Raw genomic sequence first — 42,860 nt, forward strand, 5'->3', positions numbered from 1 at the left:
AATGGCGCCCCCTACAGGATTCGAACCTGTGACCGACGGCTTAGAAGTTCCTAGGACTATCTAAGATAACAGTAACTTACCCCATCACCACGGCGCTCACACGTCCCACCTTCTAAAAACATGCAAAGCCTTGCAAACCGATGCAAAGCTTTGTGTGTCCCATTCTTGTCTCACATCACCGGACAATCATCAAACTCACCTGAGCGAGCATCGTTGATGATGTAGGTGATCACCCCAAACACAGGCGATGAAACATTGTAGTCTCCAGTCTGCCCAGGTATCTCTTCACGCTTGCCGTTCTCCAGATTCACCAGGTGAGGTTTTGGGTGAATACGGTAACGCTTTATCCTTAACTCATTCTCTATGTTGCAGACGAGAAGAGAGCCATCACATGGCGTAAGTGAGCTATCCACGACCAGCAGTGCACCGTTCTGGATGCCTTCTCGCCAGTATGTCTGTCCCGCTCTCATGAAGTATGTGGATGCTGGATGTTCAATAAATTTTTCGTCAAGCGAAATGCTTCGCTCTACGTAATCAGTAGCAGGTGATGGAAATCCCATGTCATAGCCCTCCATTCGGGTTATAGAGCATGAACAAACGCTCCTCACCTTCTGTAGGTGAAATATCCTTGAACGTGCTAACGCTGGACTCTATCCAGGCATTTGCATCCCGTAAAGAGAAATCCCAGTTAACCTTCTTCAGTTCCCGCACAAAATCAACGGTTCGTAGTGTCCTGCGTCCGCTTGGCTCAACAACTACAGCAGATCGGAATGCGGACTCAATGTCATAACGACGCGGCATAAATCACCTCACCAAATACTGTTTATTTATACAGTACACATGACTGAGAAACTGATCAACACTGTTCAATGCATAATTGCCAACTACATATCTGCTTCACATCTAAGCCTTTAAAGATATTAAGTTTATTTTTTTGTAAATTTAAGCTTTAGCGGTTTAATTAGCACATCACTAATGCCAAAAATTAATTTGGTATCAAAAAAGCGCTGTTATTGCGTGTAACACTGCGACAACATTAAACTCTAATCTAAAACAATGATAAGAGCGACTAGTGCACCTCTCATTAATATTTACTAATGAGCACCAATAATTAATTTATTTTAAGTTTTCTATAGTACAGATAGGCATATAAAAAGGCAAGACCACCATTAATAAGTTTATCTTGCCAAGTGTAAAAGTAATTACATAAACTAATTAGTTTTCTGTTGTGCAAGACTTTTTTCTATCTTGCTACGTTTGAACACTACATTAGTTAATAACTTAATTGCAGGCTTCTCAAAGTAAATACTAAAGATTATTGACGTTATCAAAGCAAAGCTTATCATACCCATATAAAGAACAATTGTTTCTGTGTATGTGGTTAATTTATAGTCTACATATCTCAAAAATGTAGAGAGTACAATAAACGAAATTGTATGAATTAAATAAACAGAATACGATGCGTCACCAAGCTTCATTAGCATTTTGTGAATAATTGTTTTTTCAGAGAAAGATATATTCATCGCTCCGAGTACGCATAAAAGTGATGGCACTCCTACATATATAATGCGTTCATCGCCTATGCCCCATTCATTTGTCCCAACAATTAAAAATAGTCCAACAATAAGGCATAACACAGATAGCTTTATATTTTGGAAAATCTTTTTCTGATACGCATAACCACATATCATGCCGAAAATAAACTCAAGATGTATTGGGCTAAAAATTAATCTTTGTATAAAATTCAGACTACCCCAATTATAAAATAAGAATGTGTAAGCGCAAAACAGGATTCCAGTAGCAACCCTTCCATATTTACCAAAAATACAGCACATTAATGCCAGAGACATATAGAAATAAACTTCAAAATTTAGAGTCCAACTTATTGCATAAATGGTCTCTGCCTTCCCTGCTTCAGATGGATAAAACAAAAACATAGCACTTGTTAAAAACTTCCTGAATGCATCCTCAGGCATCTTGCCGGTTACCATTAAGGCTATAGCATATAGTACCAGAGACATCCAGAATGCTGGAGCTACACGAATCAATCTTTTGATTATAAAATCACCGATTCCACGATCACTTCTCATGCACTTTCCGATAGTCATGTACATAACCATCCCAGAAATGACGAAGAATATATCGACTCCGTACTTACCGAACTGTACGAACCCCTGATCAGGGAGAATAAATCGCGTAGATGGCACGAAGTGGTTTACCGCTACTTTGGCGTGAATGAGCACTACCATCAAGGCCGCGATGCCTCGTAAATACTGAAGCCCGAAAATCATGAGGTTCTCCTAAAATGACATCCATATCATTTTAGCGATTAAACCGCGATGGTAAAGATAAACATTACAGCTATTCAACAGTAATGCGGAGTGTTTAGTACGTAACAAACGTTCCTGGAGACCCAGAGGCAGTGCATCGCAACCTGAATGGCGCCGTAGTTGCATTAATCAATACAAAATCATCACCCTTTCTCCAATAACCACCCGTTGGCGTACCTTGAATCCCGTTTTGATTATAACCTACGTTGTACGTCATTTCTCTCAAGTAGGGTCCAAGGTTTGTTTGCCAGGTACCTGTTTCTACCCACACATTACTGTGCCGGAGTGATCTCCCCTGAAATGCAGCATTTGGTTGAGGGGTTACACCATCAACCATTAGACCAATAAATTTCAGAGATCGCAGATAGCTAGGCGCTGAAGGTGAAACAGGAAATTCAAATGGTACAGTTACTGTAGTTGTTGACAGATAATTGTTTCTATCCCAAAATTTTATACTTATATCACCAAGATTAAACCTGTTAACATTTCTTAGGTCTGCAATCCTAGCATCCATCAAAGATGGATTATACACAAACAGAAGATCACACGACCCAATTATCAAATTAGTCAATGTACCTTTATCACATGATAGAAAACGCACCCCCTCTATTTCACCTGTTATTCTTCCTATAGACACTTCTCCTGCTAGAGTATTAGCGGACCTGGCATTCATAACAGATTTTGGAGTGTTCCCATCTGTACCACGGAAAATATGCAAATGCTCAATATTTATTCTTGAACAATCTGCATAGCTAACTGCACCAAGTCCGGTTCCGCCAACTTCAGCATATAGTATTGTCATGTTTGCATCTGTTGCACCGGCGATAGCTTCTTCACTTCCATCATAGTGGAAATAATCTATATGTATGCGACCTCCTCCGTATATACCATTGTCTGCACAGTTTTTTAGATACATTCTGTTTACGGTGACTTCGATATCCTGCGCTGAATTAAGTATAGAGCAGCAGTCAGTGGAGGATATTGATTTAATAGTGTTATTTTTTGACCCATCAAAGAAGTGCAACAGTTGAGGCATGGAAGCGTTACTATTACCAGTATTTACACAATCGTACCCACTAATAACTCCAACAACATTATTTGAACCCCTGAATTGTATTCCAATTACACCTGTACCTGAGCCTGAAGGTGCGTAGAGTCCAGTTATATACACTGTCTTAAATGTATTATTACTTCCAGACACCCTTACAGGCATGCAAGCTGTTTTATTAGCATCAATATTGAGATTAAAACATCCATTTTCTTTAGTGATATTTACAACATTCCCATAAGTTGACGATGTGGTAATTAACTTGCCACCGTTAATACAATTTATCGATCGAGCAACGATTACTGATCCTGTTAGTTTTACTGTAATTCCGTCTATCAATACAGGACCACCGGGGTAAGACATGGCAGTGTTAAATACAACAGTCTGATCTAGCGTATCACTATTTAATAAACCAAGAGACTCAGCATTTACCTGTTCAGAAGTAATTTTTGCAAATTTACCTCCATTTATTTCATGCACGTTGCAGTCGTCAGCTACTGCAGATGAGATGATTGTATATACTGCCCCACCTTTATCACCTGGAGTTGCAAATCCCCTAGTTGCTATCACATCTCCAACTGATAGTGTATCATCTGCCTTCATTGCTGCTACGTTGTCAAACATTCGATAAAAGTTATTACGCAACCCACCAACAAGTTTATATCCTTCTGAATCTGCGAGGTTAGTTCGTAATGTGGCATCCCCAACGCCAATCCATGCTCCGATTCCAACCCCACCTGTTGATTCTGGTGTAGAACCTGCAGGAACGCTCTTTGGTAATACGCCATCCCAGCGGTAATATTCTCCGTCACCATCTGGCAATGCCCAGCGCAATGCTTCATCCGCTCTTGTTAAATTTGCACCATCCTGGAATGAATCTATCAGCAGCCATCCCATAGATGACAGTTTTTCCTTGTATCTTGTTTCCATACCATGCCATGTCAACCTGTTCTTCCCAAATCGGTCAGGCCACGCCTCATTTTCAAGATCATTAGAAAGGTGATCAAGGTTTTCAGCGTTGTCATATATATCTTTTGCAGCAGCAGACCCCAGCGGATTGCCGGTATTGTAAGTCGTCATATTGGCCTCATAAGAGAAAACCAGCCGAAGCTGGTTATGATTATTTTTTAAGCTACATTGCCGGGGTAGGAGGCATTGTCGTATTGATAGAAGGAATCACGATATTCTTTTGCTGTTACCTGACATGTTCCGTCAGATTGTGGTGCTATCTCTGATATTAACGCGCTGTATCCAACTCGGGATGATTCGCAGAATATCAGGCGCGGCGGTTCAATTGCTGGATCATTCATTATGATGTTGCTGAATTCAGGTTGCTCAGGAACAGATAATTCATAATCTCCTGCTTTCGTAACAGTCATTAAACCAGAAGCAGACCCATCCTGATAACGAATCAATGCGCGTGGGTTATTGAATGTCCAATCAAGTGGTTCTGACAAAGTAAATGTAGTCACGCCGCCACTTGTACTCATATCATCAATCAACGCGCTTATTGTTTTACTACCAGGAATATCATCGGTAAATACAATCCTGTCTCCAACGTTGTAACAGAGAGCATCCATCTCAGTAGTGGTGGTATGAGTCATTCTCTGTTGTTTGTACTTCATCAGACGTCTCATACCTATCTGATAGGCTCTGTCCTGGTCAAGAACACCATCGAGTGTGTAGTCCTCAATTTTTACAGGCGTAGGATTATCTGATGTTCGGCACTGTACCGTTTCTTCAGCCCAGGTTGTCCCATTAATATAGGTTACATCAACACCATCATAGTCATCTACTGAAGGTGCAATGAAAGCTGTCTGTAAAGGGTCAATCATTTCCTGTGGGCTAATAACACCTGTCCACGTTTTCACTCCTTCCCTTGCTACAGATGCAAGAGCATCACTAAGAAGGAAATAGCTTTTACCTGCGTTAGTTACCTTCTGTAACATTTCAAGAGCAGATACAGAATCGGTAGTTGCGTAGTCAAAGAATTCGCTGTTTGGCGTCCAGTACGCAGACTCCAGATAATCTATTGCGTCATGGTCCATTAACAGACCAAGTTCATCTCCAATGTGATACAACGCACCAGAAATGCTTCGTGATACGCCAGTGTCATATATGCGCGTAGCAACAACGTTTACTCGACGATCTGATTGAGCTGCCAACTTACCACCAGTTTCAACAGTGACAGCCATCGTAGTCACTCCACTATAAGATGACGGTCTTACTAATAAACGCCCTCTCAGTGACTGCCAGTACATCTGGTCCCTGCTGTTATCTTGTCCCTGCTCATTAGTTCGCCTTGCACGAACCTCAACTAAAGATGGAGTTGATAAGGTGATGCGCTCAGTAAATCCAAGACCGTTAATGTTTCGCTGGTTGTATGTTCCTGTTCTGCTGGTCCATCCAGAACCGGAACCATATGCTCTGTACTGGATCTCCCATGCTACCGTCCTGTCTCTCTTATGCCCTTTTTTGTCATAACCACATATGCCATTAGGAAAGAAGAAATTAATTTCAAACATGTCAATTTTTTCGTTTTCAGGACATGCTAAAAATGGCCCCATCCATGTGGAGTTTTCATTCATCCCGTTAGCTTCGAAATCAAGAACAGTGCGAGGAGAAAATCCAGGCCAGGTTGGGTCAACGACTCCATTAACTAAGCGCTGCAAAGTTACTGTGTTGGTATCAACATCCAGAATTTTGTATTCGCTACCTGCATGAGATAGAGAAAGGCGTATATACCCCTCTGGAATTCCTGTAAAGGGAGTCCCTGTTGCACTGTCGTATGCAAGCTTTATAGACGCTGTTACGACATCGCCACCAGGTGGTTCTGAATGTGGCGTGTACTGAGCTATGAATAATTGATAATCAATACTGTTGTACCAAAGTGTAACTGGCATTCCAACGTATGGAGCAATCTCTGAAAGTACATCACTGGTAATTCTGCTGTACGCACCATCGTTAGTTACGACATAAGAATCAGGAACAATAAGCTCTACAATGGCACCTACCACCCATGAGTCTGGCAGTGTATTTGTTGTAGTACCATCATCGTTAGTTATGCCGTTAAATGTTACTGTTGCTCCAGAAACAGTAAGAGACTGAGCAACTACATCATCTGAATCTGGAGCGGTTTGAGCCATATCAAGACCAGAACCGGATGCTGTTCCTCCAACCTCTGTGGAGTTGAACCAGTTTTCTGTTCTTCTGTCTCCGCTGACATTAGCGCCTGGTTCATATTTGGTATAGCTAAACCCTTCCTCAAGAGAGGTAGATGGCGTTGAACCAACTCTGATATCCCCATCACCAAATGAGAATCTTCCTCTTCCGAGAACAACAAACATTTCCACTGTCATAACAGTCGGATCAGATGGTGAGAATCTGGCAACCGGCTGAACCGCGTAATCAGGGTAAATACGACTGCGACCGAATAGCTCACGAATAGGATCGCCGAGCTTAGCGTTGTTAGCTTTAGCTGGATTTACGTCAAGCGGGTTGCCTGTACCTGATGAATACCCGCCAAGATCGCCAACTCCGGGAGCGAAGAAAAGAGCATAAGCAACTGATGCTACTGAAACCGCAACAGCAATCCAGGCCAAAGCCACAGCACCATAAGGAACTGGATAGATGCGTACATCGCTATCTGATTTTATGGCGTATTCAAACCATGCCTGTGGTGGAATATTCTCACCGTCAACATCAATAGCAATAGGATGCTTCATGTCTGGCTTGTAGCCATTAACATTTTTAGCAAGCCACTGATGAATGGTTAGAGAATCATGCTCATGCGTTTCAAGAGGTTCACCAGGCAGGCGTGATGGATAGATTCGGATTGTCACTTCCAGAACTCCACTTTAACAAATCTACGTTTGAAACGCTCAACAGGAAGGAAGGTTGCGTTCATTCCGGGATTACATTCAGCTACGTGAAGTTGTCCGTTAATTTCTACCACCACCCCAACGTGAGTAACGGTAGAACCTGAGTAACACGCAGCGCCAGCTCCAATACAAGGTTCACACTTTTCCAGGAAAAGCATGAGCTTTCTTGCCTCCCGGTTTAAACCTCCATCATCCTTTGTAACTCCAGCAAAATCAGGCCAGAGTGGCAGTCCGAGGTCTTTACGTACCTCATTGACGATACCGAAACAGTCAAGTTCAGGGTAAACGCGACCTCCCTTCTGCCATGTGACAGAAAGGTATTTGTCAGGATTAAACATTGCTGCTCCTTAACTCATGTAACGGAGACCAGGATAATACGGAAGGGTGTAGCGATGACGAGGCCATGCTGTATCAAGAACGTTCATATAGCCAGCTGTAATTTGTGCCTGTGTCGCTGTCCATGAACCACTTTTTATAGCCAGAGTGTATGGAACTGAAGCTGGAGCGCTCAGATCGGTAGACACGTAGTTACGGTAAGTTAATGATGCCTCTGAAAGATTATCAAGTGCATTACGTATCGCTGTTGAAGTAACGCCATCTATATTGTCGATAGCAAACTGTAGGTCCTGCGTACCATCGCTGTTTCTTGCAGGAAGAGCAATATCAATAGCCGTTGCCTGGAATGTCACAACATTCCCGTTCTCTGTAGTTGCGGTGATATCATCGAACCCCTTACACAGATAATAAACCTCGCTACCAATGTTTATCTGGAGGGTTTCTATAATCACCTCTTCACCAGACGAGGCATAAAGGCGATTCAGGATTGTCATGGTTCAGGCCACTCCCTGTTAAGCGCAATATCAATAATACTGCTGTTGATAATGTAATCAGGGAAATCAGCCCAGCCAGGAGCAAGAACAGGCCTTTCCCATAGCTCTAACGTTGCCGTGTAACGCCAGTAGTTACCACCTTCAATCGTTGGCCCTTCATAGATATCAGTGAACCGACATACATAAATATCGGTGTTACCAAGCGGAGAGCGAAGAGGCATATTGAACCAGTAAGCACCATCCGTAATGGTGTCTCTGTACCACGCCTCAAATAGTTGCGCCTCTGGATCAGTAAATAGCCATGCAACTGATGCTTGATTAGGTGTAGATGTGTAAAGCCTGCGTTGCCTGGCCCTTCCTGATGTTAGTTCTGTCCTTATCAGAGGGCTAACAGGCTTCATTCCGAAACCTTCCTGTAGCGGGATGGGAAGGTATTCATTCGGGTAATTAATGCTGGTAGTTTTAGCCATTACCCTGTTCTCCTGTTAGTGTTCCAGCGCATCATAGCCTTCGATATATCACCCTTCCCGCTTGCAAGATCGCTGGCTGCTTGTTGATATCCCATCTTTGCACCTTCCGCCGTAGCCTGTTTCATCATGGCAATCTGCGTATCTGAAGGGTCACCATTAACATTCATGTTGATAACGGGTGAGAAGCTTGCCCCTTGAGTTGACTGCTGATTTACTCTATCCAGAGTTTCATCAAGCTTCGCAGATGTCTGTGATGTGACAACTCGCTCGCCTTTCTGCAGGAGCCACGTACCTGTTTCCGGTACGCTATCGATACCATCATGTGCCATACCTGCCAGCGCAGAAGTCCCTACCGCTGCAACAAGCGGAGCGGTTACAGCAGCTGCCGTTGCCATAGCCGCAGGTGCTAACGCTGGACCGACAATTGGAATGGCAGCTGTAGATGCGTAAGCAGCTATCTGAGCTTGCAAAGATGATGCCTGTGCATTTGCCAGCATTGATGCCGCAGCGCTTGCCTGAGTTGATTTCCCGACGAGTAATTGCACCCCCTGATATACCAGCCACTGCGCAGCCATATCAGAAAGCGTTTTGATAATGGTCTCGCCAAGGCTGGAGAAAATGTTACTGAAGAAATCACCCAGGTCTTGAGCGCCATGAACAAGCTCATTGAGGTTGTCAGAAATAGCAGATGTAGCACCACCAAGAATAGATGTCATTGCATCTGCAGCAGTCTGATAGTAATCCGCAGAATTGTCGGCATAATCGTTCAGCGCATCCATGATGCCACTTTGCCAGTCTCCCATCTGATCATCAGACTTTTTGTAGTAGTCTTCCTGAATTTCCAGCCTTTCATCTAGAGCTTGTTGTAAAGCTGCTGTCTCCTGGTCATAAAGAGACTTACTAATATCTCCGCTTTGAAATTGCTTCTGCAGGTCAGCCTGTTTTTCCAGAAATCCACGCTGAATTTCCAGTAGCTCTTTCATCCGCTGTCTGGTTTTGTCGCCCATTCCGGCACCAACAAAATCAGCATCGTTTGCTGCCTGGTCGTTCTGATTCTGCTTTCTAAGATTGGCGGTAAACTCAACAAGCTTCAGGTTTTCCTCGTTGGCTTTCTTGAGTGAGTTGAGTCTATCTATCTCAGTGGCGAGTTGCTCTAATCTCTCTTTTTGAGATGCGTTTATTCCCGTTAGCTTCCCTGATGTCAGGTCAAATCGTAGCTTCTCAAGCTCTGTAACTTGTTGTGTTTTCTTGCCAGTCGTATCGATTAATGCAATCTGTCGCTGGTAACTCATTTCCAGTGACTTAAACGCAGAGTCTAATTTCTTCACGCCTGCGTCAGTAGCTACCTTGCTATTTGTCTCTCCTTTACCAAGACTGTAATCGGTTCGCGTTGGAGTTGTTGCTCCAACAGAGGCAGGTGTCAGTGGAAGATTATTACCAGCCTTCATAATTGATACGCGGCGCTCAAGTTGGGCTAGTTCAGCCTTCTTGCCACTCTCGTCCATGCCAATTCTATTGACGCTCGCAAAGAAACCCTCATCCTCAAGATCAGCCTTAAGATTTCTTATGCGACGTTCTATATCTTCTAGTGAAGCGTTATCGCCAACTGGACTACCGCCTTTATAAAGATCTATTAATTTTCCTGCCTCAGCACCTACCCTTACAAGCCATGTTGCAAGGTCTACAACTCCACTGACTAAATCCGTCAGACCTTGAATTACTTGTGGGTCTTTGAACACATCACCCATGTCAGTGATTGCATTCTGTAGCCCGGAAAGATCAACGCTAGCCAGTCCTGTCGCTATCTCGATTTTTACGCCATTGACCTGAGTCTCCATGTCTTCAAACAGGGAGTTTACTTTTACAAGCTTCTCAATATCTGCATCGTCTGGAGCCACGCCGAATTGTTTGGCGGCATCCATGTACTGGCGAAGCTTTTCGCCTCCCTGATCTAACAGTGGAAGAAGTTTTGAAAGGTCATTACCCAGGCTTTCTAGAATTGTGGTTTTTTCGGCATTTGTATTGATTTTTCCGAGAGCGTTGCTGATAGCTATTAATTGCTTATCAGGCGATTCACCTGCTAACTTCTTTGCTGATAAACCAAGCGCATTCAGTGCATCTACCGCTTCACCAGACTTATTTAATACAGCATCACCAATTTTATCACCGATATCTTTAAAGATATCAGCCATCTGGTCACCTGAAACACCGGCTTTTTCTGCAGCATATTGCCAGGCTAAAAGCGACTTGGTTGACATATTGAGCGACTTTGCCCAACGGTCAGTTTCAGTAATTTGCTTTGATGTCGTTTTAAGAAGGTTATAGCCAGCGACACCAACGCCAATTGCTGCAGCGCTGGCAGCTGTGGCAAAAGCAGTGAATGCTGTAGCAGCGGCCTTAGCATCTGATTGTACTTGTTTACGCCATTTTTGAGATGCTCTCTCAGACTGGCTAAGGCCAGAGACAAAACCACCAACCTTAGCCACCAGGTCGATAGTCAATGTACCGAGGGATTTACCAGCCATGCTATGTCCACTCCTGCATAGCCTGATCCAGTGAGATAGCAGGCTCGTTAATGTGTGGTGTGAAGTCTGTTACTTTGAAGGAAGGAGAATCTTTTCCTCGGTTTACGTTAGCCAGCACAGAAGAAATAAGGCCTGCAGCCCATTCAGTACGCATCATTCCGTTAAGGCTCCCATACTTCTGTCTGTAAAGAACCCAATCACGGTATTCAGTTACGCTAACGCGCTCCTTTGCCTCGGCAATGGTGCGACCGCCTATCCCATTGAGAACTAATTCACACCAGAATTCGTCTTCTGCGCTGAGTTCGTCTTTCCCAGTTCGTTGACCTGCTGAATAGCAACTAGCAACGCAACGGTAAGGTTTCCGTCTAACGCACCGCGTTCAGGATCTGCCTCTCCTGTAACGTCAGCAACAGTAAAGACAGGATGCCCATTCTCATCACAAATTGATGAAGCAATACGACCAGCTACACCATCAATCTTCCCAGCAGCAGAAAGAACAGTCGATACTGCTTCGTGATAGCCCATAGGACGGATATAGACGGTTGCGGTGAGCTCTTTTTCACCTTGCTTCCAGGTGATTTCCTTCTCAACAGGACGACCGGTAAATGCGCCTGCCTGCTTTAGTGAATCCAGAGTCAGTTTCATTGATTATCCTTGATATGCGGGGTTTCCCCCGCTGTTTAATGACTTATACCGATTAGCTTGTTGGCTGTGCTTTTGGAACCCATACACCCTGCCCTGAGCGTTGAATAGTCGCTGAGGTCTGGACTACGGTGTTTGCCTGGAAGTCGAACGGGAAATCTGAGACATAGCCCTGGAATACATACCAGGTGCGCGTATTCGGCAAGGAAAGACCATCAACCGCGTCTGGGTCGCCAGAAGTAGCTACAGTTGGTGAATCCGTACCGTCAGCCCATCCGATAGCAAAGGTAAGGTTTGTCTGGTCGCTTGATTCTGCCAGGTTACTTAACATCACATGGCTGGCATTTGCTGGGTCTGCGTTAAGAGCAACGGTAGCCTGACCAGGTGTGCGCAGACCTTTTTTATAGGAACGAGTATTGGTTTCGCTCAGGCAGGTATCTTCAATCTGATCTGCCGGGCTACTACCTGGTGAAAACGAAGTAATACATTCTACTTCGCTGACCACACCGTTATTCAGAACGTACATCTGAGTGCCTTGAGTCACTACTGACATAATTATCTCCGGGTATAAAAAACCGGCTCAAGGCCGGTTGTGGAAGGTTTGTTATCGATTGACTATCCAGTCAACGTCGAATGAATATCGATACCTGAGCGTTTCAGGGTCTCGCGTCTGATTACCCCATCGAACAATGTTGGCCTTCACTTCAATCGCATTACGCATAGCTTTAGCGACAGCAATGGCTTCATCAGGGGTATTGGCATAGATATCAACCTGAAGCGAATACATATCCGCATCTGGTCGTTGGTTGAGGAAATTTTCGGGTGAACCACTGATGTTCTGCCAGACGGCGTATGGATAAACAACGTTATCGTCCTGAATGCCGAAAGGGTAAATTCTTACCGGATTACTTCCCAGCAAGGTGGTGACTTCTGGACTCGACGCACAAACAGGAAAGATTGGTGTAATCATGCAGTCTCTCCTTTCTTCTGTGCTCGCTTGATAGCCCTGTCAATCCCCGCTTCGTAGTTGACAGAGAAGGCATTGAAAACCTCAATCAGTCTGGAGTTAGCAGCGGCGCGAACCAATGGCTTTGCTGCCATCTTTTCAGTTCCGAACTCAAGAAGACGCCAGTGAGGAGTGGGGGCATCTTTCGCAGTGCTTGGATGCTTTTTTAGTACGGCTCCCTGAAGGATTCCTATCCTGAAGGCAAGATCTCCGGTTTGTTTAAACATACGACCATTCCAGCGCAACGCAGCGTTATCAGCAATGCTACGCGCGGTGTGAGGATCGTCTAGCCGCTCTGCGTTTCTCTTTATCTGAGTTACGATAACGTTTCCCGCTTTCCTCAGTGCGGATCGCCCTGTTTTTCGCTTAGTTTCCGTGGTAATGGCTTCCAACTTACCAAGCAGTGAATCTACACCTTCAAGCTTAAACTCAATGCTGTCAGCCATCCTTAACCCCCTCTGAGCACGGAAGCGTGAGATATTCAAGTCCACTATCAGGGTCAGGAAGAATCCCCTCAATGCTGTAGATTTTGCCACGGAAAAGAATACGGTCTTTCTCCTGGATATCTTCCCGGTATCGGATAGTGATTCTGGCCGTTACTTTTACGTTTGATGCCTGGGCTGTAATGAAATCCCTGACTGAGGAGGCAACCACGCTACCCCACACATCTGCAAGATCATTCCATGTGTATTCCATTGCACCAGTAGTAGGTGACTGGATAGCCGTTCGACGCTGAATGGTGACGCGGTGACGTAGTTTTGCTAATTCCACAATTACCTCGGCTTACCGCTAAGATAGGTCTGCGGTGGTAGCTCATCTTCAATTTCCTCAACGAGCGTTCTTGCAATCAGAGAAACCAGCGTTTCATCAGCTTGGGCAAGACGGTTTATCGCCTCCGCCTGTTTGAGTTGAGACGCTGCCAGTGCCTTCAGCGTTACCGTTAGTTCTTTTACCTGCTGCTCGTTCATAGGCAATCCTCGTCCACTTTTTAATCCACTCGCGCCTTTTGGCGCATCCGGCGCATGCCATGCCACCCCCTTAAAGAATTGTCGGCTTACGTAGGTCGTAAATCAGCATTGAGACTGAAAATGGAAGTTCCCCCTGCTTCAGTTTCTCTTCCTCTTCGCCGCCACGGTTACGGTCAAGATACCCAAGAAGAACTAACAGGGCTGTCTGTACCCGGTTAAGTGGCTCACCTTCGATAAGATTACCAGAGTCATCTACTACTAACGCACGGCTCCCCTGAATGTAGGAAAGGATTGCTGCGCTGCCGCCCTGAATTTTCATTGTCAGGTCAGAATCTCCATAATCATCATCAATACGGAGATGCATTTTTGCCTCTTCGAGCGTCACCAGTTCAATCATGGCTTATCCCTCAGGTCTCGACCTTTCTTAACAGCGAGTGTCCATCCCTTAGAGCCTGTTTCACCTGGTTTATCCGTGGTAGATTCGTTGCAGTGCCACATCGAACCACCCCAGGTTACTGTGTCACCAGGCTGATACTCGGTACCGGCTTTAAACACGTCACGGTAGATAGTTACCGGAATATCAAAGGATTTAACCTCAATTGCCCCACTTGCTCTTTGGAGTGAGATTGAGAATTTCCTCTGGTTATCCTGTTTGATATCTACATTCGATACGCCGTCAACGATGCATTCCCAGCCACGCATGCCGTGAGTCTTTTCATGTGAGCGCCATAGGCCGCCGTTGTGTGTTGCATAGGTTCCGCGAGGGTAGCATTTCTGCTCATCAATAAATGGTTCAAGCTCAATTGATAAAGCGTCTTTCCCATCAGCACCTGGCTCAGGAACAGGAATCTTCGCAGCCACATCTTCTGTAAGTTTTTCTACGTCAACAGGCTCCGGGATGGAGGCTTTAACAACTTCTTCCACTAATGGACGTAATTCATCCACTGTGACGCTTTTCCCATCCTCTGGAATACGAATAGATTCTGCTATTTGTTTAACTGCATCTGAAACTGCGTCACTTACGAGTTGGTTTATATCTGGTAACTCTGGCGCTTTTGGCAACTCAATAGCACTTACCGCTTCTGTAACCATTTTGGATACATCAGGAGTTTCTACTGGTTTAATTTCAGGTATTGATTTCCTCAGTTCTTCCAGTTGAGATTCAAAATTACTGGCTGTTTTCTCCAGCGCTTGCTGAAAGTCATCTGCCATTTTTTGAATGGCTAACCCAAACTCTTCGCCAAGCGCTTTAATCAGGGATAATTCACGTTCATTCATTTTGTTAATAATCCTCTGAGCATTGATTTCGCCGCGAAAAGTTCTGTTTCGCTTAGTGCCTTTCCACTTTCGTCTTCAGGCTCTGGTGATGGTTGCGATTGCTGCTGCCCTTTTCCGAAGGGGTCTTCTGATGCGTCGCGTCTTGCCAGTGCTGCCAGGCTGAAGTTCTGCTGTTGCAGGAACAAGGAATCACCGCCTTCAACTGGAGGCAGGTTTTCGCTTTTACGAGCTTCATTTGGTGTAAGGATGGTATTTTTAACACCATCACCAAGCGCCTTCATTCTGCGCTCGCTGTCCATGCGTAACAGTGCGCCGATATCAAGCTCAACGCGCTTTTTCGCATCAAGTTCGAAAGCTTCTTTCAGCAGCGATTCAATAGACTCAATCAGTACCTGAAGGCATTGTGAATAATATTGTTGTTCTAGTGCTTCAACGTTATCAGAGCTTGGTATTTCGCCAACGCCAGCCTTATATGCCGGGACGTGAAAAGCTGAGCAAACCATTTCAGCAGAAAGTTTCTGCTGCTCAACAGTCTGCGCATCAACTGCAGACATTGTGATCGCTTTGTATTCTGCGCCACCAGATAACAGACCAGTCTTACCTGCGTTTTCACCTGTGTAACCTGCATCCCATGCTTCTTTTATTTCTTTTGCTTTTGTAGCATCAACAGAGCCTGGAATCGTGATAACGCCACTAGGTTTCCCACCATTTTTAAAGAAGAAAGCAGAGCTTTCCTGAATGTGCTTACCCTGCATTGCTGCAAGACCGCAGGCATAAATAGGTGAAACACCAATCAGAGGATGAAAGAGGCAGTTGAAGCGATCGTGAATGATTTCGCGAGCAGGAACGGTAACTTGTGTCGGTAAACCACTAATTTGGTCAGGACTGATTTGATAAAAGACAGAACCATCATCAGCTACAAGCGGCGTGACTTTATCAGGGTCAAGAATGCGTAGCTCTGTAATCTTACCGGCACTGTTTTTTACCTTCATGACGTAGGTGTTACCGCGAGAAAGCTTTGAGTTCATCCATGTTTCAAAGAACTGAATGGTATTCTGAAACTGGTTAGGCTTGCTGATCAGGCTGTCGAAACTGGAATCTGATATTTCTTTCCAAATACCGTTAGTATCTTTGGCCTGAACTGCCGGGTACATTTTTGAAATGTCACTGGCAATCAATGTGATGCAGGAAAACACCGCATAGTAGGAAAGTACGGTTTCATTCCTGATCTCCATGTTTCTTTGCCATGCACCAGCGAAAGGCTCTCTGACAAAAGAAAATATCCGAGTCCAGTCGTGAGATGATGGTTGCTGTAGTGCTTTCTCTTTACGACTAAAAGGATTCCACATCAGCCAATCTCCGCTTTACCTGTTTTCTTTTTTGGTCGTCCAGTCTTTTTACCGGATATGTATTCTGCTTTATGAAGCAAGACCAGCACCTTTGCGCACTGGTCATTCACAATCTTCTCATCCCCTGGCAATGAGTCATGTGTACGCTGTAGGTATCTGATCTTCGCCATATGAAATGGCGGGGTTTCCCCCGCCCTCCTTCTTAGCTTGTTGCGCCAGTGCTGTAATCGACACCAGAGATAACAGCTACTGCTGCATCACGGCGACGTTTCCAGTTAATCCAGCGCTCTGCACGAATTGCTACGCTGTTGGTCTGGAACATGGATACCAGTTCAACAGGGGTTGGTGTCGTGCTGTCATGGGTAGGAGTGCTCTGCATTTCCAGAGAAGCTTCGCGAGACATATCAACGGCAACACCGCCATCATCTGCCAGATAAACATCCGGTGCGTTAACCAGCACCAGTTGATTACCAACGTACTGGGATACGATCACCGGCAAGCCCTGGAATGTACCACCCAACATGGTCATATCCGGGTACTCTTTCTGGCCTAGTGCGTTTTTGCGCATAGACAGAGTTAGCGCGGTGGTGCTTGACATCAGCCATACAGCGCCATTTGGTTGCAGGTTGTTGGTAATGAACTGACCGAAAGCAGCCGCAGCATCGGTATCCGGATCACCGGTTGACGGAATAGCAGTAATGCCATTGGTGATGGATGCCGGAGAAACATCAGCAACTGCCGCCTTAGCAGGGTCAATGAAGTCGGTATCCAGGCGAGCAATAACCGCTTCTGCCAGCGCGTTACGCACCAAAGCATCTGCAGACGGGTTAGAGAAGCGGATCAGTTCTTCAGTCAACACCGCGATTGATGCCACTTTTGAGAAGCCAAAGGTGATGGTCGCAAAGTCAAACTTAGTCAGAGGCTTGGCTTTACCCTGACCTACCCAGCTTGCAGAGCCACCTGAAGTTTGCGCAGGGATACGAACGTTGAAAGGAACCTGGCGCAGAGAAGGAATATTACCCTGACCAAAGCGACCGATGATGGTTTGCGGACGCAGGAATTCAACGAAGTCCTGTGCGTAATCCTGATATTCAACCAGAGCGCCAGCCCAGGTTGGGTCAGTAGTGGTGCCTGCACTTACGGCAGCCTTCAGAACGTGATGAAGCTTGGTGTCTTCTGGATACTGGTTTTTCGCAATCTGGAGCGCTTCAGATCGGCTACCGTTACCGGCAGCAAGAGACTTGGCGAATCGAGCAAAGGCAATACCTTTTTCCAGTTTCTGCTCAACACGGATGATAGAAGGCGCATTATTTACCACCGTCACTTCACCAGACGCTGCTTTAGTTACCGGCTTGGCGGTTGATGCCATGCTGGTTTCCATGTCGCGGAGGCGCTTCAGGTGTTCGTCTACTGATTTGATTTCGGTAGACGTGTTGTCATAGCTTTCGGTTTCTTCTGCATCCAGAGTGCGACCTTCATCAGCTGCTTTGCTCATGATGTCATTCAGCGAAGCGGCCAGCGCTGCACGCTTGTTTTCGAAACTTTTGATTTGTTCAGCGATATTCATCGTTGGTTTTCCTTTTTGAGAAGTTTGTTTTTGTGCTGTAGCGCCAGCGGATTGATTTGCTTTAACCACGGGTTTCTCATTGCCAATCGCGGCGAGTAACTGGCGGTCAAAAGATTTAACTGTCTGAATTGAGCAGTCAGAATTTGCAGGGATTGTTACAGCGGAGACTTCGAGCAATTCCCATTCGAGAAAATGAACGCCACCGCCGTCGAGATATGCGTATTTGATTGGCTTGAAACCAATCGAAAGCCCTTTTACAAGGCCTGATTTGATGGATGCCCACGCTTCCTCAAGCCTTGCCGCTAATTGCGAAGGCATATCAGGAGTTGGCTTTACCAACTGTGCTGTGATTTGCAGCCCCTCTTTAACTTTTTTCGCTGCGCAATTTCCGATTGGTTGTGAGCGGTCGTGTTGCCATAGAAAAGGGTTTTCGCTGCCAAATTTCGCACCATCAGGCTCCATAATGTCGCCGTCACGGTCCGGTGATGGTGTGGAGGCAATGCCGGTGATAATCCGTTTATCCTCATCCACCGCTTTCACCGTCATGATGGTACATGCGCGGTCAAGCTTCATTTTCTGTCCTCCAGAAACGAAAAAACCCGCCGAAGCGGGTCATTAACTGACGTGAATGTCATATGAAAAATACCTGGTAATCTTGTTTCTTCGCCTCTGGGTTCAATGCCATTAACGAGACCGCGTTAAATAGCGCCATAAGGGGGTCAATCTTTCCTTTACCGCTGGCCTGTTTGGTTATCAGGATTGCGTTACCCTTTGGCTCTACTCTTGCGTTCCCAACGCACCAGGCCATCATTGGCTGACCACCATGAATCAGGACACCTTCTGCAAGTTTTCGCTCAGTAGTCTTGATTGCACCACCAAGTTTCCACCCCTGACTAACACCTACTACGGCATCTTCAGGTATTTCAGCCTCTACAAGCGCATCCAGAATCTGACCTACGCCTGACGGGTCAATGCCAATTTTGTCGAGCAGCTCCGCATCATGAATGCGGCTGACGTACTCTGCCACCTCTTCAGTGTCTTGACCTACTCTCTTAACGATTGTCAGGTCTCCCGCTCTCACAAAGTCGTAAAAGCGTGATTCTTCGCTCTTACGCCTTCGAACAGCGATTTCATGCGCCCATGCATGGCCCCAACCAATCCATTCTCGAGTTTCTGTATCGCGTCCAATGACATAAAGCCCTAAAAGGTCATCGAGACCACCGCCATCAATACCAACGGTGACAACTTCTGAGCGAGAAAGGATATCGTTAAAGCTGACAGGTCTGATCTGAGCTTCCCAGAAGTCAACGCCAGCCCATCTGTCACTGCGCAGGTTGAGACCGATCTCAATATTGAGGTGTTTAGCAAGGAATTGCTGTAACGTGCCGTCAGTTTTGTTCTGGTTCTTCAGTAGTTGGTCAGCAATCCATTCTTCACTAACCGAGCGCCCGATGTTTGGATTGGTGATGTAGAAGTTTTTTGGCTCAAGGTAAGCCTTGCTTTCAACCATCGAATCAGGAAACTCATAAAGTATTCCCAGCGTTTTTTGGTCTTTTATCTTCCCGTCACGCACAGAACGCCAGTAATCAAGGCGTTCCTTGAACACCCCTGTTGGCGGCTCATCACTTTGCGTCGTCAGGAAGATTACCCACCCCTCGTTACGCGATACCTGACCACCAAGCGCTTCCATAAACATGGCTTCGGCATTAGCACGCTTGCCAAACAACCAAAGTTCATCAACCAGAATGCGCCCAGACTTCTTACCTGAAACCGTGTCGGTGTCAGCAGCTACAACTTTGAGCGTATTTCTCGTTACCCGATGCGTGATAGTTCTGATATGGTCCTGAATCTGGAACATATCTGAAAGCTCTTCATCGGCGCGTATCATCCCGGCAGCGGGTTTAAAACTGTTATCAGCGACCTCTTTAGTCGGCGCGAGAATCAGGTGCTCTTCATCTTCACGCCAGCACAGGATTAATGCAGTCAGCATAATTCCTGCGGCGATGGTCGATTTTGTATTTTTTTTCGAGATAAGCAGACCATATTCGCGGATTAGCTGCTTCCCTGTCTCAGCTTCATAGCCGCCGAATATGGCATTAACAAAGTCAAATACCCACTCCTCTGAGCATTCACCAAATGTCGGCTTACCTGGCAAATCAGAAACGCGCAACTCTTTGAAGATGGAAAGCGCCTGCTCTGCCTGGTGTGGAAAAATGGGTGGAGGAATGATTGACTCGCCTTTAATCAGTTTCGATTCCCAGTCAGGACAAGCAGTAGACCATTCAGACATGGATTACCCCTTGTTATTCACGACCAGTTTAGGTGGCGTCATTGCTCCAAATTTATTAACAGCTTTTTTAGCAGCCTCGTTCTTGGCAGCTTTCTTCCCGGGCTCTGCGATTTTCTGGCAAACATATGGAGCAAGCTTTGCAGCAGCTTCAAGACTCAGTTTTGGATCGACAAGTATGTTGTCGTTCATGATTTTCTTCATGACTTCAATCGGGTCTTCGTACCGTGGAGGAATTTCGACATGAAGGACCGACTCTATTTTATGTTCTTCCACTTCGTCGCAAACTCCATCTGGAAGATTCTTCACTCGCTCCATGTAAGTCAGCACATCTTTGTCTTTAGCCAACTGACTGCCTTTTATCTTCGCTGTCTTTTCGCTATATCCTGCCGATTTTGCTGATTGTGTTTGGTTTTCGCCCCGTATCAGGGCATCAGCAAACTTCTTTTTTTGCCCTGTAAGCATGTACACCTCATAGGTTTATAGGGTTAACGCTGGGGTTAACTATTCCGATTCAGGGGAAATTTTCTGCGCGTGAGAGGGGGCGCGGTGTCTTAGGTTTTTAACCTTTTCCTCCGCTCATACCCCCCCATGTATTTGGTCAGAGGATTACGATGCCATTCTGCGAATTATCTTGCGGTACAGGATGCTTGAGCGCCTCACTGTCAGGTTGATTCGTTGATGCTTCACGCGATGACTTACCAGAGTGACACTCTATGCACAGCGTCCATAGATTGCGCTCATCGTTGTCGCCACCGAACTGTAGCGCTATGCGGTGATCAAGCTCACTGTCATGCAGGTCGACTACTCTTTTGCACATGCAGCAATGACCGCCATCACGCACATAGATACGACGCTTGAGGCTTACCCTGGCACTACCACTGATACGACGATGTTCACCATAGATAGGTTTGATTCTTCTTGTGTCGATAACCTTCAGGCGTGGCTGTAGCGTCTTTAGCTTAGACATGTAACCTCCATGCTCTTCGGCGTTCTGTCCGAGGCTGGTTGTCTCTGGCTGGCTCTACTGGTTGTCCGTCTGCATGGTCAACGAGTGAGTAACATGGATAGACAACAGGACCACCGTAAGCATCACCGACTGCATAGTCTGCTGCTTTGCTGTGATTCCATTTATCCAGCACTCGCTTGATGTGCTGCTGCGGTACGCTGTAGCAGACGCCATGTATGAGCCGAGGAAGAGTGATGTAGTCTGCTCTTGCCTTATCTGCTGCCATTAGCTTTGTAGCTATGTCGAGTTGATACTGAGGCGGACGCCCAGTACCGAGATAGAAAGAAACCAGAGCATCAGGGAAGCGAGCTATCCATTCAGCCGCCTTGTCAGCGAACCCGTCCACGGGTAACGCATCGTCTTCTACGATGACTACTCGACATGATTGCTCGGCTGCCCACTCAATGGCTCGACGGTGATTCCAGTTAGCGCCGTGATTACCTTCATCAATGAGCAAATGTGCATCGAGTTCATGTGCGAGGAACACAGCCGCTGCGAATCGTTCATGATGGGCAACAACAACAAACTTTACTTGTGCTTCCACCATGCCAACTCCTTGCCGATGCCATCAGACTTAAATATCGTGTGGATAAGCGGTCCGGTAATTACCTTATCGCCAAATGACTTAGCCACAATGCCGAACGCACCCATATCAACTTTCGTTTCAGGGGCTTTCTCAATCTTCCAGAATCGATGGCTTTCAATCAGGTAATGCTGGCGAATGATTCGATGAGCGAACTCCATAACGTCTTCACGGCTACCACCTAACAAACCTGCATTGAGCAGTGGTTCATTACGATGTTGTTCAATGAAGTCGCTGTACGCCTTTCCGTGATGGTTTGCCTTCATCCACTGGTCATCGTAGGTCTTATGCTCAGAGCCAACGTATATTTTGCCAGGCTCCATTTCTGCCCATGGTTCTCTTAACATCTCGACATCGGTTCCATCGGTACACCAGACGAAACCATATTCAGGGTGTTCGCGCAGGTGCTGATAGATATGCAGCCAACGGGCAAAGTAAGGACTCATTGAAACACATGGCACCTTAACCAATTGGGCACCATCAGGTGAATCATTCAACTCATCTGCAAGGACTACTGCTTTAGCTCCTGATATTGATTTAGCCCACAACTGAAGCATGTCAGGCGAGGATATCATCTTCGTGCCGCGTTGAGGGTCTGGCTGGCTGGTCAGTAGAGTAGTGATTACAACGTTATTCTGTTTGCGATATGGTGCATATCCTGCATAGCCACTGTCTCGACGCTCGTTGTAGATTGTCACATTACGCTTTACCAGTGCTTCACGGTCAGGGCGTGGAATTGACCTATTTCCTTCTTCGTATTCATCCATTGAGTGAATCAGCTTTTCAGAGCCAACCACATCAGCAAACGCCCATGTCGACAAACCAGCATTGTAGATACGAAGAGCTAAGTCAGGATGCTCGTACATACCACGACCGTATACCGGATCAAAGCCGCCAACCTTCTCAATGGCGCTGCGGTGGTAATAAAGCATTACACCGCGCTGACCTGTGTATGCAACATGCTTATCATCGCGATAAAGCACGGTCATATCGTTAATCTTTCGTGGGCCAGCGAGGTCAAGAAACTGATAAGCCAAATGGGGCTCTGGTGACTCGATGTAGGGCAGATGCCAATTATCAGCTATTGGCCATGCATCATCGTCCCACAAAAACAGATATTCACATCCAGCATCAATTAGAACTTCAAGGCTTGCATTCTTGGATGCCACAATCCCTAACGAAATTTCATGCCTGATCAGTTTGATGTTATCTGGAGCAATAGCAGGTGGATTCGAACCATCATCAACAACCACGACAAAAGCATTACTCTGTAGATGCTTCATGTGCTGCTCAATGGCGCGTTTCAGTACATCAGGCCGATTGTGAGTGGTTATGGCTATACCAATTCTGCTACTCACCTTATCTTCTGGTACGTATTTCACACCATCAATTTCAACATTCATCATGGTGCCTCAACGTCTAACAGCAGTATCGCGCATGATTTTCCCAGAGTTGCCTTCAACCGCTTCTTTAATTTTATTTTTGAGAAGTTCTGGATCGCCACTCAAATTAATTGCAACTTCAGGATAATGGGATAGTGTCGTCTTGCCAGTGATTTGAGTAGTTACTGACAAAGTAGGAAGACCTTCTCCTACTGCATGGTTAAAACTTATCGAGGTTAAGCCATCAACCAAGACGCCATCCACAATGAGGTGTACGTATTTTCCTTCCTCATATTTAATTTCAAGGTTTTTCATGTGCGTTTCCTTTTAGAAAGTGAGCCTGTCTCACAGAAAAGCCGCCCGAGAGAGGTCGCCACCTATAACGGCATTTCTCAGGCTCGCTTACTGAAAGGCTCTCGTTGTAAATTGCGCGTGAGATGCGCGGTAACAAAAAAAGCCCAACCGGAGTCAGGCTGTTCTGTTTAGTTGATGACGAATCACTTTAGGCACTGCGTCCTGATATATTCCTGCAGATAGCCAACCTGTTTCGTCACTGTGACGATTCGCTCTCTGAGGGTGAAATAATCCCGTTCAGCGGAGTCATTAAGTCTGGGGCTGGAAGCATCGCCCATGCTGCCGGTGCTGGTCGCTCCGTTCGCTGGACATTTGGCGTTGATGCGCAACCCACACTTGCCAGTGCGAATACAGTGCTGAAGATCATCAAGCTGCTTTTTCGCATCTGCAAGTTCTCCGGTGTATTTGGCATCCAGTGCAGCGGCATCACGCTGGCGAGTCTGCATGTCTTTGATGGTGTCGTTAGCCAGGCTGAGACTCTTGGTGGCTTTGTCGCGCTGGTCTTTGTAGGTGATGGCGTTGTCGCGGTAGTGATTAACAGCCCAACCCAGCGACACTATGATGCAGACAACCACAGCGATGATGATTGCAGTTACCCTGCTCATTTCTGACTCCAGGTACAAACCTCATATTCAACGTCTCGCCGGTTCATTAGCCCTTTCCACTTCTTGCCACCTGCATATACCCAGCGCTTAAGCTCAGAGCATGCTCCAGCATAATCTTTCGCATTGAGCTTCTTCAGTAGAGTGGAGTTGATGGTTGCGGTAGCGCCGACGTTGTAAGCAAAGCTGTATATTGCTGCTCTCTGAGTTTCAGTGGTCGGTACTTTGATATGCGGATCAACCTGAGTTGCAATCCGTTTTAAATCTTTCCTGGTTAGAGCATCGCATTCTTTGTCGGTATATCGCTTATCCTGAACAATGTCAGATCCAGTGTGACCATCACAAACAGTCAGCACACCGACGACATCGCGATAAGGGACATACTCCCTTCCCTCTAATCCATCCTTTCCTGACAACATGACTGTAGCGATAGCAATGGCACCACCACCTAAAGTGGCAGCGATTTTATTTCGCAAGGTGCTGTTCATCAGATTTCCTTGGGTGCTTTCTGACCGAGTTCGGCGATAACCGTGGCTGTAGCTGATGGATTTCTGGAGTCTGTTTTATTCAAAATGTCCTGCAGTATCTTCGTTCGCTTCATTTGCTCACGCTTGTTGAGCCGGTAAGTCAGAACGCCGAGGATAATGCTGAACGCGACGCCAATGATGAAGCCCCAGTCCTGTAGAGAAAGGCTGGCAAAGAAAGCCGCAAGACCAGCGCTACCGTATGAAGCATTGCTGTATCTTTCGTCCATCTTCATTTTCTCACCCCCTGATTTCGGGGATCTGTTCAAATTAGGAATTAACGTGGTTGTTGTGTGAACAAATCCAGGATACGTTTATTAGTAACGTGGTTTGTTCGTGACTAAAGGCATGAGCAAATCAGGCAGGAGGCTGTTAGCGCAGTCTCTTGCCACCCATCTTCACGAAACCCGCCATTGAGCGGGTTTTCTTTTGGTCATTATCAAGCGCCCAGATATAGACGCTTTGTAATGAAGAGCCGTTGTGAAAGTGACTCTCGATTATTTCCAGGTCAGGTCGTTAATCTCTCATGCAGCTTTACCTTCCATTAAAGCAACCATGTCAGGATCCATCTGGTCTATAATCCGCTCACGCGCTGCATTTAGAAGTTGTTTACGCCCACCAACACCCCATTTATTCATTACCTTGGCGCAGGAGCTTACTTCTTTGGTCTCCATATCGATAAGCAGGTCAAGGCGATTAAGACGATTCATATTTCCAAGTCCATTCAGGACCGCTTCGCGAAATGTTTCTTATACGCGAATTTCAAATTCCGGCTTAATCCATGCTGCGTAACGTATGGCAAGTAATTCTGACGCCCAAACACCAGGCTCATCGCCACCTCTGAAAACTTTAAGTGCTTGATTATTTTCCAGGGGACAATTTTGTCCTTTGCCAACAAGTGCGATTACAAATCGCTTAACTGAACCATTCCTAATGAATTTGCTAGGCTTTTGAGATTCAGTTGCTTCGCCCTTTAATACGGCTGCAGCATGCAGATCGTTAAGGTTGTAACGGCCTTCAGCGTCAACTCTAACAGATACACCGTTTACTATTACTGTTGGGTATTGCATAGCGATTTACCTTTTAGAAAGTGAGCCTGTCTCACAGAAAAGCCGCCCGAGAGAGGTCGCCACCTATAACGGCATTTCTCAGGCTCGCTTACTGAAAGGCTCTCGTTGTAAATTGCGCGTGAGATGCGCAGAAGATGTGAAAACGCCCTTATCTCCGTAACCACGAAAGTTAGAGGGTATCTGTATGTGTTCTGGTGTTTGGTGATGAGGGCGCTTTCAGAAATGTCGTGCCAGAAATGCAAAAGCCCCGAGCTATTAACTCAGGGCATTTTTAATGCAGTGCCGGTAAAAGTGTTTAGGCTTTGCGGTCTTACCTGCTGCTCTGTTCGCTTTTGCTCCGAGCATACATAAAATGTACTACTTCAATTTTGCGAAATCAAGTTATTTAGGACAATTTACCTAAATATTACGCTGATTGTGGAAATTCATTCTCAATTTCGCGCCTCATCGCATAAAAGATTTCTGAATCTAGCACATTCTCGCACCAGACAACTCTCCGTCTGCATGACTGGATATCCATTCCTGTGACTGCATTCATCATCCTGGCGATATCTTGCGTGCAATTGCGATTGCAATATCGCTTAATAGCTACATCGCGGACGGGGCTTTCACGGTGAAACGTCTTGACCATCACGCGTTCAACGAAAGCAGCATCATCGGATTCTTTGGCGAGACCGATGATGTTGCTGAACGATGATTGAGGGATGACCAGTTCGCGAGCTTTCTTGTATAGCGCATCTCCACGCAGTCCATCTTCTTCGTACAGGCGCATGACGACAGATTCAATCTGCTTGGCCTTGTCATCACTCCACTGGCTACGAATCATCAGCCGACCGATAACGTTGATTGCACCACCTGGAGAATCATCACCGGCGTTAACCTTGCCCCATACCTGAAGCATGTAGTGAACCCATGCTCTCTGTCGTGTGCTGATGGTTTTCTTTGGATGTTTCCATACTCGACGGAAATGCGCATCGTCGATGAAGTTGACCATGCTGAATATAGGAGTGTGTTTCACAATAACTCTCCTTTAGGCCAGCTACCCTCTTGCTTGATGATGTATGGCTTATAGTCATCGCTCTTTGTTTCCTTATGCGCGAGATTACCTACCTCGTTGGTCTCGAACATTCCTAGCGGGAGATATTGACGAGGGAATACCTTGTGCCATTTTCCGTACTCTGTATCTTCACCGTCGCTGTATTTTACCGGTCCGCACGCGCTGCATAGCCTCATCCCCTTTCGTTCTGGAGCATATGACCAGTCGTATAACCTCTCGAAATATCCATTGAACCCTTGTGATGAAAGCGCCGTGTTTTCTACGCAACCACAATTCTCACACTGGAATAGGCTCATGCTGCATCTCCTCCAGTTGGCTTATTCGTTCCCAGCCGATTACGCACTTCCCGCAGCTGCTCTCGTACATACTCAAGACTGCGCTCAAGCTCATGCTCTTTGCCAATCAGCACCTGCTCGGTATGCATATCGCGCTGACGCTGCCATTTGACTTGCTGGATGTTAGTTACGCTGCACATGTTTTACCTCGACCGCCTTGATGAACCATGAGAACGCCGTTAACGATGGCGTGGAATTGAGCTTTGGTGTCTCGTGAATACCTGAGGATGGTGTTTCGGCTGCAGGCTAATTGCCTGGCTGCTTCCGACTGATTCCCTCGGACTTCAACGAGAATGTCAGGGATAGTTTTGATGGATGGTTTGGCTACCATGGATAAACCTCCCCGCTTCCTCCGCATTTATCACATGGCTTATGCGGCACTGCAGATGTGCTTCCATATGGCCAAGTCGAATAGTCCGTTACCGAACCGGCACCTCGACATTGCGAGCATTTTTGCTTAATGCTGAAATGTTGCTTAGCCATGTGCTGATATGCACCCTTGATAACTTCTTCGTATTTCATGCTGCCTCACTTCTGCTATCACGCAGGTCTTTAAGCTTCTGCTGATACTCCGCCTTAATAGCTTTGCACTCTTCTGTAGTCCAGCGATGGCGCTTATGGTCAGATTCGATTTCGTCTACAGCTGCATGCCCGATGCGTTCGATGAGCATCACGCGATAAGGAACCAGATTCCCGCTCTTGTGCTGATTGCATACGACGCATTGCTTATGGATATTGCGTTCATCAAATCGGAGTTGAGGTGCCGCAGCGGTCGTCCGGTAATGCCCGGCATCCCACTGAGCGGACGTGAACGTTCCGCACGAGATACATGGTAAGTCGCGGTCTCTTTCTCTGATGAAGGCGTTTACTGCTTGTTGGGCTTGTTTAATCCAGTAACTGCGGGGCTTTAAGGCGAGCTTTCGAATCTTTAACTTGTCTTTCTGCTGTTGTTCCTCTCGTCGTCGTTTCTTGTCTGCTGCTTTCTCTGCTTTTTCGCGCTCCTTGCTTCGTAGTTCAAGTGCTATCTTCGTACCGCAATCAGCGCAACACCATTGCTGGTTCTGAAACTTTGGATGAAACCACTCTCTGCACTCTTCGTTCTTACACCTGCGCCTTGGTGTTCGCATACTCCCTCCAGTGCTTCATCATGATTGAATGTGGTACACGAAGCTTAATGCAGTGAGCATTAGCCCATTGCTGTACGCCGCTTTCTGGCCTGTTAATTGTCGATGCGATAACCGGAAGTGGAACCTTACCGGCTACTCTGGTTATGTAGTCTTTCTCTTTCTGTGAGTAAGGCTTTGGAGGAGTTTTAGGTCTTGCCATTGTCATCATCCTCATGCATTGCGCTATTCGGATCGCTCATTAATTCGCAGCAGCACTGTTCGCACAGATGGACTTCTAGAATGTGCAACTTGATTCCGCAATTAGCACAGGTTAATGCTCGCTCTATGCTTTTCTGCTCGTAGGCTTGGGCTTCATGTGGGCTAAGCATGTTTGGCGTCCTGCATCATGAGGAAGCACTCCATTGCACAGCGCAGAGGATTTTTACCGTTGCTGTGATGCACCGGGTCGCTGGCAAACATCCAGTCACCCTCGTACAAAGTGAATTCGTTGAAAGCAACCCACTCTCCTGCAGCAGTGTCTGGAATAATTGCTATCCTGTTTTCAGTGATAATCTGATATGCATCTGCTGGGTTAGTGCATGGATTGAATTCACCTTCTTCCGCACGCTCTACTGTCTTAAGCCCAATGTGATAGGCGACCTTACAATTAATTTCAAAATCTGATAACTGTGAATAGTACATATCAATGCAACCTCGCTATAGTCTCTGGTTGTTCGTCCTCAGTTGGGCGGATAATGATGATTAAATCCATGTCTTCAAACTGATACATGTATCCATCACCACCTTCTGCCTCGAGAGCACCTTCAACATGACTTGCAACTGCACTCATCAGGATTCGAGTAGCGTCAACACCATCGCTTTCCATGTCCTCAAGCAGGTCTTCAAGCCTTTCTGTGTATTCATCGTCTAAGTTGCTCATAGCTATTTCCTCGCACGATTACGGAGCCATCTGATATCCCAGAGATGAGCCGTATAGTTGAAGGTTTTAATGTCTGATTCGGTAGGTACTGGCTTAGGTTTGTTTCTGGAGCGTTTGGTGGGAAGGAATTTGCAGTTTTCACAAACTATGTCGGTGATACTTCGTCGCTGTCGCCTCATGCCGCATCTCCGAATCTGTCTTTCAACTCAAGCGCTAATCTGGCTTCGTCAGACCACTTAACATTCTTCTCAGCACCAAATGCCTGGATAAGCTCCAGAAGCTCTGCAAATTCACTCACCCTCATCTTGCTGGTTGACTGGCCTAACACTACGAATCCATCACCGTTAAGGTTAGGAACGACATCCTGCTTCTTGAGTGCTGCGGTGAAGATGCACTTCCAGCTTTCAGCATCCAGCCATCGACCATGCCAGTTAACCTGACGCGAGACGTCACCGAGACAACTCCATAGCATCTTGTTCTGCTGGAGGCTTCTGGTTCTGTCCTGGATGGTTACGATGATTGGCTTGTCATAGGAGGGTAAAACTTGCTGGATGGCTTGAATGGCGTTCTGCTGATGAATTGGGCTTCTTAGTTCAAATGTTAGTTTCTTCATCTCCTGCTCTCCGCTCCCAGGCTAATGCCGCCTTTGCCGCTGTTGATTCCTCTGGTCCGTCTGCCCCGCATTCATGGCAAGACACGAAGAACCATTCTTCATTGCTGTAGCTTTCAATGCCCACATCTCCGCTTCCGCAGAATGGACATGGTTTTGGTAAGCTCATACTCACTCCTTCACTTTGATTCCAGCGGCGCGGATGGATTCTTCATAAGCATCCATTGCATCACCGAAGCCATTGGAATAGTCCACTGTGTATCCTTTGACTAGCGCTTCTCTGCTGATGATAAATCGTGGTGCTTTTATCTCGATAGCTGAGCGAGACAGGTTCCAGAATTTCCAGGCTAGGCCTACATCCCATGACATGTATTCCTCATTGCCATTCTTTGCTCGGCGCATATCTACGCAGTCGCCAAGTTTTTCCATTTCCGCTTCAAAAGCCTTTCTTGATTCGTCCATATTCCTCTCCATCACCTATGCCGCCAGGTCAAAATAAACGTTAATAACGGCATCACCTTTTCCTTTTCTGGTGCGTCGCATTTGGCGTTTGGTAGGCTTCGTAAGAAATAAATACTCAGCCCACAGGTTTCCGCCTGACGTCCAGCCTGTCATTGCCGATGGATACACATATCCCGATCTGTAACTCAATTGCCATTCAATCATCATTACTCTCCATCAGTGTGCTGGGGTGTTAGCTGGCAGTAATAATGTCTCAACAGGCTTCTTTCCAAACTTTTCCAATAGTGCTTCTGTGATTGAATGAGAGATAGAGTCAAAACCAGAAGCATCGATAGGCTCTTTAGTAAAACCATGAAACTCAAGAAGACGTAATGTCTCTTCAAATGCTGGTTTATTTAGTGAGTCAGGAAGCCAAAAATGGAAAGCTTCACCAGAGCGATGCTTCTCCGCGAGAAGTCTGCCCTGCTTAATAAGCTTATGAATCTTCTTCATCGAAGCTGAGTTCCCAATTGGCAGTAATAGCCTGTTTGTTCTGAATGCTGTGCAGATGTGAGTTGAATAACGCATATAAAAATCATCGTTTGGAACCAATCCGCGTTTGTTACCGAAATAGTTATGAGTAGCCGCGTATGGGAGATGATTAACCACCGCTCTCCATACGGCTTGCAGAAATTCTTCGTCTGTAATCTTCATCTCTTACTCACTCTGTTTCTGATGCAAATAAAAAAGGCCGCGACGATGGTCAGCAGCCCTGTTAGTGTTTCTGCGATGTAGGCAGTCATACATCCGCTCCTTTTGCGTAACGCTTGCCTCTGGGTGCCGGCGCATTTGCTGAAGTGCAAACCCCTCTTGCTTCGTCCTGGTCGCATGAGACAAAGTGACCATTCTGGAATCGCTGATAAACAGTACCCAGCGAGCCAAAGCGGTTTTTCGTTACGATGATTTCAGCGAAAGGTGCAGCCTGGCTGTTTTCGTCATACACAGCTTCGCGATACAGCATGATGATTGAGTCTGCATCCTGTTCGATACTTCCTGAGTCGCGCAGGTCTGCGTTGGTTGGGCGTTTATTTGGTCTCGTCTCAACTTGCCGGGAAAGTTGGCTGAGTGACACGACAGGCGTTTTAAGCTCCTTCGCCATTGCCTTAAGGCTTCCGGATATGTGAGCAATAGCCAGGTCGTTTCGTTCTGCTTTTGGCTTCTGAATGAGACCTAAATAATCAGCCATGATGAGAGACAGGTGTGGATTTTCCTGCTTGAGACGTTCGGCTATAGCCATGATTTCCTCAACCGAAAGGCGACAAGCATCGACTACCCAGACGTCGAGATCTGCCAGACGCTTCATGCCTTCTGCAACCCTTCCCCATGCTTCGTCGTTCATGCGTGATGGGTTTCTTAAAGCGCTAACTGGCATCATACCTGCACCGGCAATGCTTCGCTCGGCAATCTGCAATGCGCTCATCTCCATTGAGAAAATCAGCACTCCGCGCTTTTGCTCTGAGTTAGGCAATTTTCGACTTGCCACACTTTCTGCCAACTTCAGCGAGAATTCCGTTTTACCCATACCTGGTCGTGCGGCAACGATGATCAGGTCTTCGGCGTTAATCCCGCCAAGGATTGCATCCAGTTCGTCGATACCGGTCTTCAGGTTGTCTGACTCTTCACCATTGCGCAGGCGCTTATCAAGTGTCTCTGTGTAGTCTGTGATGATATCGCCAAGGTGAACAGGTTTAATCTCATCACGTGGCTTCCTGATGGCTGACAGGCGCTTTACCAGTTCGTCCATTGCCTGACCTGACGCATCAATGGTTCCGTTCTCGATAGGGTCACGCATTTCGCTAATCAGCTGCAGTACCAGGCGGCGATGATAGTTATCAGCAACCATGCTGGCGTAGCCTTTCAGGTTTGCAGCGCTTGGGCATGACCGCGCAGTCATCATCACGTCGGTAGCGTATTCATCTCCGCATTCCTCGGCGACCATCAGGGCGTCAATCAGGTTACGGTTACGCGCTTGCTTGCAGATTACCTCAAAGGCTTTCCGGTAGAGTGGGATGGAGAATGCTTCAGGTTCAAGCGTCGCCAGGACGTCACTTGCTGCAGGTGTTAACCCTCCCAGGAGTAATCCGCCGATAACACTGGCCTCGATATCCTGTCTCATAGTGAGCCCTCCTTGACCTTGCGTAGAGTCTTCAATTCCATCAGTGTGTCAAAGTTTGCACACCACCCGGAGCCATCAGGACCTCCAAAGTAAAAATCTCTAGCATTTGCAATAAACGCCTTGAAATAATTACGGAATCCTTCGACGTTCTTCCTTGCAAGGTGAGTTGCCAACTCTCGAATTGCTATTTCACGGTCACGATATAATTCAGCGAATGGCATTCTTCCATCAGCGACTTCGTTGTAGGCATCAATGACAGCCTGGCAATCAATATCCACACCTTCCCGCTGCCACTTTTCAGCATCTGTGAGATATCCATCGAATCGCTTAACTCGGCAAATATTCTCTGGCTTTGGTATCGAATTCCCTTTACGTGACCACGCAGTAACAGCCCACTTTGTTACCAGGCAAACGTCTTGCAAGGTGTAGGCCTTTCTTGATTGCGTTGCAGTCATGAGACGAAGATATGGCTCAGCAGAGCGACATGACGAGTTGGTAAGTTGGTTGTAGTATTCGAGAGCTTTCTGCGCCCCATCAAAATCCCCCTGTGGGGGTATGGGGGATCTTTCTTTCTTTTCTTTTGTAATAGTTTCTTTTGTGTGACTCTGTTTTGGTGACAGGTCTGTCACTGTTTTGGTGACATTTTTTGTCATCAATGCGGTGACATTATCACCAGAGTAGTGACAGCCTTCGATTTGCCATTCTGCTATGTTCTTGTTTGGCCCTATTTGACTGCCTTCGCGAAGGATTACCTTCATTGCGATAAGCTCGTTCTTGGCCTTGTTAACTTTCTGTCTTGGCAGACGTGTAAGTTGAGCCAGTTGACTGTCAGAAATGCGATCAAGTTTCTTGCCAAACCCGTATGTTTTACGACAAATGGCATGAGCAACCTTGCTCTGATTCTTCGTTAAATCTGCGCCGATAAGCTCGTCATACAGGGCATTTGCAAGACGGGTATATCCATCTTCAAGTTCTGCCACACGACGCTCCACAGGCCTATGAGATGGCCTCAATTGTGTTACGGTTGCGAGATTACTCATGACCTTTCCTCTTCAGCATTAGCTTCACTTTCTCCAACTCAGCCCGAAATCGACCAGGCTGTTTGAAGCTGGATAAGAACCGATCACGAAGTATGTTTTTGTGTAATTTGTCCTGGTCAGGACTGAGTGATTTCATCTATAATTTCTCCTGTGTGGTTGACATAACACAGTGTTCTCAAGCGTCCAGATTGCTACCAACAACTGGACGTTTTTCTTTTGTGAGATAATTAGCCAGTCGCTTTGTAAGCTCTGCCATTTCCTCGTCTTCGATTCCGTATTCCAGAACCGCCAGCATCATGCTCACCTGAGAGAAGAATCCACTCTTCCATCGGCTTACCTGGTATTCAGGAATGCCCATAGCTTTAGCGAATGTCTTCTGACCCATCAGAGCCAGTTTGTTCAGTAGTGACGACTCGATTCGAGCTGCTTTCTTGCTTTGAGTTGCAATGTCCATTTCGTATTATTTCCATAGTTAAATAGTTGAATACGCATCGATTGATGCGATGTGTTATTTCCACACGGGCGGAGAAGATGACCAAAAATGTTAAAGAGCGGTACTGCTTAAGCGACTCTAGGTGGGAATAGGTCGTCAAAACCTACTTCAGCACCATGCTTGTTCAACACAAAAAGAATCTGACGACATTGAGTGGCACTTAGATCGCGACGGCCATTTTCGTAATGACCAATTGCACCCTTAGTGAGTCCAAGCTCCGTTGCCAGCTCTCCCTGTGTGAGCCCAAGCCTTTCACGAATGTCTCGTAGCTTGTTCATAAGGTTCCTCCGTAACTAATATCAAGTATACGTTTCGTATTCGCAATTGGCAAGCTAAATATACATTTTGTGTCTCGCAAAAAGGAATACAGTTCGTATGATCAGGACATGAATATGAAATGGTATGAACTAGCCAAAGACCTCATGAAGGGGCGCGGCGTATCTCAAGAGACGTTGGCAGAGCACCTCGGCATTACAAAGGGTGCTGTTAGTCATTGGCTTAACGCAAGACGCGAGCCAAGCCTTGAGGATATAGCCAAAATCATGACTTATCTTGGGCTTCGTAGTTTCGAGGTCAATGCAGACGGCACCATCAGGGATAAATCCTCCGCTACAAACGTAACTTTCCACGGAAAGAATGAGCCAAAGGGAAGCTATCCCGTAATCAGCTGGGTAAGTGCAGGTGAATGGATGGAAGCCGTAGAACCGTATCATAAGCGAGCTATCGACCGCTGGTATGAAACAAATATAGATTGCTCTGAGAACTCATTTTGGCTGGATGTTAAGGGCGATTCAATGACATCACCTGTAGGCCTGAGTATTCCTGAAGGTATGGTTATACTTGTTGATCCAGAAGTTGAGCCCATCAATGGGAAGCTGGTTGTAGCTAAGTTAGATAGCGAAAATGAAGCCACCTTTAAAAAGCTTGTAATAGACGCCGGGAGACGTTTCCTGAAGCCTCTAAACCCTCAGTATCCCATGATTGAAGTGAATGGGAATTGCCGCATTATCGGCGTAGTTGTAGACGCCAAAATCACCAACCTCCCCTAATATAAAGGTCGCTTAAGCGGCCTTTTTTGTATTCCTCCAAAAATAAATTCCTTTTGTATACATATTGTTACCTGTTTTCTTGCACTTTCGTATACATTTTGTATTGCGCTATTGGGATACGTTTTGTATATTTACCCCATCAGCAGGACGCACCACCGAGACAAGGAATTGAGTCTCAGCTCTTTAACATAGATGGGGTTACTTCTCCCGCCCTTGTGGGAGACCAAAGAGTAGTTGGCTTTGGGATTGGATGAATGCGCAGGCTGATGCGCAGTGGGACGTGGCTGACTCACGAGGATGGCTCAAGCGAATAAGCAAGCTAGACGCCGCCGAATAAGCGCCTTATGCCGGAGATCAGCACCGGCCATCCAATCACCAAAGCTAACCACTGGAGGACATATGACCAACTTTACCGCACACAACAGCGTTACACGTCGTTATCTGAAGCGTGGTGAGCTGATTGCTAAGCGACGCGCTGAGGCTTCTCAGAATGCGTTACATAAAGCCAACGACATGCATCGGGTAGACAGAGCCACTTCGCTCGGAAGTCTGCGCGATAAGAAAGAGCAGGAAGCACCACAGAAAACTAATCGCCTGTACTACAGAAATCCTCGCAGTGAAATGGGAGTGACTTGTGTAGGACGGCAGAAAATGAAATTAGGCAGTAAGCCACTCATCTAATCAGGTCGCAACGCGGCCTTTTTTATTACCTCATATTCAGGAATAACAACATGACCAAAGAAATTGTTACTTTCAAGGGATTCAATAAAGAACTCAAGTGCCGTGACTTCCAGTTTGAAATTGGCAAAACCTTTCACCATGAAGGAAAGGTTGAGGCTTGCGGTTCTGGTTTTCATGCCTGTGAATGCCCTTTCGATGTGTTTGGATATTACTCGCCGGCAGATAGTCGTTTTGCCGAAACCATTTCATTCGGTGTAACTGATCGCGAAGAAGATGGTGATACGAAAATAGCCAGCGCCAGCATCACTATTAAAGCTGAACTGACACTTCCTCAATTCATTCATCGTGGTATCGAATGGATATGGAGCAAGATTGATAAGTCACTTGAGCAGCAGATCATGACTGGCGACTGGTCAGCGGCAACCAACACTGGCAACCGGTCAGCGGCAACCAACACTGGCGACTGGTCAGCGGCAACCAACACTGGCGACTGGTCAGCGGCAACCAACACTGGCTACCAGTCAGCGGCAACCAACACTGGCGACTGGTCAGCGGCAACCAACACTGGCGACTGGTCAGCGGCAACCAACACTGGCAACCGGTCAGCGGCAACCAACACTGGCAACCGGTCAGCGGCAACCAACACTGGCAACCGGTCAGCGGCAACCAACACTGGCGACTGGTCAGCGGCAACCAACACTGGCGACTGGTCAGAGGCAGAGGTGTCAGGATCACAATCCGTAGCTGTATCACTCGGCATTGAAGGTAAAGCGAGAGCATCTGAAAACGGTGCAATCGTGCTCTGCTATCGAGATGAAGATGGAGAGTTAATTCATATCCGGTCCAGCAAGGTTGGCGAGAATGGAATTAAACCTGATACCTGGTATCAACTTGATGAAGATGGTGAGTTTGTAGAGGTCGCGTAATGCGGCCTTTTATTTTGGCAGCAAGCCACAGAGGTGAATATGAAAGATACAAGTGGACCAGCATTTCCTTATTCAGGAGTGCACAAAGGAAGCGATATGAACTACATCATCGATAACCATGGTATGACGTTACGTGATTACTTCGCAGCAAAGTTCATGCATGGGATTTGTGCAAATCCAGACTAACTTTATGACGACGAACCACTTGCTAAAGAAGCTTATGCGATGGCAGACGCAATGCTCAAGGCTCGGGAGGAGTGATGATTTGCCAATCATGCGGTGGTCAGGTTGTCTGGAAGGGCTCATGGCCAAACCTGACTCATACAGAATGCGAGTCATGCGGCGCAGTGAATAACCGGGCGGTTGATGAGCCTGATGAAAGCGATCAAGAAAGCGAATAAGCACCTATAGCAGATTTACGAGTCTGCTATGTGAGCAATATCGCTCGTAACCATGACAGGAGACGAAGAACTGTCTGGTTAGATTGAGAAATCATCCCTTGATAGTCTTGCCGCTCTATATGGGCGGCATTCTTTTTGCCTGGAGGAGATATGAGTAACGCATTGCAATTAAGTATTATTAAAACCGACGCTGGTAAATGTTTTATCACTGATTGCACAGAAAAGGACGGTTATTACTACCAGTACCATCAATCTAAAATTGCCGATCTCCTATTTGACGGAGTTAAACCTAAAGCCAGCTTTCACAAAAACTGGTTTGATATTGAACATTACCCTGAAAAGGTTGAGCGAATTATCTCTGGTGAACGAATTAATGTTCGCTACGAGCTAAAAGATGCTGAACTTGAGAGCAAAAAATACCCTTTAACGCTTAGTTACAATGAGCGTGACGCAGTGGATGAGGATATCAGAGGCTCTCTTTATGAATACAAATACGATACTGCACCTGATTACACCTCTCCAGTTGACGTTGAATTAACGTTAGTATGTGAGGTTGAAAATTTTCGTGACGCACCAGAATTTAATTATTCTGCAATCAGAAAGGTTGAGTTCCGCGAGGAGCGCTACACCGTAAAAAACGTTAACGTAAAACACTCTCTTGTTGACTGCATCATAATTCCTGAGCCTTTGCGTGCTAACAGCCCTTGTGAGATTTCATCGAAAGAAATGTATGACATTGTACGCCAGCACGTAAAAGATAACATCGACAACAAACTGGCTAGAATAACAAGTGATTACGCATTTTGCTTTACCGTTAAAAAAATAATACCGCTCCTTAAGCCTCACACATATTCATATCAGGATATTTTTGCCAGAACCAAGAAGCAAAGAGCAAAGTTGCACTTTAAGACTGACACGGCGAAAGAAGTTGAAATCTTCCAAATGACACATGAACAGGAAAATTACAAGGGTTATACGGCGATTAAAGGATTCAAAGCCAATAACGAATGGGAGCTAAAGGAAATGATTGATAACTTCCTTACGACGCTTATGGATACCATTCACGCGCCAATAGAGCAATGCTCATGCTGTGGCGGTACAGGCTACACGCAAGACATGAAATAGCCGCCTGAGTGCGGCTTTTTCATACCAGCATATCAACAGAGATTCATTCGAGTCTCTTTCGCTATGACAACAACATTCAACTTAAGGAACTTCCCCATGATGCAACTCAGCTATGCGGGAAGCGGCGTCATGTCCGCTTTCTATCCCGCTGAATCAGAATTATCCAAACGTATTCGTCGTCTTATTCGCGCTGTTCGCAAGCAACTGGAGGCGTTATGCAAAACACATTAACCGTTATTCGCCAGTGCGTAACTCCAGGGATGTTAGTTATGCACCACGGAAAGCCATGGAGAGCAGCAGTAAACAAAGACGGTAAGCTGCACATCCACACACTAACCGAAGCTAAGCCACTTAAAGACCTGCTGGTAGACATCGTTCTTAACCATAAAAACGAGCCGGAGATTATCTAGTGAGCATTGCAGATACCTGGGCAGACGATGCGTTTATTCGCCTTATGAAAGACATGCTCAATCAGCAGAAAGAACAGGAGAAAGATGATGATTCTGACTCTGAATGATAAACGTGAAATATCGCAAATCATCGCATGTTTTACTGACGAAGATTACGAACGAATTAACAGTGAAGTTGATCGACTTTGCAAACGTTGCGACCCAATAAGCGAAATGCTTCGCTCCTATAAACCTGACGAGCACACAAAGGACGCCATCGACTGGTTAGAGGATGACGACTGTAGCTATCAGGAAAAAGCAGCTGAGTGGTTCTGGGATGCAATTACGGAAAGGGTCAAAGCTGAATATGCATTCGACATATTCAAGCGCAGAAATGCTTATGGAGAGGCAGCATGAAGCCTGGAGTTTATTATGGAATGGCTAACGAGGATTACCATGCTGACGAGGCGATAGGATCAACGTCTGTTAAGGCGATTAGCGTTAGCCCAGCAAATCTCTTCTTCAACAAATTCACTGGAAGTAAATCAGCTCACATTGGAAGTGCGATTCATGCGGCATTGCTGGAGCCTGAATTATTCAGAAACGATTATCTGCTGATGCCAGATGTCACATCGCGCAGTTCAAAGGAATATAAGTCAGCAACAGAATGTACAAATCCAGAATACATTTTAATTGGCAGTGAAGTAGATACCGTAAACAGGATGTTTGACTCTTCTCGTCTTAATGAAGACTTCATGGACTATATGAACACCAAAGGAAGTTCAGAGGTTTCCATGTTTGCAGAGTGTCCAGAAACAGGACTGATGCTCAAATGCAGATTTGACAGGCTATCTGACACCCTCGCCTACCCTCTCGACGTTAAGAGCTGTAGAGACGCATCTGAACGCGGATTCAGTAACGCTTTCGGTCAGTATAAATACCACATTCAGGCAGCCTTTTATCTCTACGTTCTCAAGTTGGCAACTGGCATCGAATACAACCAGTTCGCATTCTTCGCTATCGAAAACTCACCGCCATATCGCAACTGCATGTACTACATCGGTGAAGAATCTCTGGAGCTTGGCTATCGCGAAATGTATGCAGCATTAAACAAGCTCGTTGCCTGTAAAGAAAACGACTCGCTGAAGTACGAAGGAATTGTACTTCCATCCAATGAAATTAACGTTCCGGCATATCTGCTGGATGATGAATATTCAGATGAGGTTATTCTCTAATGGACCTTTCACGCACAATCATTCCAAAGTCAGACCAAATTAACTTTGAGGATGTTCAGACGCAGAGCATTACAGCGGTAATTAAAGCTGTCCGCGCTGGAAACTCAGAGCAGCCTGTGTTCATAGATCTTGAAGGTTTCGATGGGAGACCTTACAAGCCGTCTAAATCAATGCGTCGCGTGTTAATCGGTGGATGGGGTGCTGATGGTCATTCCTGGGTTGGGCGCTCTCTTATGCTTGTAGGCGACCCATCGGTTAAATTCGGCGGTGTGGCTGTTGGCGGTATAAAGATTTATGCAATGAGCGATATTGAATCAGATTTCTCAATGATGCTTTCGGTATCGCGAGGTAAACGAGCAGAACACCGCGTCAAAAAGCTGGAAGCAAAACAACAGGCAACTCCTGAATCTGCATTGTCATGGTTTTCAGAGAATGCATTAAACATGGATTCAGCAAAGCTCGAAACAGCATACAGCCGAGCTAAAGGCGTTATTGGAGATGATTCTACCATGAATCAAAAGCTCGACGAAATTTACCAACTCCGCAAAAAGGACTTGGAGACCGCCTAATGAAATGCATCCCATGGGAGAAATGGGAAGAGGATTTCTTGCGCGAAGTAGCGGCAACCATGCCAGTTGAAGTTATCGCCGAAAAGCTGGAGCGAACAGAAAAAGCTGTTATGGCTAAGGCGACACGCATCGGCGCTGACATGGTTAGCCGCTTGCGCGGTAAGCGCTGGACTCGCGCAGAGGTATCACTCTTCGAAAAATTCTCCGCAGAAGAAATAGCAATCGCAACCTGCCGATCAATCTATTCAGTCAGGTCCATGAGATACAAATTAACGAGGCTCAAAAATGAACGGATTAACCTATGACCCCGGTATTTCCCCTCACGAATTAATAGCCAGACACAAATTCAAGCCAATGCCAGATAAGCAGGAGTTACTCAAGCGTGACTCTTTTAATACACATGAACGACTCCAGAACAACAAGTGGCTGAATGCGATGCTGAGAGGTGGAAAATGAAACCAACATACGAAGAACTTGAAGCCCAAATCGCTGCGCTGGCTGCGGAGAATGCTGGGCTGAAGAATCCAGATAACTGGCTGTCACAGAGTGATTACGGCTATGAGGCGTCAGAAGTAGCCACCAGTAACGGCGCGTCTGAGGATGAAGCGCTGCGCGCCGCGATGATTACCTTCCTTTTAATGCAGGAGCTTCCCAATGTTCCAGCTAATTCAACGGGGTCAGATTTACGCTGACCAGCACGGTTGGCCCGTCATTATCCATAGCTGCACTTCTCAGATAGTCCGCTACTGGCGACAGGGCCGGATCAACACCGCTTCAATCGACCGATTCAACAATGATTTTGAGCACCTCGATCACCGTGAGGCGGCACAGATACGCGCCGAACTGGAGACGAGTGAGCACATTAAATCGCTGCGCGCCCAGCGCGCGGCATGAGGAGAGACTATGTCAGCATATGATGAAATTATGAACGCACTCGCCTTCTACTTCGGTGATGGAGAAGGTCTAAACCCAAGCGAGGAAAGCATCCGTGAAATTATCAGCCAGGAGCATGACCCAATTGAGACGATTGCTAAAGCGCTAGACGATTACCGCGCATCGAAGCCATGACGCAACTGATAGCCAGTTATGAGCTGGCTATTGGGTGCGAAAGCACTGCTCCGTTATCCCTTGATGTTATTGCCCACTCCGGTGGGCTTCTTTTTGCCTGGAGAAAGCCAGTGGAACAATTCAGCCTTACCCTCGATGAAGCATGCGCCCTGCTCGGCATATCCAGACCAACTGCAACAAACTGGATCCGTTCAGGAAGGCTACAAGCTACACGTAAAGACCCATCAAAACCTAAATCCCCTTACCTCACAACCAGGCAGGCCTGCATTGCGGCACTCAGATCGCCGTTGCATACTGTCGTGGTGAGCGCGGGTGATGCACATAAAGAGGATCGCAAATGTCCATCTTCCGCAGAGGTGAAATATGGTACGCCTCGTACTCGCTCCCGGGCTGGAAGCGAATTAAGGAATCTCTTGGCACAGCGGACAAACGGCAAGCGCAGGAGTTGCACGACAAGCGAAAAGCCGAACTCTGGCGAGTAGACAGACTCGGTGACTTTCCTGATGTGACTTTTGAGGAAGCATGTTTACGCTGGATTGAAGAGAAATCAGATAAGAAATCGCTCGATACAGATAAAGGCCGGATGGGATTCTGGCTTGAGCAATTTGAAGGAGTGAGACTGAAGGATATTACTGAGGCAAGGATTTACTCAGCAGTCAGCAGGATGCATAACCGGAGTCATCTGGAGATATGGAAGGCAAAAGTGGCAGCAGCCAGGAAGAAAGGAAATCCAGAACCGGAGTATGTCGCTAAGCCTGTCACAACCTCTACCAAAGCCAAACATCTTGCATTGATGAAAGCCATTCTGAGAGCGGCAGAACGCGACTGGAAGTGGCTGGAGAAAGCACCAGTCATCAAGATACCGGCAGTGCGAAATAAGCGAGTGAGATGGCTGGAGAAGGATGAAGCAAAAAGACTGATTGATGAATGTCCGGAGCCGTTAAAGTCTGTCGTCAAGTTTGCGCTGGCAACAGGTTTGCGGCGTTCTAACATCATCAATCTGGAGTGGCAGCAGATAGACATGCAGCGCCGGGTAGCATGGGTTAACCCGGAAGACAGCAAATCAAACAGAGCTATTGGCGTAGCGCTGAATGATACCGCATGTAAGGTTCTGCGAGATCAGATAGGCAATCATCATAAATTTGTGTTCGTCCACACAAAAGCAGGAAGAAGGCCTGATGGTTCTGTCACGCCGGCAGTCAGGAAAATGAGAGTCGATGATGGTCGTGCATGGAAATCTGCATGCAAGAGAGCGGGGATTGAAGATTTCCGGTTCCACGACCTGAGGCATACATGGGCAAGTTGGCTTATTCAGTCAGGTGTACCGTTGTCTGTTCTTCAGGAGATGGGGGGCTGGGAGTCGATAGAAATGGTGCGTCGGTATGCCCACCTCGCGCCTAATCATCTGACCGAACATGCGAAGCAAATTGACTCGATTTTTAACGATGATGTCCCAAATATGTCCCACGAGGGAAATATGGAGGCTGGCGGAAATGGTTAACTCGTTGATTTCT

Annotated in this window: 62 protein-coding genes and 2 pseudogenes; 16 read left to right on the forward strand and 48 right to left on the reverse strand. The window is 46.4% G+C overall.

Annotation, left to right across the window (positions count from 1 at the left end; all coding sequences use genetic code 11):
• Positions 1 to 170 precede the first annotated feature (170 nt).
• From KI228_RS23945 to KI228_RS24170, 48 genes and pseudogenes are all read right to left on the reverse strand, one after another.
• Positions 171 to 560: a HumD family translesion DNA polymerase gene (locus KI228_RS23945; RefSeq protein ID WP_141227468.1), complete on the reverse strand. Its 390-nt coding sequence runs from the start codon at positions 558 to 560 to the stop codon at positions 171 to 173.
• A gap of 1 nt (position 561) precedes the next feature.
• Positions 562 to 801, reverse strand: a complete 240-nt coding sequence (locus KI228_RS24440) for a DNA polymerase V (protein WP_141227467.1) — start codon at positions 799 to 801, stop codon at positions 562 to 564.
• Positions 802 to 1,211: 410 nt separating this feature from the next.
• Positions 1,212 to 2,291, reverse strand: a complete 1,080-nt coding sequence (locus KI228_RS23950) for an acyltransferase family protein (protein WP_141227466.1) — start codon at positions 2,289 to 2,291, stop codon at positions 1,212 to 1,214.
• Positions 2,292 to 2,385: 94 nt separating this feature from the next.
• Positions 2,386 to 4,458 (reverse strand): tail fiber/spike domain-containing protein, encoded by a 2,073-nt coding sequence (locus KI228_RS23955; RefSeq protein WP_212807633.1) that lies wholly within the window; start codon positions 4,456 to 4,458, stop codon positions 2,386 to 2,388.
• Between the two features lie 47 nt (positions 4,459 to 4,505).
• Positions 4,506 to 7,220, reverse strand: a complete 2,715-nt coding sequence (locus KI228_RS23960; protein ID WP_141227465.1) for a host specificity factor TipJ family phage tail protein — start codon at positions 7,218 to 7,220, stop codon at positions 4,506 to 4,508.
• Positions 7,217 to 7,597, reverse strand: coding sequence for a nitrite transporter (locus tag KI228_RS23965; RefSeq protein ID WP_141227464.1), 381 nt, complete (start codon positions 7,595 to 7,597; stop codon positions 7,217 to 7,219). The genes KI228_RS23960 and KI228_RS23965 overlap by 4 nt, the downstream gene beginning before the upstream one ends.
• Positions 7,598 to 7,606: 9 nt before the next feature.
• A complete protein-coding gene (locus KI228_RS23970; RefSeq protein ID WP_141227463.1) occupies positions 7,607 to 8,089 on the reverse strand; it encodes a DUF1833 family protein in 483 nt (160 codons plus the stop codon).
• Positions 8,086 to 8,559 (reverse strand): hypothetical protein, encoded by a 474-nt coding sequence (locus KI228_RS23975; protein WP_141227462.1) that lies wholly within the window; start codon positions 8,557 to 8,559, stop codon positions 8,086 to 8,088. The genes KI228_RS23970 and KI228_RS23975 overlap by 4 nt, the downstream gene beginning before the upstream one ends.
• Positions 8,559 to 11,084 (reverse strand): phage tail tape measure protein, encoded by a 2,526-nt coding sequence (locus KI228_RS23980; RefSeq protein WP_141227461.1) that lies wholly within the window; start codon positions 11,082 to 11,084, stop codon positions 8,559 to 8,561. The genes KI228_RS23975 and KI228_RS23980 overlap by 1 nt, the downstream gene beginning before the upstream one ends.
• A 1-nt stretch (position 11,085) precedes the next feature.
• Positions 11,086 to 11,340 carry a phage tail assembly protein T gene (locus KI228_RS24445; RefSeq protein ID WP_249413433.1) on the reverse strand — a complete coding sequence of 85 codons (255 nt, stop codon included), beginning with the start codon at positions 11,338 to 11,340 and terminating at the stop codon, positions 11,086 to 11,088.
• 11 nt (positions 11,341 to 11,351) lie between these two features.
• A complete protein-coding gene (locus tag KI228_RS23985; RefSeq protein ID WP_141227460.1) occupies positions 11,352 to 11,729 on the reverse strand; it encodes a phage tail assembly chaperone family protein, TAC in 378 nt (125 codons plus the stop codon).
• Positions 11,730 to 11,781: 52 nt separating this feature from the next.
• On the reverse strand, positions 11,782 to 12,279 hold the full coding sequence (locus tag KI228_RS23990; protein WP_141227459.1) for a phage tail tube protein: 498 nt from the start codon (positions 12,277 to 12,279) through the stop codon (positions 11,782 to 11,784).
• Positions 12,280 to 12,330: 51 nt separating this feature from the next.
• Positions 12,331 to 12,696: a DUF3168 domain-containing protein gene (locus KI228_RS23995; RefSeq protein WP_141227458.1), complete on the reverse strand. Its 366-nt coding sequence runs from the start codon at positions 12,694 to 12,696 to the stop codon at positions 12,331 to 12,333.
• Positions 12,693 to 13,178, reverse strand: a complete 486-nt coding sequence (locus tag KI228_RS24000) for an HK97-gp10 family putative phage morphogenesis protein (protein WP_141227457.1) — start codon at positions 13,176 to 13,178, stop codon at positions 12,693 to 12,695. The genes KI228_RS23995 and KI228_RS24000 overlap by 4 nt, the downstream gene beginning before the upstream one ends.
• A complete protein-coding gene (locus tag KI228_RS24005) occupies positions 13,171 to 13,503 on the reverse strand; it encodes a phage head closure protein (protein ID WP_141227456.1) in 333 nt (110 codons plus the stop codon). The genes KI228_RS24000 and KI228_RS24005 overlap by 8 nt, the downstream gene beginning before the upstream one ends.
• A 2-nt stretch (positions 13,504 to 13,505) precedes the next feature.
• A complete protein-coding gene (locus KI228_RS24010) occupies positions 13,506 to 13,700 on the reverse strand; it encodes a hypothetical protein (protein WP_212807636.1) in 195 nt (64 codons plus the stop codon).
• 70 nt (positions 13,701 to 13,770) lie between these two features.
• Complete coding sequence (locus KI228_RS24015; RefSeq protein WP_141227455.1) at positions 13,771 to 14,097, reverse strand: head-tail connector protein; 327 nt, start codon at positions 14,095 to 14,097, stop codon at positions 13,771 to 13,773.
• The gene (locus KI228_RS24020; RefSeq protein WP_141227454.1) at positions 14,094 to 14,978 is read right to left on the reverse strand and encodes a phage gp6-like head-tail connector protein; all 885 of its coding nucleotides are present in this window, start codon (positions 14,976 to 14,978) and stop codon (positions 14,094 to 14,096) included. The genes KI228_RS24015 and KI228_RS24020 overlap by 4 nt, the downstream gene beginning before the upstream one ends.
• Positions 14,975 to 16,327: a phage portal protein gene (locus KI228_RS24025; RefSeq protein ID WP_141227453.1), complete on the reverse strand. Its 1,353-nt coding sequence runs from the start codon at positions 16,325 to 16,327 to the stop codon at positions 14,975 to 14,977. The genes KI228_RS24020 and KI228_RS24025 overlap by 4 nt, the downstream gene beginning before the upstream one ends.
• Positions 16,328 to 16,529: 202 nt before the next feature.
• Positions 16,530 to 18,467, reverse strand: coding sequence for a phage major capsid protein (locus KI228_RS24030; protein WP_141227452.1), 1,938 nt, complete (start codon positions 18,465 to 18,467; stop codon positions 16,530 to 16,532).
• Positions 18,468 to 18,525: 58 nt separating this feature from the next.
• Positions 18,526 to 20,184, reverse strand: coding sequence for a terminase large subunit (locus tag KI228_RS24035; protein ID WP_141227451.1), 1,659 nt, complete (start codon positions 20,182 to 20,184; stop codon positions 18,526 to 18,528).
• A 3-nt stretch (positions 20,185 to 20,187) separates the two neighbouring features.
• Entirely contained in the window at positions 20,188 to 20,646 is a 459-nt protein-coding gene (locus tag KI228_RS24040) for a terminase small subunit (RefSeq protein WP_141227450.1), read from the reverse strand.
• A 136-nt stretch (positions 20,647 to 20,782) separates the two neighbouring features.
• Complete coding sequence (locus KI228_RS24045; protein ID WP_141227449.1) at positions 20,783 to 21,151, reverse strand: HNH endonuclease; 369 nt, start codon at positions 21,149 to 21,151, stop codon at positions 20,783 to 20,785.
• On the reverse strand, positions 21,144 to 21,737 hold the full coding sequence (locus KI228_RS24050; protein WP_141227448.1) for a hypothetical protein: 594 nt from the start codon (positions 21,735 to 21,737) through the stop codon (positions 21,144 to 21,146). Before KI228_RS24050 ends, KI228_RS24045 begins: the two co-directional genes overlap by 8 nt.
• Complete coding sequence (locus KI228_RS24055; protein ID WP_141227689.1) at positions 21,719 to 23,176, reverse strand: glycosyltransferase family 2 protein; 1,458 nt, start codon at positions 23,174 to 23,176, stop codon at positions 21,719 to 21,721. The genes KI228_RS24050 and KI228_RS24055 overlap by 19 nt, the downstream gene beginning before the upstream one ends.
• Positions 23,177 to 23,185: 9 nt before the next feature.
• Complete coding sequence (locus KI228_RS24060) at positions 23,186 to 23,470, reverse strand: hypothetical protein (RefSeq protein WP_141227447.1); 285 nt, start codon at positions 23,468 to 23,470, stop codon at positions 23,186 to 23,188.
• A gap of 182 nt (positions 23,471 to 23,652) precedes the next feature.
• Positions 23,653 to 24,114 carry a lysis protein gene (locus KI228_RS24065; RefSeq protein ID WP_141227446.1) on the reverse strand — a complete coding sequence of 154 codons (462 nt, stop codon included), beginning with the start codon at positions 24,112 to 24,114 and terminating at the stop codon, positions 23,653 to 23,655.
• Positions 24,111 to 24,599, reverse strand: coding sequence for a lysozyme (locus tag KI228_RS24070; RefSeq protein ID WP_141227445.1), 489 nt, complete (start codon positions 24,597 to 24,599; stop codon positions 24,111 to 24,113). The genes KI228_RS24065 and KI228_RS24070 overlap by 4 nt, the downstream gene beginning before the upstream one ends.
• Positions 24,599 to 24,871: a phage holin family protein gene (locus KI228_RS24075; protein WP_000781414.1), complete on the reverse strand. Its 273-nt coding sequence runs from the start codon at positions 24,869 to 24,871 to the stop codon at positions 24,599 to 24,601. The genes KI228_RS24070 and KI228_RS24075 overlap by 1 nt, the downstream gene beginning before the upstream one ends.
• 288 nt (positions 24,872 to 25,159) lie before the next feature.
• A pseudogene (locus tag KI228_RS24080) lies at positions 25,160 to 25,705 on the reverse strand (KilA-N domain-containing protein).
• Between the two features lie 406 nt (positions 25,706 to 26,111).
• Positions 26,112 to 26,723 (reverse strand): hypothetical protein, encoded by a 612-nt coding sequence (locus KI228_RS24085; protein WP_141227444.1) that lies wholly within the window; start codon positions 26,721 to 26,723, stop codon positions 26,112 to 26,114.
• Between the two features lie 331 nt (positions 26,724 to 27,054).
• Positions 27,055 to 27,237, reverse strand: coding sequence for a hypothetical protein (locus tag KI228_RS24090; protein WP_141227442.1), 183 nt, complete (start codon positions 27,235 to 27,237; stop codon positions 27,055 to 27,057).
• Complete coding sequence (locus KI228_RS24095; protein ID WP_141227441.1) at positions 27,225 to 27,428, reverse strand: protein ninH; 204 nt, start codon at positions 27,426 to 27,428, stop codon at positions 27,225 to 27,227. Before KI228_RS24095 ends, KI228_RS24090 begins: the two co-directional genes overlap by 13 nt.
• Positions 27,429 to 27,615: 187 nt before the next feature.
• Positions 27,616 to 28,224, reverse strand: a complete 609-nt coding sequence (locus KI228_RS24100; RefSeq protein WP_141227440.1) for a recombination protein NinG — start codon at positions 28,222 to 28,224, stop codon at positions 27,616 to 27,618.
• A 185-nt stretch (positions 28,225 to 28,409) separates the two neighbouring features.
• The gene (locus KI228_RS24105) at positions 28,410 to 28,592 is read right to left on the reverse strand and encodes a protein NinF (protein ID WP_141227438.1); all 183 of its coding nucleotides are present in this window, start codon (positions 28,590 to 28,592) and stop codon (positions 28,410 to 28,412) included.
• Positions 28,585 to 28,905, reverse strand: coding sequence for a phage protein NinX family protein (locus KI228_RS24110; RefSeq protein ID WP_141227437.1), 321 nt, complete (start codon positions 28,903 to 28,905; stop codon positions 28,585 to 28,587). The genes KI228_RS24105 and KI228_RS24110 overlap by 8 nt, the downstream gene beginning before the upstream one ends.
• A gap of 1 nt (position 28,906) precedes the next feature.
• Positions 28,907 to 29,143: a hypothetical protein gene (locus KI228_RS24115; RefSeq protein ID WP_141227436.1), complete on the reverse strand. Its 237-nt coding sequence runs from the start codon at positions 29,141 to 29,143 to the stop codon at positions 28,907 to 28,909.
• A 2-nt stretch (positions 29,144 to 29,145) separates the two neighbouring features.
• A complete protein-coding gene (locus KI228_RS24120; RefSeq protein WP_141227435.1) occupies positions 29,146 to 29,322 on the reverse strand; it encodes a NinE family protein in 177 nt (58 codons plus the stop codon).
• Positions 29,319 to 29,756, reverse strand: a complete 438-nt coding sequence (locus KI228_RS24125) for a recombination protein NinB (protein ID WP_141227434.1) — start codon at positions 29,754 to 29,756, stop codon at positions 29,319 to 29,321. The genes KI228_RS24120 and KI228_RS24125 overlap by 4 nt, the downstream gene beginning before the upstream one ends.
• The gene (locus KI228_RS24130; RefSeq protein WP_141227433.1) at positions 29,737 to 29,922 is read right to left on the reverse strand and encodes a Lar family restriction alleviation protein; all 186 of its coding nucleotides are present in this window, start codon (positions 29,920 to 29,922) and stop codon (positions 29,737 to 29,739) included. Before KI228_RS24130 ends, KI228_RS24125 begins: the two co-directional genes overlap by 20 nt.
• Before the next feature lie 2 nt (positions 29,923 to 29,924).
• Entirely contained in the window at positions 29,925 to 30,215 is a 291-nt protein-coding gene (locus KI228_RS24135; protein ID WP_141227432.1) for a phiTE_015 family protein, read from the reverse strand.
• Between the two features lie 15 nt (positions 30,216 to 30,230).
• Positions 30,231 to 30,422: a hypothetical protein gene (locus KI228_RS24140; RefSeq protein ID WP_141227431.1), complete on the reverse strand. Its 192-nt coding sequence runs from the start codon at positions 30,420 to 30,422 to the stop codon at positions 30,231 to 30,233.
• 9 nt (positions 30,423 to 30,431) lie between these two features.
• Positions 30,432 to 30,908 carry a hypothetical protein gene (locus KI228_RS24145; RefSeq protein ID WP_141227430.1) on the reverse strand — a complete coding sequence of 159 codons (477 nt, stop codon included), beginning with the start codon at positions 30,906 to 30,908 and terminating at the stop codon, positions 30,432 to 30,434.
• A gap of 85 nt (positions 30,909 to 30,993) precedes the next feature.
• Positions 30,994 to 32,370, reverse strand: coding sequence for a replicative DNA helicase (locus tag KI228_RS24150; protein WP_141227429.1), 1,377 nt, complete (start codon positions 32,368 to 32,370; stop codon positions 30,994 to 30,996).
• Positions 32,367 to 33,410: a replication protein gene (locus tag KI228_RS24155; RefSeq protein ID WP_141227428.1), complete on the reverse strand. Its 1,044-nt coding sequence runs from the start codon at positions 33,408 to 33,410 to the stop codon at positions 32,367 to 32,369. The genes KI228_RS24150 and KI228_RS24155 overlap by 4 nt, the downstream gene beginning before the upstream one ends.
• Positions 33,403 to 33,546, reverse strand: a complete 144-nt coding sequence (locus KI228_RS24160) for a DUF2740 family protein (RefSeq protein ID WP_141227427.1) — start codon at positions 33,544 to 33,546, stop codon at positions 33,403 to 33,405. Before KI228_RS24160 ends, KI228_RS24155 begins: the two co-directional genes overlap by 8 nt.
• Positions 33,547 to 33,585: 39 nt before the next feature.
• Positions 33,586 to 33,864: a CII family transcriptional regulator gene (locus tag KI228_RS24165; RefSeq protein WP_141227426.1), complete on the reverse strand. Its 279-nt coding sequence runs from the start codon at positions 33,862 to 33,864 to the stop codon at positions 33,586 to 33,588.
• Positions 33,865 to 33,971: 107 nt separating this feature from the next.
• On the reverse strand, positions 33,972 to 34,181 hold the full coding sequence (locus KI228_RS24170) for a helix-turn-helix transcriptional regulator (protein WP_141227425.1): 210 nt from the start codon (positions 34,179 to 34,181) through the stop codon (positions 33,972 to 33,974).
• A gap of 108 nt (positions 34,182 to 34,289) precedes the next feature.
• Here KI228_RS24170 and KI228_RS24175 point away from each other — a divergent pair, with 108 nt between their 5' ends.
• From KI228_RS24175 to KI228_RS24250, 16 genes and pseudogenes are all read left to right on the forward strand, one after another.
• Positions 34,290 to 34,952, forward strand: coding sequence for a LexA family protein (locus KI228_RS24175; protein ID WP_141227424.1), 663 nt, complete (start codon positions 34,290 to 34,292; stop codon positions 34,950 to 34,952).
• A 399-nt stretch (positions 34,953 to 35,351) separates the two neighbouring features.
• On the forward strand, positions 35,352 to 35,633 hold the full coding sequence (locus KI228_RS24180) for a regulator (RefSeq protein WP_141227423.1): 282 nt from the start codon (positions 35,352 to 35,354) through the stop codon (positions 35,631 to 35,633).
• Between the two features lie 50 nt (positions 35,634 to 35,683).
• Complete coding sequence (locus KI228_RS24185; RefSeq protein WP_212807629.1) at positions 35,684 to 36,559, forward strand: DUF7666 domain-containing protein; 876 nt, start codon at positions 35,684 to 35,686, stop codon at positions 36,557 to 36,559.
• Between the two features lie 551 nt (positions 36,560 to 37,110).
• A complete protein-coding gene (locus KI228_RS24190; protein ID WP_141227421.1) occupies positions 37,111 to 38,085 on the forward strand; it encodes a hypothetical protein in 975 nt (324 codons plus the stop codon).
• 96 nt (positions 38,086 to 38,181) lie between these two features.
• Complete coding sequence (locus tag KI228_RS24195) at positions 38,182 to 38,316, forward strand: protease FtsH-inhibitory lysogeny factor CIII (protein WP_141227420.1); 135 nt, start codon at positions 38,182 to 38,184, stop codon at positions 38,314 to 38,316.
• Positions 38,301 to 38,495, forward strand: coding sequence for a hypothetical protein (locus KI228_RS24200; protein ID WP_141227419.1), 195 nt, complete (start codon positions 38,301 to 38,303; stop codon positions 38,493 to 38,495). The genes KI228_RS24195 and KI228_RS24200 overlap by 16 nt, the downstream gene beginning before the upstream one ends.
• Positions 38,496 to 38,582: 87 nt before the next feature.
• The gene (locus KI228_RS24205) at positions 38,583 to 38,891 is read left to right on the forward strand and encodes a hypothetical protein (protein ID WP_141227688.1); all 309 of its coding nucleotides are present in this window, start codon (positions 38,583 to 38,585) and stop codon (positions 38,889 to 38,891) included.
• Positions 38,888 to 39,709, forward strand: coding sequence for a PD-(D/E)XK nuclease-like domain-containing protein (locus tag KI228_RS24210; RefSeq protein ID WP_141227418.1), 822 nt, complete (start codon positions 38,888 to 38,890; stop codon positions 39,707 to 39,709). Before KI228_RS24205 ends, KI228_RS24210 begins: the two co-directional genes overlap by 4 nt.
• Positions 39,709 to 40,278: a hypothetical protein gene (locus KI228_RS24215; RefSeq protein WP_141227417.1), complete on the forward strand. Its 570-nt coding sequence runs from the start codon at positions 39,709 to 39,711 to the stop codon at positions 40,276 to 40,278. Before KI228_RS24210 ends, KI228_RS24215 begins: the two co-directional genes overlap by 1 nt.
• Positions 40,278 to 40,583 carry a hypothetical protein gene (locus tag KI228_RS24220; RefSeq protein WP_141227416.1) on the forward strand — a complete coding sequence of 102 codons (306 nt, stop codon included), beginning with the start codon at positions 40,278 to 40,280 and terminating at the stop codon, positions 40,581 to 40,583. The genes KI228_RS24215 and KI228_RS24220 overlap by 1 nt, the downstream gene beginning before the upstream one ends.
• Positions 40,564 to 40,734 carry a DUF2737 family protein gene (locus KI228_RS24225; protein WP_141227415.1) on the forward strand — a complete coding sequence of 57 codons (171 nt, stop codon included), beginning with the start codon at positions 40,564 to 40,566 and terminating at the stop codon, positions 40,732 to 40,734. Before KI228_RS24220 ends, KI228_RS24225 begins: the two co-directional genes overlap by 20 nt.
• Positions 40,731 to 40,970 (forward strand): hypothetical protein, encoded by a 240-nt coding sequence (locus KI228_RS24230; RefSeq protein ID WP_212807631.1) that lies wholly within the window; start codon positions 40,731 to 40,733, stop codon positions 40,968 to 40,970. Before KI228_RS24225 ends, KI228_RS24230 begins: the two co-directional genes overlap by 4 nt.
• Positions 40,933 to 41,172 carry a DUF4222 domain-containing protein gene (locus KI228_RS24235; RefSeq protein WP_039025583.1) on the forward strand — a complete coding sequence of 80 codons (240 nt, stop codon included), beginning with the start codon at positions 40,933 to 40,935 and terminating at the stop codon, positions 41,170 to 41,172. The genes KI228_RS24230 and KI228_RS24235 overlap by 38 nt, the downstream gene beginning before the upstream one ends.
• Before the next feature lie 9 nt (positions 41,173 to 41,181).
• Positions 41,182 to 41,346, forward strand: coding sequence for a hypothetical protein (locus KI228_RS24240; protein WP_164076817.1), 165 nt, complete (start codon positions 41,182 to 41,184; stop codon positions 41,344 to 41,346).
• Positions 41,343 to 41,549, forward strand: a pseudogene (locus tag KI228_RS24450) (helix-turn-helix domain-containing protein); the annotation flags it as partial. The gene KI228_RS24240 and the pseudogene KI228_RS24450, both read left to right, overlap by 4 nt.
• A 134-nt stretch (positions 41,550 to 41,683) precedes the next feature.
• Positions 41,684 to 42,847, forward strand: coding sequence for a tyrosine-type recombinase/integrase (locus KI228_RS24250; RefSeq protein ID WP_224267571.1), 1,164 nt, complete (start codon positions 41,684 to 41,686; stop codon positions 42,845 to 42,847).
• Positions 42,848 to 42,860: the final 13 nt, after the last annotated feature.

Source organism: Citrobacter amalonaticus, assembly GCF_018323885.1.
Lineage (GTDB): Bacteria > Pseudomonadota > Gammaproteobacteria > Enterobacterales > Enterobacteriaceae > Citrobacter_A > Citrobacter_A amalonaticus.

What these genes read in the sequence shown, in the direction of transcription:
- KI228_RS23945 (WP_141227468.1), bottom strand. Translation starts at nt 560, where the DNA reads ATGGGATTTCCATCACCTGCTACTGATTACGTAGAGCGAAGCATTTCG.
- KI228_RS24440 (WP_141227467.1), bottom strand. Translation starts at nt 801, where the DNA reads ATGCCGCGTCGTTATGACATTGAGTCCGCATTCCGATCTGCTGTAGTT.
- KI228_RS23950 (WP_141227466.1), bottom strand. Translation starts at nt 2,291, where the DNA reads ATGATTTTCGGGCTTCAGTATTTACGAGGCATCGCGGCCTTGATGGTA.
- KI228_RS23955 (WP_212807633.1), bottom strand. Translation starts at nt 4,458, where the DNA reads ATGACGACTTACAATACCGGCAATCCGCTGGGGTCTGCTGCTGCAAAA.
- KI228_RS23965 (WP_141227464.1), bottom strand. Translation starts at nt 7,597, where the DNA reads ATGTTTAATCCTGACAAATACCTTTCTGTCACATGGCAGAAGGGAGGT.
- KI228_RS23970 (WP_141227463.1), bottom strand. Translation starts at nt 8,089, where the DNA reads ATGACAATCCTGAATCGCCTTTATGCCTCGTCTGGTGAAGAGGTGATT.
- KI228_RS23975 (WP_141227462.1), bottom strand. Translation starts at nt 8,559, where the DNA reads ATGGCTAAAACTACCAGCATTAATTACCCGAATGAATACCTTCCCATC.
- KI228_RS23980 (WP_141227461.1), bottom strand. Translation starts at nt 11,084, where the DNA reads ATGGCTGGTAAATCCCTCGGTACATTGACTATCGACCTGGTGGCTAAG.
- KI228_RS23985 (WP_141227460.1), bottom strand. Translation starts at nt 11,729, where the DNA reads ATGAAACTGACTCTGGATTCACTAAAGCAGGCAGGCGCATTTACCGGT.
- KI228_RS23990 (WP_141227459.1), bottom strand. Translation starts at nt 12,279, where the DNA reads ATGTCAGTAGTGACTCAAGGCACTCAGATGTACGTTCTGAATAACGGT.
- KI228_RS23995 (WP_141227458.1), bottom strand. Translation starts at nt 12,696, where the DNA reads ATGATTACACCAATCTTTCCTGTTTGTGCGTCGAGTCCAGAAGTCACC.
- KI228_RS24000 (WP_141227457.1), bottom strand. Translation starts at nt 13,178, where the DNA reads ATGGCTGACAGCATTGAGTTTAAGCTTGAAGGTGTAGATTCACTGCTT.
- KI228_RS24010 (WP_212807636.1), bottom strand. Translation starts at nt 13,700, where the DNA reads ATGAACGAGCAGCAGGTAAAAGAACTAACGGTAACGCTGAAGGCACTG.
- KI228_RS24015 (WP_141227455.1), bottom strand. Translation starts at nt 14,097, where the DNA reads ATGATTGAACTGGTGACGCTCGAAGAGGCAAAAATGCATCTCCGTATT.
- KI228_RS24020 (WP_141227454.1), bottom strand. Translation starts at nt 14,978, where the DNA reads ATGAATGAACGTGAATTATCCCTGATTAAAGCGCTTGGCGAAGAGTTT.
- KI228_RS24025 (WP_141227453.1), bottom strand. Translation starts at nt 16,327, where the DNA reads ATGTGGAATCCTTTTAGTCGTAAAGAGAAAGCACTACAGCAACCATCA.
- KI228_RS24030 (WP_141227452.1), bottom strand. Translation starts at nt 18,467, where the DNA reads ATGAAGCTTGACCGCGCATGTACCATCATGACGGTGAAAGCGGTGGAT.
- KI228_RS24035 (WP_141227451.1), bottom strand. Translation starts at nt 20,184, where the DNA reads ATGTCTGAATGGTCTACTGCTTGTCCTGACTGGGAATCGAAACTGATT.
- KI228_RS24040 (WP_141227450.1), bottom strand. Translation starts at nt 20,646, where the DNA reads ATGCTTACAGGGCAAAAAAAGAAGTTTGCTGATGCCCTGATACGGGGC.
- KI228_RS24045 (WP_141227449.1), bottom strand. Translation starts at nt 21,151, where the DNA reads ATGTCTAAGCTAAAGACGCTACAGCCACGCCTGAAGGTTATCGACACA.
- KI228_RS24050 (WP_141227448.1), bottom strand. Translation starts at nt 21,737, where the DNA reads ATGGTGGAAGCACAAGTAAAGTTTGTTGTTGTTGCCCATCATGAACGA.
- KI228_RS24055 (WP_141227689.1), bottom strand. Translation starts at nt 23,176, where the DNA reads ATGAATGTTGAAATTGATGGTGTGAAATACGTACCAGAAGATAAGGTG.
- KI228_RS24060 (WP_141227447.1), bottom strand. Translation starts at nt 23,470, where the DNA reads ATGAAAAACCTTGAAATTAAATATGAGGAAGGAAAATACGTACACCTC.
- KI228_RS24065 (WP_141227446.1), bottom strand. Translation starts at nt 24,114, where the DNA reads ATGAGCAGGGTAACTGCAATCATCATCGCTGTGGTTGTCTGCATCATA.
- KI228_RS24070 (WP_141227445.1), bottom strand. Translation starts at nt 24,599, where the DNA reads ATGAACAGCACCTTGCGAAATAAAATCGCTGCCACTTTAGGTGGTGGT.
- KI228_RS24075 (WP_000781414.1), bottom strand. Translation starts at nt 24,871, where the DNA reads ATGAAGATGGACGAAAGATACAGCAATGCTTCATACGGTAGCGCTGGT.
- KI228_RS24090 (WP_141227442.1), bottom strand. Translation starts at nt 27,237, where the DNA reads ATGTGCAGCGTAACTAACATCCAGCAAGTCAAATGGCAGCGTCAGCGC.
- KI228_RS24095 (WP_141227441.1), bottom strand. Translation starts at nt 27,428, where the DNA reads ATGGTAGCCAAACCATCCATCAAAACTATCCCTGACATTCTCGTTGAA.
- KI228_RS24100 (WP_141227440.1), bottom strand. Translation starts at nt 28,224, where the DNA reads ATGCGAACACCAAGGCGCAGGTGTAAGAACGAAGAGTGCAGAGAGTGG.
- KI228_RS24105 (WP_141227438.1), bottom strand. Translation starts at nt 28,592, where the DNA reads ATGCTTAGCCCACATGAAGCCCAAGCCTACGAGCAGAAAAGCATAGAG.
- KI228_RS24110 (WP_141227437.1), bottom strand. Translation starts at nt 28,905, where the DNA reads ATGTACTATTCACAGTTATCAGATTTTGAAATTAATTGTAAGGTCGCC.
- KI228_RS24115 (WP_141227436.1), bottom strand. Translation starts at nt 29,143, where the DNA reads ATGAGCAACTTAGACGATGAATACACAGAAAGGCTTGAAGACCTGCTT.
- KI228_RS24120 (WP_141227435.1), bottom strand. Translation starts at nt 29,322, where the DNA reads ATGAGGCGACAGCGACGAAGTATCACCGACATAGTTTGTGAAAACTGC.
- KI228_RS24125 (WP_141227434.1), bottom strand. Translation starts at nt 29,756, where the DNA reads ATGAAGAAACTAACATTTGAACTAAGAAGCCCAATTCATCAGCAGAAC.
- KI228_RS24130 (WP_141227433.1), bottom strand. Translation starts at nt 29,922, where the DNA reads ATGAGCTTACCAAAACCATGTCCATTCTGCGGAAGCGGAGATGTGGGC.
- KI228_RS24135 (WP_141227432.1), bottom strand. Translation starts at nt 30,215, where the DNA reads ATGGACGAATCAAGAAAGGCTTTTGAAGCGGAAATGGAAAAACTTGGC.
- KI228_RS24140 (WP_141227431.1), bottom strand. Translation starts at nt 30,422, where the DNA reads ATGATGATTGAATGGCAATTGAGTTACAGATCGGGATATGTGTATCCA.
- KI228_RS24145 (WP_141227430.1), bottom strand. Translation starts at nt 30,908, where the DNA reads ATGAAGATTACAGACGAAGAATTTCTGCAAGCCGTATGGAGAGCGGTG.
- KI228_RS24150 (WP_141227429.1), bottom strand. Translation starts at nt 32,370, where the DNA reads ATGAGACAGGATATCGAGGCCAGTGTTATCGGCGGATTACTCCTGGGA.
- KI228_RS24155 (WP_141227428.1), bottom strand. Translation starts at nt 33,410, where the DNA reads ATGAGTAATCTCGCAACCGTAACACAATTGAGGCCATCTCATAGGCCT.
- KI228_RS24160 (WP_141227427.1), bottom strand. Translation starts at nt 33,546, where the DNA reads ATGAAATCACTCAGTCCTGACCAGGACAAATTACACAAAAACATACTT.
- KI228_RS24165 (WP_141227426.1), bottom strand. Translation starts at nt 33,864, where the DNA reads ATGGACATTGCAACTCAAAGCAAGAAAGCAGCTCGAATCGAGTCGTCA.
- KI228_RS24170 (WP_141227425.1), bottom strand. Translation starts at nt 34,181, where the DNA reads ATGAACAAGCTACGAGACATTCGTGAAAGGCTTGGGCTCACACAGGGA.
- KI228_RS24175 (WP_141227424.1), top strand. Translation starts at nt 34,290, where the DNA reads ATGAATATGAAATGGTATGAACTAGCCAAAGACCTCATGAAGGGGCGC.
- KI228_RS24180 (WP_141227423.1), top strand. Translation starts at nt 35,352, where the DNA reads ATGACCAACTTTACCGCACACAACAGCGTTACACGTCGTTATCTGAAG.
- KI228_RS24185 (WP_212807629.1), top strand. Translation starts at nt 35,684, where the DNA reads ATGACCAAAGAAATTGTTACTTTCAAGGGATTCAATAAAGAACTCAAG.
- KI228_RS24190 (WP_141227421.1), top strand. Translation starts at nt 37,111, where the DNA reads ATGAGTAACGCATTGCAATTAAGTATTATTAAAACCGACGCTGGTAAA.
- KI228_RS24195 (WP_141227420.1), top strand. Translation starts at nt 38,182, where the DNA reads ATGATGCAACTCAGCTATGCGGGAAGCGGCGTCATGTCCGCTTTCTAT.
- KI228_RS24200 (WP_141227419.1), top strand. Translation starts at nt 38,301, where the DNA reads ATGCAAAACACATTAACCGTTATTCGCCAGTGCGTAACTCCAGGGATG.
- KI228_RS24205 (WP_141227688.1), top strand. Translation starts at nt 38,583, where the DNA reads ATGATTCTGACTCTGAATGATAAACGTGAAATATCGCAAATCATCGCA.
- KI228_RS24210 (WP_141227418.1), top strand. Translation starts at nt 38,888, where the DNA reads ATGAAGCCTGGAGTTTATTATGGAATGGCTAACGAGGATTACCATGCT.
- KI228_RS24215 (WP_141227417.1), top strand. Translation starts at nt 39,709, where the DNA reads ATGGACCTTTCACGCACAATCATTCCAAAGTCAGACCAAATTAACTTT.
- KI228_RS24220 (WP_141227416.1), top strand. Translation starts at nt 40,278, where the DNA reads ATGAAATGCATCCCATGGGAGAAATGGGAAGAGGATTTCTTGCGCGAA.
- KI228_RS24225 (WP_141227415.1), top strand. Translation starts at nt 40,564, where the DNA reads ATGAACGGATTAACCTATGACCCCGGTATTTCCCCTCACGAATTAATA.
- KI228_RS24230 (WP_212807631.1), top strand. Translation starts at nt 40,731, where the DNA reads ATGAAACCAACATACGAAGAACTTGAAGCCCAAATCGCTGCGCTGGCT.
- KI228_RS24235 (WP_039025583.1), top strand. Translation starts at nt 40,933, where the DNA reads ATGTTCCAGCTAATTCAACGGGGTCAGATTTACGCTGACCAGCACGGT.
- KI228_RS24240 (WP_164076817.1), top strand. Translation starts at nt 41,182, where the DNA reads ATGTCAGCATATGATGAAATTATGAACGCACTCGCCTTCTACTTCGGT.
- KI228_RS24250 (WP_224267571.1), top strand. Translation starts at nt 41,684, where the DNA reads ATGTCCATCTTCCGCAGAGGTGAAATATGGTACGCCTCGTACTCGCTC.